Origin of the sequence: Shinella sp. (assembly GCF_052438155.1) — a bacterium.
Classification (GTDB): domain Bacteria; phylum Pseudomonadota; class Alphaproteobacteria; order Rhizobiales; family Rhizobiaceae; genus Shinella.
This window is the reverse complement of record NZ_JBQVPI010000006.1, coordinates 111,949-168,928: the sequence shown is the minus strand read 5'-3', so window position 1 is coordinate 168,928 and position 56,980 is coordinate 111,949. Positions and strand designations below refer to the sequence as shown.

50 protein-coding genes (2 of these 50 running past the window's edge) are annotated in these 56,980 nt (G+C 63.7%); 26 read left to right on the top strand and 24 right to left on the bottom strand.

Going from position 1 to position 56,980, the window contains the following annotated elements:
- Nucleotides 1–867: the 5' portion of an ornithine/lysine decarboxylase gene (gene odc2, locus ACT6VE_RS13665; RefSeq protein ID WP_069061626.1), read on the bottom strand. It extends 267 nt beyond the left edge of the window; 867 of the gene's 1,134 nt are visible here — the first part of the coding sequence; the start codon lies at nt 865–867; its stop codon lies off the left edge, out of view.
- 598 nt (nt 868–1,465) lie between these two features.
- Here odc2 and ACT6VE_RS13660 point away from each other — a divergent pair.
- From ACT6VE_RS13660 to ACT6VE_RS13650, 3 genes are all read left to right on the top strand, one after another.
- Entirely contained in the window at nt 1,466–2,371 is a 906-nt protein-coding gene (locus tag ACT6VE_RS13660) for a LysR family transcriptional regulator (protein WP_444799131.1), read from the top strand.
- A 96-nt stretch (nt 2,372–2,467) separates the two neighbouring features.
- Nucleotides 2,468–3,109 carry a DUF1007 family protein gene (locus tag ACT6VE_RS13655; protein WP_444799130.1) on the top strand — a complete coding sequence of 214 codons (642 nt, stop codon included), beginning with the start codon at nt 2,468–2,470 and terminating at the stop codon, nt 3,107–3,109.
- Nucleotides 3,103–4,104, top strand: a complete 1,002-nt coding sequence (locus ACT6VE_RS13650; protein ID WP_444799129.1) for a nickel/cobalt transporter — start codon at nt 3,103–3,105, stop codon at nt 4,102–4,104. Before ACT6VE_RS13655 ends, ACT6VE_RS13650 begins: the two co-directional genes overlap by 7 nt.
- On the opposite strand, the gene ACT6VE_RS13645 is transcribed toward ACT6VE_RS13650, so the two are convergent.
- The 4 genes from ACT6VE_RS13645 to ACT6VE_RS13630 all read right to left on the bottom strand — a co-directional run bounded on the left by ACT6VE_RS13645 (nt 4,101) and on the right by ACT6VE_RS13630 (nt 6,560).
- Nucleotides 4,101–4,313, bottom strand: coding sequence for a hypothetical protein (locus ACT6VE_RS13645; protein ID WP_069061090.1), 213 nt, complete (start codon nt 4,311–4,313; stop codon nt 4,101–4,103). The genes ACT6VE_RS13650 and ACT6VE_RS13645 overlap by 4 nt on opposite strands.
- Nucleotides 4,310–5,002, bottom strand: a complete 693-nt coding sequence (locus ACT6VE_RS13640) for a GNAT family N-acetyltransferase (protein WP_444799128.1) — start codon at nt 5,000–5,002, stop codon at nt 4,310–4,312. The genes ACT6VE_RS13645 and ACT6VE_RS13640 overlap by 4 nt, the downstream gene beginning before the upstream one ends.
- A 99-nt stretch (nt 5,003–5,101) precedes the next feature.
- Nucleotides 5,102–5,794 carry a tellurite resistance TerB family protein gene (locus ACT6VE_RS13635; RefSeq protein ID WP_444799127.1) on the bottom strand — a complete coding sequence of 231 codons (693 nt, stop codon included), beginning with the start codon at nt 5,792–5,794 and terminating at the stop codon, nt 5,102–5,104.
- A gap of 127 nt (nt 5,795–5,921) precedes the next feature.
- Entirely contained in the window at nt 5,922–6,560 is a 639-nt protein-coding gene (locus tag ACT6VE_RS13630; protein ID WP_444799126.1) for a 2-dehydro-3-deoxy-phosphogluconate aldolase, read from the bottom strand.
- 153 nt (nt 6,561–6,713) lie between these two features.
- On the opposite strand from ACT6VE_RS13630, the gene ACT6VE_RS13625 reads away from it, so the two are divergent.
- Entirely contained in the window at nt 6,714–7,199 is a 486-nt protein-coding gene (locus ACT6VE_RS13625; protein WP_444799125.1) for a CYTH domain-containing protein, read from the top strand.
- Nucleotides 7,200–7,254: 55 nt separating this feature from the next.
- Entirely contained in the window at nt 7,255–8,193 is a 939-nt protein-coding gene (gene trhO / locus ACT6VE_RS13620; protein WP_444799124.1) for an oxygen-dependent tRNA uridine(34) hydroxylase TrhO, read from the top strand.
- Here trhO and ACT6VE_RS13615 read toward each other — a convergent pair whose 3' ends face one another.
- Both ACT6VE_RS13615 and ACT6VE_RS13610 read right to left on the bottom strand, forming a co-directional pair.
- Complete coding sequence (locus ACT6VE_RS13615; RefSeq protein WP_444799123.1) at nt 8,194–10,389, bottom strand: putative bifunctional diguanylate cyclase/phosphodiesterase; 2,196 nt, start codon at nt 10,387–10,389, stop codon at nt 8,194–8,196.
- 79 nt (nt 10,390–10,468) lie between these two features.
- Entirely contained in the window at nt 10,469–11,842 is a 1,374-nt protein-coding gene (locus tag ACT6VE_RS13610; RefSeq protein ID WP_444799122.1) for a GH1 family beta-glucosidase, read from the bottom strand.
- A 321-nt stretch (nt 11,843–12,163) separates the two neighbouring features.
- On the opposite strand from ACT6VE_RS13610, the gene ACT6VE_RS13605 reads away from it, so the two are divergent.
- Entirely contained in the window at nt 12,164–13,015 is an 852-nt protein-coding gene (locus ACT6VE_RS13605) for an HD-GYP domain-containing protein (RefSeq protein WP_444799121.1), read from the top strand.
- 48 nt (nt 13,016–13,063) lie between these two features.
- Here the strand turns inward: ACT6VE_RS13605 and ACT6VE_RS13600 are convergent, their stop codons facing one another.
- The 5 genes from ACT6VE_RS13600 to ACT6VE_RS13580 form a co-directional block, all read right to left on the bottom strand.
- On the bottom strand, nt 13,064–14,248 hold the full coding sequence (locus tag ACT6VE_RS13600) for a Gfo/Idh/MocA family protein (RefSeq protein WP_444799120.1): 1,185 nt from the start codon (nt 14,246–14,248) through the stop codon (nt 13,064–13,066).
- Nucleotides 14,249–14,261: 13 nt separating this feature from the next.
- Nucleotides 14,262–15,314, bottom strand: coding sequence for a sugar phosphate isomerase/epimerase family protein (locus tag ACT6VE_RS13595; RefSeq protein ID WP_444799119.1), 1,053 nt, complete (start codon nt 15,312–15,314; stop codon nt 14,262–14,264).
- Nucleotides 15,315–15,495: 181 nt separating this feature from the next.
- Nucleotides 15,496–16,449, bottom strand: coding sequence for a substrate-binding domain-containing protein (locus ACT6VE_RS13590; protein WP_444799118.1), 954 nt, complete (start codon nt 16,447–16,449; stop codon nt 15,496–15,498).
- Nucleotides 16,450–16,552: 103 nt separating this feature from the next.
- Nucleotides 16,553–17,563, bottom strand: a complete 1,011-nt coding sequence (locus tag ACT6VE_RS13585; RefSeq protein ID WP_444799117.1) for an ABC transporter permease — start codon at nt 17,561–17,563, stop codon at nt 16,553–16,555.
- A 47-nt stretch (nt 17,564–17,610) separates the two neighbouring features.
- A complete protein-coding gene (locus ACT6VE_RS13580; RefSeq protein ID WP_444799116.1) occupies nt 17,611–19,137 on the bottom strand; it encodes a sugar ABC transporter ATP-binding protein in 1,527 nt (508 codons plus the stop codon).
- A 220-nt stretch (nt 19,138–19,357) separates the two neighbouring features.
- Here ACT6VE_RS13580 and ACT6VE_RS13575 point away from each other — a divergent pair, with 220 nt between their 5' ends.
- Nucleotides 19,358–20,389, top strand: coding sequence for a LacI family DNA-binding transcriptional regulator (locus ACT6VE_RS13575; protein ID WP_444799115.1), 1,032 nt, complete (start codon nt 19,358–19,360; stop codon nt 20,387–20,389).
- A 6-nt stretch (nt 20,390–20,395) separates the two neighbouring features.
- On the opposite strand, the gene ACT6VE_RS13570 is transcribed toward ACT6VE_RS13575, so the two are convergent.
- The 5 genes from ACT6VE_RS13570 to ACT6VE_RS13550 all read right to left on the bottom strand — a co-directional run bounded on the left by ACT6VE_RS13570 (nt 20,396) and on the right by ACT6VE_RS13550 (nt 27,293).
- The gene (locus ACT6VE_RS13570) at nt 20,396–21,904 is read right to left on the bottom strand and encodes a methyl-accepting chemotaxis protein (protein ID WP_444799114.1); all 1,509 of its coding nucleotides are present in this window, start codon (nt 21,902–21,904) and stop codon (nt 20,396–20,398) included.
- Between the two features lie 319 nt (nt 21,905–22,223).
- On the bottom strand, nt 22,224–23,534 hold the full coding sequence (gene xylA / locus ACT6VE_RS13565) for a xylose isomerase (protein WP_444799113.1): 1,311 nt from the start codon (nt 23,532–23,534) through the stop codon (nt 22,224–22,226).
- Between the two features lie 27 nt (nt 23,535–23,561).
- Nucleotides 23,562–25,016: a xylulokinase gene (gene xylB / locus ACT6VE_RS13560; protein WP_444799112.1), complete on the bottom strand. Its 1,455-nt coding sequence runs from the start codon at nt 25,014–25,016 to the stop codon at nt 23,562–23,564.
- A gap of 10 nt (nt 25,017–25,026) precedes the next feature.
- On the bottom strand, nt 25,027–26,091 hold the full coding sequence (locus ACT6VE_RS13555; RefSeq protein ID WP_444799111.1) for a LacI family DNA-binding transcriptional regulator: 1,065 nt from the start codon (nt 26,089–26,091) through the stop codon (nt 25,027–25,029).
- An 83-nt stretch (nt 26,092–26,174) separates the two neighbouring features.
- Nucleotides 26,175–27,293, bottom strand: a complete 1,119-nt coding sequence (locus tag ACT6VE_RS13550; protein ID WP_444799110.1) for a metallophosphoesterase — start codon at nt 27,291–27,293, stop codon at nt 26,175–26,177.
- A 125-nt stretch (nt 27,294–27,418) separates the two neighbouring features.
- Between ACT6VE_RS13550 and ACT6VE_RS13545 the strand changes: the two genes are divergently transcribed.
- On the top strand, nt 27,419–28,303 hold the full coding sequence (locus ACT6VE_RS13545; protein WP_444799109.1) for a PhzF family phenazine biosynthesis protein: 885 nt from the start codon (nt 27,419–27,421) through the stop codon (nt 28,301–28,303).
- Between the two features lie 6 nt (nt 28,304–28,309).
- Here ACT6VE_RS13545 and ACT6VE_RS13540 read toward each other — a convergent pair whose 3' ends face one another.
- Entirely contained in the window at nt 28,310–29,899 is a 1,590-nt protein-coding gene (locus tag ACT6VE_RS13540) for a DHA2 family efflux MFS transporter permease subunit (RefSeq protein WP_444799108.1), read from the bottom strand.
- 28 nt (nt 29,900–29,927) lie between these two features.
- The gene (locus tag ACT6VE_RS13535) at nt 29,928–31,130 is read right to left on the bottom strand and encodes an HlyD family secretion protein (RefSeq protein WP_444799107.1); all 1,203 of its coding nucleotides are present in this window, start codon (nt 31,128–31,130) and stop codon (nt 29,928–29,930) included.
- Between the two features lie 144 nt (nt 31,131–31,274).
- On the opposite strand from ACT6VE_RS13535, the gene ACT6VE_RS13530 reads away from it, so the two are divergent.
- From ACT6VE_RS13530 to lysS, 6 genes are all read left to right on the top strand, one after another.
- Complete coding sequence (locus tag ACT6VE_RS13530; protein WP_444799106.1) at nt 31,275–31,934, top strand: TetR/AcrR family transcriptional regulator; 660 nt, start codon at nt 31,275–31,277, stop codon at nt 31,932–31,934.
- Between the two features lie 73 nt (nt 31,935–32,007).
- Nucleotides 32,008–32,862 carry an AraC family transcriptional regulator gene (locus ACT6VE_RS13525; protein WP_444799286.1) on the top strand — a complete coding sequence of 285 codons (855 nt, stop codon included), beginning with the start codon at nt 32,008–32,010 and terminating at the stop codon, nt 32,860–32,862.
- A gap of 95 nt (nt 32,863–32,957) precedes the next feature.
- On the top strand, nt 32,958–33,710 hold the full coding sequence (locus ACT6VE_RS13520; protein ID WP_444799105.1) for a TerC family protein: 753 nt from the start codon (nt 32,958–32,960) through the stop codon (nt 33,708–33,710).
- Nucleotides 33,711–34,007: 297 nt separating this feature from the next.
- Nucleotides 34,008–35,780: an SLC13 family permease gene (locus ACT6VE_RS13515; protein ID WP_444799104.1), complete on the top strand. Its 1,773-nt coding sequence runs from the start codon at nt 34,008–34,010 to the stop codon at nt 35,778–35,780.
- A 163-nt stretch (nt 35,781–35,943) separates the two neighbouring features.
- Complete coding sequence (gltX, locus tag ACT6VE_RS13510; RefSeq protein WP_444799103.1) at nt 35,944–37,413, top strand: glutamate--tRNA ligase; 1,470 nt, start codon at nt 35,944–35,946, stop codon at nt 37,411–37,413.
- Nucleotides 37,414–37,425: 12 nt separating this feature from the next.
- Complete coding sequence (gene lysS, locus ACT6VE_RS13505) at nt 37,426–38,922, top strand: lysine--tRNA ligase (RefSeq protein WP_444799102.1); 1,497 nt, start codon at nt 37,426–37,428, stop codon at nt 38,920–38,922.
- 204 nt (nt 38,923–39,126) lie between these two features.
- Here the strand turns inward: lysS and ACT6VE_RS13500 are convergent, their stop codons facing one another.
- Complete coding sequence (locus ACT6VE_RS13500) at nt 39,127–39,831, bottom strand: hypothetical protein (protein WP_444799101.1); 705 nt, start codon at nt 39,829–39,831, stop codon at nt 39,127–39,129.
- 212 nt (nt 39,832–40,043) lie between these two features.
- Between ACT6VE_RS13500 and ACT6VE_RS13495 the strand changes: the two genes are divergently transcribed.
- From ACT6VE_RS13495 to ACT6VE_RS13470, 6 genes are read left to right on the top strand one after another with little or no spacing between them, the layout of a single operon-like run.
- Nucleotides 40,044–40,934: a metal ABC transporter substrate-binding protein gene (locus tag ACT6VE_RS13495; protein WP_444799100.1), complete on the top strand. Its 891-nt coding sequence runs from the start codon at nt 40,044–40,046 to the stop codon at nt 40,932–40,934.
- On the top strand, nt 40,931–41,800 hold the full coding sequence (locus tag ACT6VE_RS13490) for a manganese/iron ABC transporter ATP-binding protein (RefSeq protein WP_444799099.1): 870 nt from the start codon (nt 40,931–40,933) through the stop codon (nt 41,798–41,800). The genes ACT6VE_RS13495 and ACT6VE_RS13490 overlap by 4 nt, the downstream gene beginning before the upstream one ends.
- Complete coding sequence (locus ACT6VE_RS13485) at nt 41,797–42,669, top strand: metal ABC transporter permease (protein WP_444799098.1); 873 nt, start codon at nt 41,797–41,799, stop codon at nt 42,667–42,669. The genes ACT6VE_RS13490 and ACT6VE_RS13485 overlap by 4 nt, the downstream gene beginning before the upstream one ends.
- Nucleotides 42,666–43,508 carry a metal ABC transporter permease gene (locus ACT6VE_RS13480; protein WP_444799097.1) on the top strand — a complete coding sequence of 281 codons (843 nt, stop codon included), beginning with the start codon at nt 42,666–42,668 and terminating at the stop codon, nt 43,506–43,508. The genes ACT6VE_RS13485 and ACT6VE_RS13480 overlap by 4 nt, the downstream gene beginning before the upstream one ends.
- A gap of 30 nt (nt 43,509–43,538) precedes the next feature.
- A complete protein-coding gene (locus ACT6VE_RS13475) occupies nt 43,539–44,861 on the top strand; it encodes an NAD(P)/FAD-dependent oxidoreductase (RefSeq protein WP_444799096.1) in 1,323 nt (440 codons plus the stop codon).
- Between the two features lie 39 nt (nt 44,862–44,900).
- Complete coding sequence (locus ACT6VE_RS13470; RefSeq protein ID WP_444799095.1) at nt 44,901–45,851, top strand: nucleoside hydrolase; 951 nt, start codon at nt 44,901–44,903, stop codon at nt 45,849–45,851.
- 24 nt (nt 45,852–45,875) lie between these two features.
- Here ACT6VE_RS13470 and ACT6VE_RS13465 read toward each other — a convergent pair whose 3' ends face one another.
- From ACT6VE_RS13465 to ACT6VE_RS13455, 3 genes are all read right to left on the bottom strand, one after another.
- Nucleotides 45,876–46,850, bottom strand: coding sequence for a squalene cyclase (locus ACT6VE_RS13465; RefSeq protein WP_444799094.1), 975 nt, complete (start codon nt 46,848–46,850; stop codon nt 45,876–45,878).
- Nucleotides 46,851–46,883: 33 nt separating this feature from the next.
- On the bottom strand, nt 46,884–47,573 hold the full coding sequence (gene ung, locus ACT6VE_RS13460) for a uracil-DNA glycosylase (protein ID WP_444799093.1): 690 nt from the start codon (nt 47,571–47,573) through the stop codon (nt 46,884–46,886).
- 89 nt (nt 47,574–47,662) lie between these two features.
- Nucleotides 47,663–48,829, bottom strand: a complete 1,167-nt coding sequence (locus ACT6VE_RS13455) for a dihydrodipicolinate synthase family protein (protein WP_257951072.1) — start codon at nt 48,827–48,829, stop codon at nt 47,663–47,665.
- A gap of 360 nt (nt 48,830–49,189) precedes the next feature.
- On the opposite strand from ACT6VE_RS13455, the gene ACT6VE_RS13450 reads away from it, so the two are divergent.
- The 5 genes from ACT6VE_RS13450 to ACT6VE_RS13430 are packed head-to-tail and all read left to right on the top strand — an operon-like array spanning nt 49,190 to nt 55,131.
- Nucleotides 49,190–50,236: a LacI family DNA-binding transcriptional regulator gene (locus ACT6VE_RS13450; protein ID WP_444799092.1), complete on the top strand. Its 1,047-nt coding sequence runs from the start codon at nt 49,190–49,192 to the stop codon at nt 50,234–50,236.
- Nucleotides 50,233–51,234: a Gfo/Idh/MocA family protein gene (locus ACT6VE_RS13445; protein ID WP_444799091.1), complete on the top strand. Its 1,002-nt coding sequence runs from the start codon at nt 50,233–50,235 to the stop codon at nt 51,232–51,234. The genes ACT6VE_RS13450 and ACT6VE_RS13445 overlap by 4 nt, the downstream gene beginning before the upstream one ends.
- A 6-nt stretch (nt 51,235–51,240) precedes the next feature.
- Nucleotides 51,241–52,854 carry an acyl CoA:acetate/3-ketoacid CoA transferase gene (locus tag ACT6VE_RS13440; RefSeq protein WP_257951069.1) on the top strand — a complete coding sequence of 538 codons (1,614 nt, stop codon included), beginning with the start codon at nt 51,241–51,243 and terminating at the stop codon, nt 52,852–52,854.
- Nucleotides 52,847–53,626 carry an enoyl-CoA hydratase/isomerase family protein gene (locus tag ACT6VE_RS13435; protein ID WP_444799090.1) on the top strand — a complete coding sequence of 260 codons (780 nt, stop codon included), beginning with the start codon at nt 52,847–52,849 and terminating at the stop codon, nt 53,624–53,626. The genes ACT6VE_RS13440 and ACT6VE_RS13435 overlap by 8 nt, the downstream gene beginning before the upstream one ends.
- Nucleotides 53,626–55,131 (top strand): aldehyde dehydrogenase family protein, encoded by a 1,506-nt coding sequence (locus tag ACT6VE_RS13430; RefSeq protein ID WP_444799089.1) that lies wholly within the window; start codon nt 53,626–53,628, stop codon nt 55,129–55,131. The genes ACT6VE_RS13435 and ACT6VE_RS13430 overlap by 1 nt, the downstream gene beginning before the upstream one ends.
- Nucleotides 55,132–55,178: 47 nt before the next feature.
- Here ACT6VE_RS13430 and ACT6VE_RS13425 read toward each other — a convergent pair whose 3' ends face one another.
- The gene (locus ACT6VE_RS13425) at nt 55,179–56,222 is read right to left on the bottom strand and encodes a LacI family transcriptional regulator (protein WP_444799285.1); all 1,044 of its coding nucleotides are present in this window, start codon (nt 56,220–56,222) and stop codon (nt 55,179–55,181) included.
- A gap of 341 nt (nt 56,223–56,563) precedes the next feature.
- On the opposite strand from ACT6VE_RS13425, the gene ACT6VE_RS13420 reads away from it, so the two are divergent.
- Nucleotides 56,564–56,980 carry the 5' end (the start) of an ABC transporter substrate-binding protein gene (locus ACT6VE_RS13420; protein ID WP_444799088.1) on the top strand. 834 nt of this gene lie beyond the right edge of the window, so the window shows 417 of its 1,251 coding nt (coding positions 1–417); its start codon is at nt 56,564–56,566; its stop codon lies beyond the right edge, outside the window.

Sequence of the window (56,980 nt, the reverse complement as noted above, 5' to 3'; positions counted from 1 at the left end):
GCCGATGTCGAGGAAGACCCAGCGATGGTTGTCGTTATCCGACTTCTTCGAGACGAGAACGACTTCCGCCTTGATCACACCCGCATTGCCGACCATGCCGCGGCCCGGCTCGATGATGGTTTCCGGAATCTGGTTGCCGAAGTGCTTCTTCAGCGCACCGAAGATCGCCTTGCCATAGGCTTCAGCCGACGGAACGTCGCGCAGGTACTTCGTCGGGAAGCCGCCGCCCATGTTGACCATCTTGAGCTCGATGCCCTGCTTGGCAAGCTGCACGAAGACGCGCTTGGCATCGGCAAGGGCCGCATCCCAGGCGTCGAGCTTCGTCATCTGCGAGCCGACATGGAACGACACGCCGTAGGAGACGAGACCGTTCTGGTGGGCGTAGACGAGCACGTCGACGGCCATCTGCGGCACGCAACCAAACTTGCGCGACAGCGGCCATTCGGCACCTTCGCCGTCGGTCAGGACGCGGCAGAACACGCGGGCACCCGGAGCGGCACGGCCGATCTTCTCGACTTCCTCATGGCTGTCGACGGCGAAGAGCGAAACGCCGAGCGCATGCGCCTTGGCAACGTCGCGTTCCTTCTTGATCGTGTTGCCGAAGGAGATACGGCTCGGGGTCGCACCGGCATCGAGCGCCATTTCGATTTCGGCGACGGACGCGCAATCGAAGTTGGAGCCCATGGAGGCGAGCAGGCGCAGGACTTCCGGCGCCGGGTTTGCCTTGACGGCATAGTAGATCGAGCTGTCGGGCAGCGCGTGGCGGAACGCCTTGAAATTGTCACGCACGACATCGAGGTCGACCACGAGGCACGGGCCGTCGGGACGTCGGGTGTTCAGGAAGTCGATAATACGTGCAGTCGCCATTTCGGTATTCCCCATATCCAGGTTGCTCCGGGAAACCCGGAGGACAAAGGGCAGGATGCGAGCACGCTCTGGAACCAGCCGGTGGAGACCCCGGAACCAAGCATGCGCATCATGCGCGATCGGTGAACCGAAGCCCGCCTAGGCTTCAATTCGGCTTTGTCTGCCTTTGATTGGTGGGAAAACCCGACCGCACGTCCGGCAATGAAGGTGTGCCTCTTCAGTAACCCCGGCTGTTGGAAAGCCGGCAGACACCAGAAAGGCCCGCACCGTCGTTGCTTCAAGATGTCCTCGCTCTTCCGGTTGGCCGGAGAAACGACTGGAGGGGTTAGTTCCAGGTACCTTACCGAGTTCCTCACCAAATCGAGGGTCGGCGGACACCCACAGGCACGTGCGACTTTGGGCAAGGGGGAGATAAGAAGAATCGCTGTCGCAATCAAGAGGTTTTTTGCATTTCGCTATTGAAAATATCCTCCCAGCCACGACATTCGCGAAACGTAGTTTCAAAGCATGGTTATAACGCACCGGCCATCACGTTTCGGCCGGCCCTGCGCCGCCTTTGCATTTCCGGCGATGCGGCGCGACAGTCGAGTGGGGATACATGGACACATTGACCCGAATCCGGGCCTTCATCGACGTCGTTGACGCCGAGGGTTTTTCCGCGGCCTCGCGCAAGACCGGTCGGTCCAAGGCGCTGCTTTCCAAATATGTGCGCGAGCTGGAGGACGAACTCGGCACCCTGCTGCTCAACCGCACCACCCGCCAGTTCTCGATGACCGAGGCCGGCCATATCTATTATCGCACCGCCTCCGACATCCTGAAGGAGATCGACAACCTCGCCGATCTCGTGCGTGAGAAGAACACGGACCTGCGCGGCAAACTGAAGGTTTCTGCCCCGCGCACCTTCGTCGATGCCGATATCGGCCAGTCGCTCATCGATTTCGGCAAGGAGCATCCGGAACTCTCGCTGGAAATCGTCTCCGACGACCGGTTCGTCGATCTGGTGGAGGAAGGCTTCGACGTCGCGGTCCGCATCACCAAGCTTGAAGATTCGGCGCTTATCGCCCGCAAGCTTGGCGATTTCCACCTGAAAGTCTGCGTGAGCGCGGAGTTCCTAGAACGCGTTGGCCCGATCAATCATCCGAACGACCTCGCCCGCCTGCCCTGCATCATCGACACCAACGGCAAGTCGCACAGCAACTGGCGCTTTATCGACGAGAAAGGTGCCGGCTTCAGCGTTCCGGTCAGCGGCAATATCGAAGTCAACAGCCCGACCGCCGCAGTGCGCGCTGCCGCAAGCGGCCTCGGCGTCGCGCAGGTGCCGGCCTTCATCGCCCGTCCCTGCCTCGATGCCGGCCGCACCGTCTCGATTCTCGAAGACTATCTGCCAACCGACCGCGGCATCTACGCGATCTACCCACACCGCCGCTACCTGCCCGCGAAGGTGCGCACCTTCGTCGATTTCCTGCACGCCTGGTTCCGCCGCAATCCCGGCATCGAGGCGTAATGCAGCGCTGGTAAGGTCCCAATTCCGACCCATTTGCGGTACATTCAACCGGACGATTCTGAAGACCGCCCCGCCGCTTCGAGAGGACACAAACCGATGCGATTGCTCCCCCTTCTCGTTGCCGGAGCAGCCTTCATCGCCCCGGCTGTGGCGTTTGCCCATCCGCACATCTTTGCCGAGGCGCGACTGGAAGTGGTGGCCGGCGAAGACGGCACGGTCAGCGAGCTGCGTAATGTCTGGCGCTTCGACGACATGTTTTCCGCAAGCGTCGTGATGGACTTCGACAAGAACAGCAATTCCGTGCTCGATCCGGACGAGCTGGCCGAGGTCGGCAAGACCGTTCTCGAATCGCTCGAAGAGTTCAGCTACTACACGACGATCACTGAAGACGGCAAAACCGTGAAGGTCGGAAAACCCGACGCGATCAATGTCGACTTCAAGGAAGGCCAGCTCCTGATGTTCTTCTCCGTCAAGCCGGGCGAAGTGATGCCGCTCAAGGGCAAGCTCACCTTCGGCGTCTATGACCCGACCATGTATGCGGCGATGGATTTCGCGTCCGATGACGACCTCGTTGCCGTCGGCGACAAGTTTTCCGCCTGCACGCGCACGGTGGTGCGGCCCGATGCGGACGAAGTGCTTGCCCAGAACCAGGACACCTTGACGGAAGCCTTCTTCAACGACCCGGCCGGCACCGACATGTCGAAACTCTTCGCCACCCGTCTGGAGATGTCATGCTGACCCGCGGACGCGCCCTTGCCCTCGCCACCGTGACGCTCGCCATCGTGGCCACGGTCTCCCTCGCCCATGCCCAGTCACCGCTCGGCATCGGCTCGGCGGAACCGGGCTTCAATACGACCGGCACCTTCGGCAGCCTGTTCGGCTGGATCAACGCGCAGCAGCAGGGTTTTTACCGGCTGATGACCGGCGCACTGAAGGAGATGCGCACGAACCCCTGGGCAGCCTCGACGCTAGTGGCGCTGTCCTTCGGCTACGGCGTCTTCCACGCCGCCGGCCCCGGCCATGGCAAGGCCGTCATCTCGTCCTACATGCTGGCAAACGAGGTGGAGCTGAAGCGCGGCGTGTTGCTCTCCTTCCTCTCCTCGATCCTCCAGGGCATCGTCGCCATCCTGCTGGTCGGCGCGGCCTTTCTCTTCCTGCGCGGCACCACCGTTTCGATGACCGACGCCACCCGCGCGCTCGAAATCGGCAGCTATGCCCTCATCACCCTCTTCGGCGCCTGGCTGCTCTTCAGGAAACTGTGGCCGGCCAGCCGGCGCGCCTCCGCGCTCGGCGCCCAGGCGGTCGAGGTCCATGACCATCATCACGAGCACGATCACCACCATCATGCAGGCGAAGTCTGCTCGACCTGCGGCCATGCCCATGCGCCGGATCCGTCACTGCTGAAAGGCGAGCGTTTCGCGCTGCGCGAAGCCTGGTCGGCCATCGTCGCGGTGGGGCTGCGCCCCTGCTCCGGCGCACTGATCGTGCTGAGCTTCGCGCTCCTGAACGGCCTTTATCTGGGCGGCCTGCTCGCCGTCTTCGCCATGTCGATCGGCACGGCCATTACGGTGTCGACGCTAGCGACCCTCGCCGTCACCGCCAAGGGTGCGGCCGTGCGCTTCGCCGGCAACGGTTCGGCCGGCCAGCGCATCGGCACCGCCATCGAAATCGGCGGCGCAGCTCTTGTGATGGTTCTTGGAATGCTCCTGCTTGGAGCCTCGCTGCAGGCCTAGTTTCCGCGGTTGCGCTGGTAGCGCGCCCTGAGCCAGAACAGCAGGAAGAAAGCGAGCACCATCAGCGTGCCGAACACGCCCGCCAACCATGGCGATACGTCGCCAAGGGCGATCATGACGCGCGGCAGGAAGTAGAACACCACGCCTGTGCCGAGCAGGATGAAAAACGCCGCAAGCGCTGCCGATTTTCCCTTGTTTTCCTCGCTCATGCCGCGTCCGCCTTGGCGATCTCGGCGCGGATGTCTTCCAGTTTGCGCTTCTGCTGGCCATCGGCATCGAAATTGTCTGGCGAAAGCCAGGCATCGAACGCCTTGGCGACGGCCGGCCACTCGCCATCGATGATCGAGAACCAGGCGGTGTCGCGGTTCTCGCCCTTCGACAGCATGTGCTGGCGGAAGACGCCCTCGAAGGCGAAGCCGAGGCGGGCGGCGGTGCGTTTGCTCGCCGCATTGCCGTTGTGGCACTTCCACTCGTAGCGGCGGTAGCCGAGATCTTCGAAGACATGCTTGGCGAGAAGATACTGCGCCTCGGTGGAGAGGGCCGAGCGAGCCATGCTGGGGCCATGCGCAATGCCGCCGATCTCGACGACACCGTTTGCCGGGTCGGGCCGCATGTAGTGCGCCATGCCCACGACCGTGTCGCTTGCCTTGTCGACCATGACCTCGCGCACCCAGCCGGATTTGATCACCGCCTCGGTCCACGCATCGAAACCGTCAATGCCGGTGAAATCGGCCTGTGCGAAATAGCGCAGCAGCGGGTTGATCGCCATGCCGCCAAAGGTATCCCAGAGGGCTTGAAGGTGTTTGGCGCGGTCGTAGGGCTCGAGGCGCACCGTGCGGCCTTCAAGCGTAACGGGTGCCGGTGGCGGGCAACCCTTCCAGTCTGTGAGATCGCGCATGCAAATTCTCCTTCGGTCGTTGCCGAAGGGATAGAACAGGCGGCCTGCCGGCGCAACGTGGAAAGCGGGGAGCGGCGTTCGGCCGCTCCCCGGCAAGTCTTAGACGGTGGCGGCGGAAACCGTCGCCTCGATGTGGTCGACCAGCGCATCCGGCAGGTTGAGGCGGCCGGCAAGCAGGTCGAGATAGCCACGTTCGGCGCGCGACTTCGGCTCGATGGCGAGGCGTGAAGCGGTGTAGAGTTCGACACGCTGTTCTTCGGTCGTCGCCGCTGCGATGATCGCATCGAGATCGACCGGGTTGGCAAGTTCGTCTTCGAGGAACTGCGCAGCATCGGCGCCGAGGCCGGAGACCTTCAGCTTGTCCATGATGCGGGTACGCTCGGCCTCGTCGATATGGCCATCGGCGCGCGAGGCGGCAATCATGGCGCGAACGAGGATAAGCGCGAAATCGGTGCTGACGGCTTCGGGGTGGAAGCCTGAATCGGTCGGCGGCGGCAGGAGTTCCGGGGTCGTGCCCTGTGTGGTCTCGACAGGGTTCTGGCCGGCCTTGTAGTTCTTGTAGGCCTGGTAACCGAGGCCGGCGATGGCGGCGAGACTGCCGAGCTTCAGCGCGGAGCCCGCCACCTGGCGGCCGGTGCCTGTACCGAGCAGCACGCCGGCAATGGCGATCGAGGCAAGCGGATTGTCCTTGGCGAGCTGGGTGACCTGGCCGGCGCGGTCGCGCACCGATCCGCCGGCACCGGGCACCTGCGAACCGAGGAACTGGTCAAGCAACTTCTTGGCGTCAAACATAGGGCGTCTCCGTTTTTCTTGTCATCGCAGGGGCCGACTGCAAGGCAAGATAGGAATGCACGCCCCGAATTACAAACGCATAACGGGCGACCAAGGGCCGCCCGTCTGCAATTCCTTTGAACCTGTCTCAGCCCTTGAGCGCTGCGGCTTCCGCTGCGAGCTTGGTAATGCCGGCCCAGTCGCCCTTGGCGACAAGCTCCTTCGGCGCCACCCACGAGCCGCCGACGCAGACGACATTCGGCAGCGAAAGATAGTCGCGGGCATTCGACAGCGTGATGCCGCCGGTCGGGCAGAACAGCGTGCCGGCAAGCGGCGAGGACAACGACTTCAGGTAGGCCGCACCGCCCGCCTGTTCGGCCGGGAAGAATTTCAGCACCTGATAGCCCTCTTCGCGCAGGCCCATGACCTCGCTGGCGGTGGCGGCACCCGGCAGAAGCGGAATATCGGAATCGTTTGCCGCATCGATCAGCTCCTGTGTCGTGCCGGGGCTGACGATGAACTGCGAGCCGGCTTCCACGGCCGCCTCGAACTGCGCGGCATTGAGGATCGTACCGGCACCGGCGACGGCACCCTCGACCTCGTTGGCAACCGCACGGATCGCCTCGAGCGCGGCCGGCGTGCGGAGCGTGATCTCGATCGCCTTCAGGCCGCCGGCAACAAGCGCGCGCGCCAGCGGAACGGCCGTCTTGAGATCATCGATGATCAGCACCGGCACGACCGGCTGCAGCTTCAGGACGGAAAGGAGCTTGGCGTTTTTCTCGCTCATGGCACGACCTTTTAAAACGATTGAATTTTGATCCGAATACCGCGTCTGCGACGTTCTGTCGAGCCTAAAGCATGATTCATGGCCTTGTCATGACACACTTATCGTGTAGTCTTTCCCTCGCCTAAGCCTGTCTCCAACTGCGAAAGCGTGCCTGTGGCAAAAGAGATCGAGCGGAAGTTCCTGGTGTCTGGCCAGCGATGGCGTACCTTCGCAGACGAAGGCATCGCCATACGGCAAGCCTATATTGTTGCTCAGGATGACCGGTCTCTGCGGGTCCGCATCTACGGCGACGGCAAGGCGCGCATCACCCTGAAGGTCGGCCATGCCGCGCTTGTTCGCGACGAGTACGAATATGACGTCGACCGCGACGAGGCCGAGGACATGCTGCGCCACGCCATCGGCAATGTCATCGAAAAGGTGCGCTACAAGGTGCCGCACGAAGGTCATGTCTGGGAAGTCGACGTCTATGGCGGCGCTCAGCAGGGCCTTATCATCGCCGAAGTCGAACTGGCCTCGATCCATGACGAGCCGAACCTGCCGAACTGGGTCGGCCGCGAAGTGACGGGCGAGAGCCAGTATTCCAACCAGTCGATGGCGCTCGGCGCCAGCGATGGCGCAAGCCTGCATCAGCTTGCCTGACGGCGCTACAGAGCGCCGCATTGCCTGAAATGCGCCAAAGCTGTATGTGGCGGCCATGACAAACCAAACCTCCCTGCCCGCTGAAGACGGCACGTTCCTCGTGGCGGCACTTTACCATTTCGTCTCGGTGCCGCGTTTCGCGGACCTTCGCGACCCCTTGCAGGCGCTCTGCGAGGAAAACGGCGTACGCGGCACGCTGCTGCTGGCCCACGAAGGCATCAACGGCACGATCGCCGGCCCGCATGCCGGCATCCGCACGGTCCTTGCCTTCCTGCGCAGCCAGCCGGAATTTGCCGGGCTGGAGCACAAGGAGAGCTTTGCAAGCGACATGCCCTTCCTGCGCATGAAGGTGCGCCTCAAGAACGAGATCGTCACGATGGGCGTCGAGGACATCGACCCCACGCGCTCCGTCGGCACCTATGTGGCGCCGGAGGACTGGAATGCGCTGATTTCCGATCCGGACACGATCGTCATCGATACGCGCAACGACTACGAGACGGCGATCGGCATGTTCAAGGGCGCGGTCGATCCGAACACCAAGACGTTCCGCGAGTTTCCGGACTGGGTGCGCAACAATACCGGCCTGCACAACAAGCCGAAGATCGCCATGTACTGCACCGGCGGCATCCGCTGCGAGAAGGCGACCGCCTTCATGAAGGAAGAGGGTTTCGACGAGGTCTACCACCTCAAGGGCGGCATCCTGAAGTATCTCGAAGAGGTGCCGGCGGAGGAAAGCCTTTGGGAAGGCGCCTGCTTCGTCTTCGATGAGCGCGTTTCCGTGCTGCACGGACTGGAGGAAGGCAAGCACAAGCTCTGCCGCGCCTGCCGCCATCCGTTGACTGCCGAGGACGTCACCTCGCCGCTCTACGAGGCCGGCGTTTCCTGTCCGCAATGTTACACGACCCGGAGCGAGGACGACCGGCTGCGCTTTCGTCAGCGCCAGAAACAGATGGATCTCGCCCGCAAGCGCGGCGAACGCCATCTCGGCAAGTGATCAACTGGCCGCTGCCTGCACGGCGGCTGGCGGAATGAGCAGTTCGCTGATCGCCTTCTCGCTCATCGGCCTGCCGAAGAAATACCCCTGGAGCTGGTCGCAGCCGCAGAGATGCAGGAAGGCGGCCTGCTCGCCGGTCTCCACGCCCTCCGCCGTCACCGGCATGTCGAAGGACGCGGCGAGCGCCACGGTCGCCTGCAGCATCGCGCCGCCCTTCACCGATTGCCCGCCCGCTATGGTGAGCGACCGGTCGATCTTCATGCGGTCGAAACCGAAGCGGATGAGATAACCGACACTCGAAAAGCCAGCACCGAAATCGTCGAGCGCAATGCGCACGCCGCCAGCCTTCAGCCTATCCATGACGAGCTTCGCGCGGCCGGGATTCTGGATGAAATAGCCTTCGGTGATTTCCAGCGTGACACGCGACGGCTCGATGCCCGCAGCCTCGATAATCGCCAGGGCCTGATCCGGAAAATAGGGATTGCGGAATTGCGCCGGCGAGACGTTGATCGATATGCCGATATCCGGCCAGTTGCGCGCCGCCTCGCAGGCACGCTTTAGAACCAGCGGACCGAGCGCATCGATGATGCCAGTCGCCTCCGCCAGCGGAATGAAGACGTCCGGCGGCACCGACACGGTCCCGCCGCGATGCCAGCGGGCGAGCGCCTCCACGCCGCAGATCTCACGGCCGCGCGCCTTGACTATCGGCTGGAAGACGACGTCGATCTCGCCCTGCGCCACGGCCACCCGCAGCGCTTCCTCCATCTCCCGCCGCTCGTCGCGGTCGTCATCCATCAGCGTTTCATAGTGCATGGCGCGGCCACGGCCGGCATGTTTTGCCCGGTACATGGCGACATCCGCCCGTCGTAGAAGCTCCTCGCTGCCGACCGCCCCCTTGCGCGAAACGGCAAGGCCGATGCTGGCGCCGACAATGGCGACACGCTCGCCGATGGCAAAGGGTTCTGCAAAGAAATCGAGGATGGACCGCGTCAGCCGCTCGGTCTCCGGGCCATCCACCGTGCCGAGGAAGGCGATGGCGAACTCGTCGCCGCCGATGCGGGCGAGCAAGGTGCCCGGCGGAACAAGACGGGCAAGCCCGGCCGAGACCCCGCGGATCAACCGGTCGCCGACCCCATGGCCGTAGAAATCATTGACGTCCTTGAAGCCGTCGAGATCGAGATACAGCATCACGACATCGCGCTCTTCCAGCACAGCGCGCGCATTCAACTCGTCGAGGCCGAGATAGAGGCCGGTGCGGTTGCGAAGGCCGCTCAAGCGGTCGGTCAAGGCCTGTATGCGGGCCTTGTTCTCATCTGCCTTGAGGCGGATCACGAAGGCAGCGCCGGTCAGCACCAGCAGCACGAAGAAGACGATGACCCCGGCCAGCGCGAGGAGAACGAGCGGGCGCACCTGCGCATAGCTTTTGTCGCCCGGCGCATCCGGCGTCCAGGACAGGTAGCCGAGCACCGTTCCGCCGGGGTTTGTCAGGGGCACGGCCGAGCCTGTCGCTGGCTCCTCCTGCGTCAGTATAAGGCCGGAAATCAGAAAATTGTCGGCGATCCGTGCGATCCGCGCCGGTGACAGGTGCCGGATGATGAAGAGGGTGCGCAGGGCATCTGCCGGCGCCTTTACCGCATCGGAAACCGGGCGGATGGCCGACACGGCCGCAACGGCGGGGCCATGCGGCGTATGCAGGAAAGCCCCCAGTTCCTCGCCGGGCTCCAGCCCTGCCTTGATGACCTTGTCGTAAAGATCCTCAAACACCGTGCCACCATAGGAATGCGCATCCGCCTCCAGGGGTGCGCCATTTCGATAGGCGAGCATGGTACGGCCGTTTTCATCGACGAGGAAAACCGTATCGAAAAGCGGGCCGCCCTCCGTGGCGAGGCCGAAATTGGTGACCAGCCAGGGCATGTCGGCCTGACCATAAATGGCCTGCACGGCATCGTCCCAGACCGCGTAGTCGCGCACCGTCGTGACCATGGAACTGCGCTGCGACGAGAGGGAACCGAACACCGCCTGGCGCGTGCGTTCCTCATCCAGTTCATTGGCCCGGTTGGCGAGAAAGCCGAGCGCCATCATGACGAGAATGGTGGCAAGGCTGACGACGACGGCAAAGGACGCGAGCACGCCCAGCACGACCGCAAGTCGTCTGGCGCCGATCATGCTCGAAAGGTGGCGCGCAAGTCGCAGCATCGTCTTCTCCGGTCGAAGAGCGATGATGCGGCAGAACCGTTATGAATCCTTTACGTCGGTCATGACAATGCGAGCGGTATCAGGCTGCGCGGTGGTTGCCCTTCGGAAACTGGGCGGCAAGTTCACCGTACCATTGGCCGCTCTTCTTCACCGTGCGCACCTGTGTGTCATAGTCGACATGCACGATGCCGAAGCGCATGCGATAGCCTTCCGCCCATTCGAAATTGTCCATCAGGCTCCAGGCGAAGTAGCCGCGCATCGGATAACCCTCGCCGATCAGGTCGGCGGTAACACCGAGATGCTCGGCGATGTAGTCGAGGCGCGGCTGGTCGTCGACCGTGCCGTTTTCGACGCCCATATTGTAGCAGGCGCCGTTTTCCGTGATGTAGCAATCCGGCAGCGCATAGGCCGCATTGAGCTTGCGGATGAGATCGCCAAGCGCCGGCGCATAGACCTCCCAGCCGATATCCGTCTGGATGTCGGCAATGGGCGGCGCGGGCACCGTGGCGGGGAAGACGGCGCCTTCCGACGGGTCATCCAAAACCCGCATGGGCGTGTAGTAGTTGAGGCCCCACCAGTCGAGCGGTTGGCTGATCGTTTCCATGTCGCCCGGCTCGATCTGCGGCATGCGGTGGCCAAGCGCCGAAAGGAAGCTTGCCGGATACTCGCCCTTGAAGACCGGGCCGAAGAAGACGCCGTTGTGAAAATCGAAGGCGCGGGCGGCAGCGGCCTGGTCCGCCGCGCTGTCGCTGCCGGCATAGGTCTGGTGGGCATTCAGCACGAGGCCGACCGGCAGATCCGCCCGCTCGGAGCGGATGGCCGCAACACCAAGGCCGTGCGCCAGGTTCGTGACATGCAGGGCGTGCAGCGCCGCATCCATGTTGCGTTCGCCGGGCGCGTGGATGCCGTAGAGATGGCTGAGCCAGACGGAGCACCAGGGCTCGTTGAAGGTCGCCACCGCGTCCAGCCGGTCGCCGAGGCGGGCGATGGCGGTTTTTGCATAACGCTGGAAGGCATAGGCCGTCGATCGCGCCGTCCAGCCGCCATTGCCGGCCAGCATCAGCGGCAGGTCCCAATGGTAGAGCGTCGCAAAGGCCTTGATGCCGCGGGCCTTGAGGCCATCGACGAGGCGGTCGTAGAAATCCAGCCCCTTCTCGTTCACCGGCCCGGTGCCCTCCGGAATGATGCGCGGCCAGGCGATGGAGAAACGATAGGCCTCGACGCCGAGCGACTGGATGAGGTCCAGATCCTGCTCCAGGCGATTATAGTGGTCGCAGGCGACATCGCCATTGTGCCGGCCGAAGACCCGGCCGGGCATGTTGGAGAAGGCATCCCAAATCGACGGCTTGCGGCCATCCAAATTCGTCGCGCCCTCGATCTGGAAGGCGGCCGTCGCCACGCCGAACACGAAATCGCCGGGAAAACGCTCGGCAAGGGTCTTGGGATCGATCATCGTCATCTCTTGAAATGGTGGCCAGACGTACAGGCGCTAAAATCTGCAACGTTGCAGTAAAGCCATCATACGAAAAGTCAACCATCGCGTGATGGTCGCGTGATGGTCACCTGCACAGACATCCACGCGGCGGCTTTTCGCCCCTGGATGGCGAAGAACACGCAAGCATCTTGGTCACCAGGCAGGAGCATGGCAAAGCCGCAGACCTAAAACAGGCTTCACTTAAACAAAGCTTAGGAGTTCTTCCTTCAAAGTATCCATGCAGGGATGGAGATCTGGCGCGTGGTACGGCGAATACCCAAGCATCTCGTTCGGAAAGGCATGTTCATCGAATCCGTCGAGTGCCCGAACGCGGAATTCGACGGCCGGCGGTTCCTGGTGCAATCCGATGAGACCGTGCGCGCGATCCTTGCGACGTCGGCGGCCTATGCGCTGGTCAATCCGCAGAGAAGCACGATCGATATCGACGAAGCTGCCGATCTGAAGGCCGAGGAGCGCCGCCGCACGCAGGAAACCGTCACACAGGCGGCAAGCGCCCTGCGCAACAGTTTCGATGCCGTTCGCTCCGGCAATCTTCAGATCGATACGCTGGGTCCGGTCGCCGGGGAGATTTCCGAACGCATCGACGCGTCGCCGGAGGTTTTCCTCAAGGTCACCCGCCTCAAGACCAAGGACGAAGGAACCTATGTCCACTCGCTGGCGGTGAGCGCCCTGATGATGAAGCTCGCCGGCCTGCTCGACTATGACGAAGACATGGTGCGGGAACTGGGCGTAGCGGGCCTGCTGCACGATGTCGGCAAGCTGATGATACCGAATGCCATTCTCAACAAGACGGGCAGTCTGGAAGCAGAGGAACGGCGCGTGGTGCGCAACCATCCGGAGGTCGGCTACCGGCTGCTGAAGGAACAGGGCAATGTTTCGGAGCTGACCCTCGACATCTGCCGGTTCCATCACGAGATGCTCGACGGCAGCGGTTATCCGCTCGGCCTGAAGGCGGAACAGCTCAGCCCGGAAATCCGCCTTGCCACTGTCTGCGACGTCTTCGAAGCGTTGACGAGTGCGCGCCCCTACAAGCGGGCATGGGCAACACGCGACGCGCTGAACTGGATGTTCGATCGCGGGCAGATGTTCGACAAGAAACTGGTCATCCGCCTCGGCAGCATCTTTTCCTGACGCAGCCGCGACCGCCGCGATGACGCGGCGGCCGCTGGCGGAGACTGATCAGACCTTCACCCACGCCCCGTTCTTCTTCGACGACTGCACACAGGCATCGACGAAGAGCATGCCCTTCAGGCCGTCATCCACCGTCGGATAGACGATGGCGGGATCCGCCGCGGCGCCGCGGCGCTTGGCATAGATCGCGCGGGCGGCTTCGGAATAGATGTTGGCAAAACCTTCGAGATAGCCTTCCGGATGGCCGGAGGGCACGCGGCTCATGCGCGCGGCAGCAGGGCCCGAACCGGCACCGTTGCGGGTGATGAGGCGCTTCGGCTCGCCGAAGGGCGTGTACCAGAGGTAGTTCGGATCGGCCTGCACCCATTCGAGGGCGCCCTTGGTGCCGTAGACGCGCACCTTGAGGCCATTCTCGTGGCCGGGTGCCACCTGGCTGCACCACAGCATGCCCTTGGCGCGCGCGCCGTCCTTCTCCTTGAAGCGCAGCATGACATGGGCGTTGTCGTCGAGGCGACGGCCTGCCACGAAGCTGTCGAGATCGGCGGACAGTTCCTCCAGTTCGAGACCGGAGACGAAGCAGCCGAGATTATAGGCATGGGTGCCGATGTCGCCGGTGGAACCGCCGGCACCCGACTTGGTCGGGTCGGTGCGCCAGGCGGCCTGCTTCTGGCCGCTGCTCTCGATGTCTTCCGTCAGCCAGTCCTGCGGATATTCCATCTGCACCAGACGGATCGGGCCGAGTTCGCCGTTCGCCACCATTTCGCGCGCCTGGCGGACCATGGGATAGCCGGTGTAGTTGTGGGTGAGCACGAAGAGCGCATCGCTCTCCTCCGCCAGCTTCTTCAGCTTGCGCGCATCGCCAAGCGTCGAGGTGAGCGGCTTGTCGCAGATGACGTGGATGCCGCGCTTCAGGAATTCCTTCGCGGCCTCGTAATGCACGTGGTTCGGCGTGACGATCGCCACCGCCTCGATGCCGTTCTTCAGCTTGGCCTCGCGGATCGCCATTTCCTTGAAGCTGCCATAGCTGCGCGAGGGATCGAGCCCGAGCTCGCGCGCCGACTGCTCGGCCTTTTCCGGCGAGGACGAGAGCGCGCCGGCGACAAGCTCATAGTGATCGTCGAGCCGGGCGGCGATGCGGTGCACCGCGCCGATGAAGGCGCCGGAGCCGCCGCCGACCATGCCGAGCCGGATACGGCGTTCCCGCGTTTCGCTTGCGCTTTCTTCGATTGCCATCCTGTATTCCTCCTTAAAGCCCGAGCATGCGCCGGTTGGCGGCGTCATCCGTGCCGGCATCGGCAAAATCGTCAAACGCCTTTTCCGTGACGCGGATGATATGCGCCTTGACGAATTCCGCGCCTTCGCGGGCACCGTCCTCCGGATGTTTCAGCGCGCATTCCCATTCGACCACGGCCCAGCCCGAAAAGTCGTTGGCGGCCATCTTGGAGAAGACGGCGCCGAAATCGACCTGGCCGTCGCCGAGCGAACGGAAGCGGCCGGCGCGGTTGACCCAACCCTGATAACCGCCATAGACGCCCTGCCGGCCGGTCGGATTGAACTCGGCATCCTTCACATGGAACATGCGGATGCGGTCCTTGTAGATGTCGATATTGTCGAGATAGTCGAGGCACTGAAGGACATAGTGCGAGGGGTCGTAGAGCATGCAGGCACGGGCATGGTTGCCGGTGCGCTCCAGAAACATCTCGTAGGTGATGCCGTCGTGCAGGTCCTCACCGGGATGGATTTCGTAGCAGATATCGACGCCGTTCTCCTCGGCATGGTCGAGGATCGGCCTCCAGCGTTTTGCTAGTTCGTCGAAGGCGGTCTCGACGAGACCGGCGGGGCGCTGCGGCCAGGGATAGACGAAGGGCCAGGCGAGCGCACCGGAAAAGCTGGCCATGGCATCGAGGCCGAGGTGCCTGGAGGCGGTGAGCGCCATCTTGACCTGCTCGACGGCCCATTCCTGGCGCGCCTTCGGATTGCCGCGCACTTCGGGCGCGGCAAAACCATCGAAGGCCTCGTCATAGGCCGGGTGCACGGCGACAAGCTGGCCCTGCAGATGGGTGGAAAGCTCGGTGACCTCGACGCCGTTTTCACGCGCCTTGCCGGCGAACTCGTCGCAATAGGTCTTGGAGGCGGCGGCCTTCTTCAGGTCGATGAAGCGCGCATCCCAGCTCGGAACCTGCACGCCCTTGTAGCCGATGTCGGCGGCCCATTTGGTGATCGAGTCCCAGGAATTGAACGGCGCGGTATCGCCCGCGAACTGCGCAAGAAACAGGGCCGGGCCCTTGATCGTCTTCATCGGTGACTTCCTCCCATGGACGCGGCCGTCCGCGCGGCCAGTCTCGAATATTTTTGCGGTACGTACCGCAGCGCGTGAAAAGCTAACGGCCTTTGGCGGGGCGGGCAATGTGAAATTGTGGGCAAGGGGCAAGAAAAACCGCCCGGGGCATCATGCCCCGGGCGGTCTGGTTTTCGTCAGATCAGAACGGAGAATCCGGGAAGTAGAATTCCTTCGCATTGTCCTTGGTCACCAGCGTCGCATCGATCGTGTAGACGCCGCGCACAGGAACCTGGCCGTAGAAGTTGGCGACGGTCATCTCGAGCGCCGTGCCGACCATTGCCGGCGGATAGAGCACGTCGACCGGGATCATCTTGTCGCCGTCCATGACCTTCTTGATCATGTCCTTCGAACCGGCACCGGCGATGACATACTGGATGTCCTTGCGGCCGGCCTGCTCGATGGCCTGGAGCACGCCGACAGCCATGTCGTCGTCCTGGCACCATACGACGTCGATCTTCTGGTACTTGGTCAGGTAGTCCTGCATGACCTTAAAGGCGTCGTCTCGGTTCCAGTTGCCGTATTGACGGTCGAGGACCTTGACGCCGGAGCCTTCGATGCCCTTGTCGAAGCCGTCCTGGCGCTGTTGGTCGATCGGGATCGCCATGCCACGGATGACGACGACTTCGGCTTCCGGCGTCGTGGTCTTGATATATTCGCCGGCCGTCTGGCCAAGTGCGAAATTGTTGCCGGCGACGTAGAGGTCACGCACGGAACTGTCGTTGGTGCTCGGCGCACGGTCGACGAGCGTCACGAACGTGCCCTTGCCCTTCACTTCCTTGATGGCGTTGACCAGCGGATCCGGATCGGTCGGCAGGATGACGAGCGCGTCGATGCCCTGCGTTTCAAGGTCCTGCACGGCATTCGCCTGGCTTGCCGGATCCGGCGAAGTCTTCACGATGATGTTGAGGCCCGGATTGCGCTCCATGAGGAGCTTGGCGACGCGTTCGGCGTGGAAGACGACGCCCGAGGTCCAGCCATGGTCGGCGGCCGGGATCGAGACGCCGATCGTGACCTTCTTTTCTTCCTGTGCGTGCACGACGCCGGCGACGAGCGCCATTGCCGCGACCGTCAGGCCCAATAGTTTCTTGCGCATGAATTTCCTCCCAAAATCAGGTCTTTCCTTCGTGGCCGGGCGACCTGTGGACCCGGCTAGTTCCCCCGCAAAAGCGTTTGAGGCTCTTGCGGTATTGCTTGGCCTACGACTTGCGCACCAGCGAGCGCTGGACGAGCATCGCAATGATGATGATCGCGCCCTGGATGGCCCCGATCAGATATTCGCTGATGAAGTTGGAGAGCAGCATGATGTTGCCGACCAGTTCGAGAATGAAGGCGCCGCAGATCGTGCCCCAGACGCGGCCCGCCCCGCCCTTCAGCGCCGTACCGCCGACGACGACCGCGGTAATCGCCTGCAATTCCCAGAGAATGCCTGTCGTGGCCGAGGTGGAGCCGAGGCGCGGCACATAAAGCAGCACGGCGATGGCGACACAGAGGCCCTGGATGACGAAGGCGATGGTGCGCACGCGGTTGACCGGAATGCCGGAATAACGCGCGACATCGCTGTTCGAGCCGACAGCCACGACATGGCGACCGTAGCGCGTGCGATAGAGGATGAAGGCTGCAATGGCCGTCACCGTGAGGATGACGACGATCGGTACCGGCACGCCCAGGATGTAGCCGAAATAGGCCGGGCGGTAGAGCGCCTGCAATTCCGGTTCGCGCAGCGTGATCGCGCCGCCCTGGGAGAGCCAGGTGGTGAGGCCGCGATAGATGCCCATCGTGCCGAGCGTCGCGATGAAGGGCTCGATCTTGCCCACGGTGGTGATGAGGCCGTTGAGGAAGCCGCACGCCGCGCCGATGACCAGCGTCAGCACGATCGCGACCGTCAGCATGAGCGAGGGATCGGCGATCACGCCGGAGTTCATGAAGAGGATCATGAGGCTGGCGACGAAGGCGACCATGGCGCCGACCGAGAGATCGAGATCGCCCGACGAGATGACGAAGGTGGCGCCGACCGCGATGATCGCGATGAAGGCGCTGCGCGTCGCAACGTTCGCCAGGTTGTTGATGCCGATGAAGTTGGGGTTCACCAGCGCGCCGACGATAAGCAGCAGCGCGAGCGCGGCAAAGGGCGCGACCGCCCTCAGATCGACATCCCGCCAGCTGCGGCCCCTCGCCTTCGTTTCGACCGTGTCGTCACCTGCCGTCATGTTCGTCCCCGACCTGAAATGTTGTTGTCCCGCTGCCGGCCTTTGGCTCAGGCAGCGGCCTTCTTCTTCAACCCTGCCGAATAGCGCATGATCTCCTGTTCGGAGATTTCCTCGCCTTCGAGAATGCCGACGATCCGCCCTTCGCGCATGACGGCGACGCGGGTGCACAGGCCGATGATCTCCGGCATCTCGGAGGAGACGACGACGATCGACTTGCCATCGCGGGCGAGCGCGGAAATGAAGTGGTAGATCTGCTGTTTTGTGCCGACATCGATGCCGCGCGTCGGCTCGTCGATGATGATGATGTCCGGCTCGGTCTCCATGACCTTGGCGAGCAACAGCTTCTGCTGGTTGCCACCCGACATGCGGCCGGCGACGACGCGCCCGTCGCGCACGCGAATATCGAAACGCCGGCGCGCCCGCTCCAGCGCCTCGGCCTCGCTCTTCGGGCTGAGATAGCCGTACTGGCCGTGCTTCTCCAGCGATTGCAGCGTGAGATTGGCCGTCATGCGGGAGTTCAGAAGCAGGCCCTTGTGCTTGCGGTCCTTGGTCATGTAGGCGATGCCGACGCGGTTGGCGGCATGCACATCGCCGCCCGGCACACTTTCGCCGCGCACCGAGACCTCCCCCGAAAGGCGCGAGCGCAGGCCCGCGACGGCCTCCATCAGCTCCGTGCGACCGGAGCCGATGAGCCCGGAGAAACCGAGGATCTCGCCCTTGCGCACCTCGAAGCTGGCATCCTTGACGTAGTTCGTCGTCAGTCCCTCGACCGCCAGCGTCACCTCTTCGTCGACGCTCGGCTCCTGCTTGGCCGGGTAGAGGCTCGAAAGCTCGCGCCCGACCATGAGCTGGGCGATCGATTCGCCATCGAGAATGCTGGTCGGGGCCGTCTTGATCCATTGCCCGTCGCGCAGCACCGTGACCCGGTCGGTGAGTTCCATCACCTCGTCCAGCTTGTGCGAGACGAAGACGAAGGACGTGCCCTTTTCGCGCAGCTTGCGCACCTGCCGGAACAGGTAGTTGGTTTCCTCGCGCGACAATACGGCCGTCGGCTCGTCCATGAAGATGATGCGCGCATCGCGGCTGATCGCCTTGGCGATCTCCACCATCTGCTTGTCGGCGATGGAGAGCGAACTGATCAGGGCATTCTCGTCGACATGCGAGCCGAGCTGGTCGAGCACGCGTCGGGTTTCCGCACGCATGAACTTGCGGTCGAGCACGCCGAAACGCGTGATCTCGCGACCAAGGAACAGGCTCTCGGTGACGGTCAGGTGTTCGGCGAGGTTGAATTCCTGGTGGATGATGACGATGCCGAGGTGCTCGGCCTGACCGTTCGCCGGCAGCTTCACCGACTGGCCGTCGAGCAGGATCTCGCCCGAGGTCGGCTGCTCGAAACCGGAAAGGATCTTGACGAGCGTCGACTTGCCGGCGCCGTTCTCACCCATGAGCGCATGAATCTCGCCGGCACGCAGCTCGAAATTGACGCTGAAAAGCACCTGCACACCGCTGAAAGATTTACTGATGCGGCGTGCAGAAAGAACGACGGGAGCCCCGTCGGCAGCGTCCGGATTCATGATTTCCTCCCTGCGGCTCCTCGACCGCTTGGGCAATGATGTAAACCTTTACACTCTGTATGTAAAGGTTTACATCATGGGATATCAGGAATTTCCAGCAAGCGCCGTTTGACCCTCAGTCCAGTCTGTGTAGTGTCCCCCGCAAATCGTTTGTTTCCGCAGTTCCATCGCAAACCGCCCTACCCTTTGCCGGAATTGCCGCTGCTAAGTGAGAGCCAGTTTGTCGACCTCCAGCCCCGCCACGATCGAAGATGTTGCGCGGATTGCGCAGGTCTCCATCGCGACCGTGTCCCGGGCGATCCACATGCCGGAAAAGGTGGCGAATTCGACGCGACTGAAGGTCAACCAGGCGATCGCCATCACCGGCTACACGACCAACGCCATGGCGCGCAGCCTGCGGCTTGGCCGGTCGAACATGATCCTCGTCGTGGCGCCTGATATCGGCGACCCGAACTTCTCCAACATCCTGGTCGGCCTGGAAAACGAGGCGCGCTCGCACGGCTACGGCATCCTGATCGGCCATACCCACAACGACCCGCAGCGCGGGCTGGAATATCTGAAATTCCTGAATTCCAACCAGGCGGCCGGGCTGATCCTGTTCACCGGCATCCTGCCCTTCGGGCACCAGTCCATGACGGCGCGTCTGCCGCCCTGCGTCGGAGTGTTCGAGCCGGTCTACAATGGCGGCATTCCCTATGTCGGCGTGGACGACATCGAGGGCGCGCGCAAGGCTGTCGACCTGCTGATCGCGGAAGGCCATCGCAAGATCGCCTTCATCGGTGATTCGCGCACGCGGCTCGCCTACAGCCGCCGCCGGCAGGGTTATGACGATGGACTGGATGCGGCCGGCGTTCCGGTCGGCGAGCGCATCATTCTCGAAGGGGACGGCACGATCGAGAGCGGGCGCCTGGCGCTCGAACAGCTCTTCGTGCGCGACACGCTGCCGAGCGCCTTCATGTGCGTCAACGACCAGACGGCGATCGGCGTGATGATCGGGCTCAGCGCACGCGGCTATGACATTCCCGCCGATTTCTCGGTCACCGGCTTCGACGACGTGCCGCAGGCGACCTTCATGACGCCCTCGCTCACCACCATCCGCCAGCCGCGCACGGCCATCGGCAAGAGCGCCATGGCGCTTCTCCTGGAACTGCTGTCCGGCAGCGAACCGCCGGACACCGAAATCCTGCTTCGGCCGGACCTCATCGTGCGCAACTCCGTCTCCGCACCGGCGCGGCGTTTTCAGTCCCGCTAGCCCCGGTCAACCGTAGCGCCGCCGGGCCGGGCTGACCGCCCGCTCGCTGCGTTGCGCCGAAACCGTGAAGCGATCGACAAGTCCCTTCAGCGTCGTGCTGATCTGCATCAGGTTATGGGTGGCGGCATTGGTCTGCTCCACCATTGCGGCGTTCTGCTGCGTCATCTGGTCCATGCTGCCGACAGCCGTGTTGATCTCGGCGATACCGGCCGATTGTTCGCGGGCGGAATTGGCGATCGCATCGATATGGCCGTTGATGTGCACGACCTGCTCGCCGATATGATGCAGCGCCTCGCCCGTCTTGTTGACCAGCGACACGCCGAGCAGCACGTCGGCGAAGGACTTGTCGATCAGCGACTTGATCTCCTTGGCCGCTTCCGCCGATTTCTGCGCCAGCTCCCGCACCTCCTGGGCGACGACGGCAAAGCCCTTGCCCGCCTCCCCTGCCCGCGCCGCCTCGACGCCGGCGTTCAACGCCAGAAGGTTGGTCTGGAAGGAAATCTGGTCGATGACGCCGATGATCTGCGTGATCTTGCCGGAGGAATCCTGGATCGCGCCCATCGCCGAAACCGCCTGCTCGACCACCGCGCCGGAGCGCCTCGCCTCCTCCGTCGCACTGCCGACGACGCGGCGCGCCTCCTGCGCGCGTTGCGCGGCCTCACGGGAAATGGTGGTGATCTCTTCGACGGCAGCCGCGGTTTCCTCCAGCGAGGCCGCCTGCTGCTCGGTGCGCTTGGCCATGTCGTCCGTCGCGTTCACCAGCTCGCCGGAATTGCCTGCCGCATCCTCCGCGGCGGTAACGATTGCGCCGAGCGTATCGTCCAGTCGTGCGATCGCCGCGTTGAAATTGGAGCGCAGGCCCTCGAACTGCGGGGCGAGCGGCTGGGCGATGGCAGCCGTGAGGTCGCCGCCGGCGAGGCGGTTGAGCGAGGTATCAAGGGCGCTCAGCGCCTCTTCCTGTTCGGCATTGCGGACCTGCCGCTCGGCCTCCGCCTTTTCGCGCTCTTCCTGAAGCGCGTCGAGATAGACCGAGATCGCATAGTCCATGTCGACCAGCGCCGCCTTGACGATGGCGGTGATCTCCGCACCGAGCGCCGCCGCCTTCGTGCGATACAGGAAACCTTCGAGGTGTTTTGCGACGACGCTCTCGACGATCGCTTCGAGGATCAGCGCGTAGCCGCCGATGTACCAGCGCGGTTCCAGCCCCAGGCGGGCATGCGTCTTGCCGATCATCGTGACGGCATCGACATAGTGCGTGTCGAACGTGGCCGAGCCGATCAATTCCCAGTGCCTGACCTGGCGGCCCTTGGCGCTCTGGATATGCGCCTCGCTCGAGAAGAACCGCGCCGTCTCGGGTGTCGCGCGCGCCTTGCGGTAGAAGGTGTCGAGCGCGCCATCCAAGGAGGCGGAAATGGTCGGCAGCGCCCGCTTCAGCGCTGCGCGCTGGGCGGTGTCGAGATCGACGAACTGGAGGCGCTCGTTCAGTTGCTGGGTCTTGGCGTCCTGCGCTGACATGGGAAAATCCTCGTGGCCACCTGTCGGCGACCAGAAGTCGAGCCACGACAACTTCTGGTGTTGTCGATTCTTTACGGCGGATGGTAAATAAAATCTGTAGGCCTAAAATATAGATGCGTCGTGAAATTGCGATCCATCAAGAATACGGTCGTCAATAGCGAATTTTTCCGAAAGAATTCCGAGGCGGCACAACCGCCTACAGATTAAAGATACACGTTACGTAACGTTATCCAGTAATACTATCGTAGCGTGAGCTGACGAACACCAGAAACGCAAAAGGGCGCCCAAGGCGCCCTTCGCTTACTCTTTCATACGCCGCTCAAACGTAGCGGTTGACCACGTTTTCCAGAAGTTCCTGCTTGCCGGAGCGCGGCTGCGGGTTGACGCCGGCCTTCAGCACATAGGCTTCCAGTGCCTCCAGCGACGAACCGCCGGCCAGGATGTTTTTCGCGGGCGCGGCCTGCCAGCCGGCATAGCGCTCGGCGAGCGGGTCGGACAGCGCCTTGTCCTCGATCATCTTCGCCGCCGCCTTCAGGCCGCGGGCGCAGCAATCCATGCCGCCGATGTGACCGATCAGCAGGTCTGCCGGATCGATCGACTGGCGGCGCAGCTTGGCGTCGAAGTTCGTGCCGCCGGTGGTGAAGCCGCCGCCCGCGAGAACCTGATAGAAGGCGAGCGCCATTTCCGGCACGTTGTTGGGGAACTGGTCGGTGTCCCAGCCGGACTGGTAGTCGTTGCGGTTCATGTCGATGGAGCCGAAGATGCCAAGCGCATTGGCAAGCGCCAGCTCATGCTCGAAGGAGTGGCCGGCAAGGATGGCGTGGCCCTGCTCGATATTGACCTTCACCTCGTTTTCCAGGCCGTATTTCTTGAGGAAACCGAACACCGTCGCGACGTCGTAGTCGTACTGGTGCTTGGTCGGCTCCTGCGGCTTCGGCTCGATGAGGATGGCGCCCTTGAAGCCGATCTTGTGCTTGTATTCGACGACCATGTTGACGAAGCGGCCGAGCTGGTCGAGCTCCTGGCCGATATTGGTGTTGAGCAGGGTCTCGTAACCCTCGCGACCGCCCCACAGCACGTAATTGTCACCGCCCAGGCGATGCGTGGCGTCGATGCAGGTCTTGACCGTCGCGGCCCCGAACGCGAAGACGTCCGGATCCGGATTGGTCGCAGCACCGCCCATGTAGCGGCGGTTGGAGAAGAGGTTGGCGGTGCCCCAGAGCAGCTTGACGCCGGTCTCGGCCTGCTTCTTCTCGAAATAGTCGACGATCTCGTTGAGGTTCTTGGTGTTCTCGACGAAATCCTTGCCTTCCGGCCGCACGTCCGCGTCGTGGAAGCAGTAGAACGGCACGCCGAGCAGCTGGAAGAATTCGAAAGCCACGTCGGCCTTCAGCTTCGCAGCCTTCATCGAATCCTCGAACCACGGGCGCTCGAAGGTCTGGCCGCCGAAGGGGTCGCCGCCCGGCCAGACGAAGGTATGCCAGTAGGCGACGGCGAAGCGCAGGTGATCTTCCATGCGCTTGCCCGCGACGATTTCGTCGGGATTGTAGTGGCGGAAGGCGAGCGGATTGGTGCTGTCAGGACCTTCATACTTGATCTTGGCAATGTCGCCGAAAAAGCCGGTGGCCATGGGTGTCTCCTCTTGAGTGTTCGTGGATCAGTAGGCGGCGCGGATTGCCGGATAGAGGCGGCGGTAGCGCTGATAGGCGTCCTCATAGGCGGCGGTCAGCGCCGTCTCGGGTTCGATCGTCTCGGCCGTGGCCGGCGCGGTCAGGATATCGGTCGGGTTTGCGCCGGTCGCGGCGATGAGGCCGAGGCGGGCGGCACCGAAGGCGGCACCGAAATCGCCGTCGGCCGGCAGGTCGACGGGCAGGTCCAGCGCGGTGGCGATCGACTTCAGCCAGTAGCGCGAGCGCGAGCCGCCGCCGATGGCGGTGACGCGCGACAGACGCGTGCCGGCGGATTTCAGTGCCTCGAGGCTGTCGCGGATGGCAAAGGACACGCCTTCCAGCACGGCCTGCGTCAGCACCGCGCGGCCGCTCTCATGGCCAAGGCCGAGGAAGGCGCCGCGGATGGCGGCGTCGTTGTGCGGCGTGCGCTCGCCGGAAAGGTAGGGCAGGAAGGTGACGCTCGAGGGTTCCTTCAGCGTTTCGCCGAGTTCCTTCGTCAGGTCGGCCGCGGACGCGCCGGTGACGCGCGAATGCCAGTTCAGCGCATCGGTGGCCGAAAGAATGACGCCCATCTGGTGCCAGGTGTCGGGCAGCGCGTGGCAGAAGGCATGCACCGCGCTTTGCGGGTTCGGCAGGTAGCTGGCATTGGCGGCGAAGAGCACGCCGGAAGTGCCGAGCGAGACGAAGGCCGTGCCTTCGCGCACCGTGCCCATGCCGCAGGCCGAGGCCGCATTGTCACCGGCGCCGCCGGCGACGACGATGCCGTCGCCCAGCCCCCACCGGGCGGAGAGGTCCGGCCGCAGCGTGCCGGCCGCCTCCGTGCCTTCGACGAGGCCCGGCATCTGGCGTTCTTCCAGGCCGGTTGCCGCAAGCAGCTCCGTGGACCATCTGCGTGCACCGGTATCCAGCCAGGACGTGCCGGCCGAATCGGACATTTCCGACAGATGTTCGCCGGTGAGCCAGAGGCGCAGGTAATCCTTCGGCAGCAGGACCCAGCGGACCTTTGCAAAAACGTCCGGCTCGTTGGCCTTCACCCAGGCGAGTTTTGGCGCGGTGAAACCGGGGAAAACGATGTTGCCGGTGATTGCGCGGAAGCGCGGATCGGCATCGAGGCTGGCGGCCTCGCGATGACTGCGCGTGTCGTTCCACATGATGCAGGGACGCAGGACCTTGTCGTCGGCATCGATGAGGGTGGCGCCATGCATATGGCCGGACAGGCCGATGCCGCGCACGGCGGCAAGGGCTGCGGGATGGGCGGCGCGCAGGCCGGCAATGGCTTCCTCCGTCGCGCGGATCCACTCCGCGGGGTCCTGCTCGGACCAGCCGGGATGCGGACGCGTGGTCGCGACCTCCTTGCTGGAGGCCGAGCCGATGACCGTCTGGTCCGCGTCGATCAGCATGGCCTTGACGCCCGAGGTGCCGAGGTCGATCCCGAGATACATGCGTCTCTCCCTAGTTGCCGGCCGCGCCGGGCTGTTCGTCCTCGTCCGGCCCGGCCGGGAGGTTGTCCTTGATGAAAATGTCGAGGCGGATGCGCTCCTGCGCGGCAATGACCGGCAGGCCATCGGCCTTGGCGCGCAGGACGCGGATGGCGCTGCGCACCTCATGGCCGGCATCCTGGTTGAGCACGGCATCGACGAGGCCGGTTTCGAGCGCCGCGCGGGTCTCGACAGTCAGTTCGTGCGCGATCACGCAGAGATCGGCCCTGCCCTTGGCGGAAAGGGCCTGGATGAGGCCGCGGTTACCGGCGCCTAGATTGTAGATGCCGGCAAGGGTCGGATTGGCGGCAAGGCAATCGGAAATGAGGGAGAACGACAGGTCCGGATCGTCCTGTCCCTCCAGCACGGGCAGCACGGTCCGGGCAACGGGCATGGCTGCGATCGCCGCGCGAAAACCGTCGAGACGTTCACGATGGTCGCGCACCCGCATCGAGCCGGCCAGCACAGCCACGGTGCCGGGGCGTTCGCCCAGGAAGCGACCCATCAGGCTGCCGGCGGTGCGGCCGGCGGCGATGTTGTCGACACCGACGAAGTGGTCGCGGCCGGAATTGGCGAGGTCCGAGACGAGCGTGACGAAGGGAATGCCGGCGGCATGCGCCCGGACGATCGCTGCGGAAACCTCCGGCGCATCGACCACGACGGCGGCGATGCCAGAGACGTTTTCCATGATGGCGACGTCGATGGCCTTGACAAGCGCGCCGGCATCGAAGGCGGGAACCGTCGCCACCGAAAGGCGCGTGCGTTCGGCTGCCGAATGTAGGCCGGCGCGGCGGACCTCCGCTTCCAGCCCGCGCATGAAGGGGTTGTCACCCTCCGGCAGGATGAACACCAGCGGGTAGACGCGGCTCTTGGCAAGGTTGGCCGCTGCGACATCGCGCACATAGCCGAGCGAGATAATTGCCGCCTCGACCTTGGCCTTCGTGACGCCGCGCACGCCCGGCCGGTCGTTCAGAACGCGGTCGACCGTGGCCAGGCTGACGCCCGCCGTGTCAGCGATATCGTGAACTGTGGGTCTCATGTCTCCTCCGTGGCGAGACCCTTAGAGGAATTTTTGATGTACGTAAATCAGAAATTTTCGCGGGCACCATGGAACGGGGTTTTTCAACCCGGGAGAGGCTTGCTGAAGGCGTGCGTGAAGACGATGTCGGCCGGGTTTTCGCCGGCCTTCGCGAGGGTCACGTCGAGAAATGAATCGGTAACGCGGACCAGCGCGAAGCCGCCCAGGAAGGCGGCGATCGGCTTGAAGATGTCGTAGCCCTTGCGGTTGTAAATCATCGGCGTCGGGTGTTCGTGGCCGTGAAAGATGCCGATGACATTGTAGCCCTTGAGGGCGGCGGCGAGGCTGGCGCGCTCCGCATCGGTCCACCAATGCGCCGGGCCGGCGCCATGCGGATCAAAGGTCTTTGCCGTCGGGTCCCAATGCTCGGTCGAGAACGCATCCCAGCCATAGTGCTGGAACAGGACGACGGGACGGCCGTCGGCGGCGTAGGTGGCAAGATCCTGTTGCAGCCACGCGAGACCGCTGACGGCGCCCTTCGTGTCGTCGCCGCCGAAGCGCTGCAGCTGGATGAGATGCAGGCCGCCCCAATCCCAGGAATAATTGTCCGACTCGACGTCATAGTTCGTCACCGGCACGGGCGCCTTGTAGAACACGGTGGACCGGTGGTTCAGCTCGACATAGTCGCGCAGTTCACGGCGATACCAGTCGACATGCGGCGGCGCGCCATCCTGGTCGAGGTCGTGATTACCGAGGCCGTTATAGACCGGATAGTGCACCCGGTCCGGCCCGATGCCCTGCTGGTAGCGACTGGAAAATTGCTGGAGCTGGCGCCCCTCGCCCGGCACCTTCACCTGCCCGCCGCCGTCATCCGTCATATCGCCGCCGAGCACGAGGCCGAGTGGAGTGGCAATCGTCGTGCCGGCGCCTTGCAGGCCGGAAGGCTTGCCGTCGATCGTGGCAGGCCAGGCAAAGCCGCCGACGGCATTCACCGCCGCGACATGCCGGAGCAGCGCCGCATCCGTCTTGCCCTCGTCCGCACAGCCCGGGCTGAGGCCATCGGCAGAGACCAGGCAGGCGTGCACGTCGCAGGAAAAGAGGAAGGTCGCATCCGTCGCCGGCCTCTGCGTTTGCGCGAAGAGCGGCAAACGCGGCAGCGTGAGGGAAAGACCGAGGCCGGCGGCTCCGGTCAGAAGATGGCGGCGGGTGGGACGAACGGGCATGCGGCTCTCCGATGCGAAAGGCGAGCCGCATTCTGGAACAGGATCGCGCAGACGTATAGCGGTCCCGACGCCACCTTGAGCCGCCGCCGCGAACTTGCTACCACCAAATGCTTTGGAGCCGCGCCATGAAGCTGCCTTTTCACACGCTCGACGTCTTCACCCGCCTGCGCTTCGGCGGCAATCCGCTTGCTGTCGTGCTGGATGCCGATGACCTGACGGGTGAGGAGATGCAGATGATCGCCCGCGAGTTCAACTATTCCGAAACGACCTTCGTGCTTCGCCCGAAGGACGCGCGGCATACGGCGCATGTGCGCATCTTCACGCCGACGGTGGAAGTGCCGTTCGCCGGCCACCCCAATGTCGGAACCGCCTATGCGCTGGCGACGGCGGAGGGCAACGAAACGGTCGAGGAATTCCTCTTCGAGGAAGCCGCAGGCCTTGTGCGAGCTAAGATCCTGCGGATCGCAGGAGAGGTCGACCAGATCCAGCTGACGGCACCGCAGGCCCTGTCCGTCGGGAAAAGCTTTGCGCCGGTAAATGTCGCCGCGTGTCTTTCGCTGAGCGAGGCGGATATCGCCGTCGATGTCCACCAGCCTTGCATCGCCTCGGTCGGCCTGCCGTTCATCGTCGTCGAAATCGCCACGCGAGAGGCCCTGCAGCGCGCCAAGGCCGACATGGCGGCGTTTTCCACGATCCTGCCGGCGGACGGTGCCGATGCGATCTATCTCTACTGCCGGGAGGTGGCGGAACGAGACGGTGCGGTGGATTTTTCCGCTCGCATGTTCGCGCCGTTCGACGGCCTGCCGGAAGACCCGGCAACGGGAAGCGCCACGGCGGCGGCCTGCGCCCTGCTTGCCGGGCTGGAAAACAGCACGCCGCGGCGTTTCCAGGTGGCGCAGGGCATCGACATGGAGCGGCCGAGCCTGCTGTCGGTCGAAGTCGATGACGACGGGACCGTGCGGATCGGTGGCGCCTGCGTGCCCGTCATGAGCGGCATGCTGAGCGTCTGATACCCGTTAGTGCCCGCCCCCGCCCCCGACACCGGATTGGGGTTTCTTGATGACGAAGGCGCACAGCACGAGCGCTCCAAACAGCCACGTCAGGATCACGAAGACGTCTGCGAAAGACAGGATCGTCGCCTGTTGCTGGACGAGGCCGGACATCTTCTGGATCGAGATGGCGGCACCATCGAGGCCGTGCTGCGAATAGTTCGCCGCCATGTTGCGCAGCTGGTCCATCGCTTCCGGGTTGCCCCACTGCACGTGCTCGGAGAGTCGGGCATAATGCTCGTGCTGGCGCTGGGTGAGGATGGTGTTGATGACGGCGAGCCCTACGGCACCGCCGAGATTGCGCGTCAGGTTGAAGACGCCGGAGGCACCGCGGATCTTATCCGGCGAGAGCGTGCCGAGTGCCACGTTGTTGATCGGCACCATGCAGATCATCAGGCCGAAACCGCGCAGGATCTGCGGCAGGAGCAGCTCGTAGAAATCCCAGTCTATCGTCAGGCTGCTCATGATCCACGTGCCGTACGAGAAGCTCGCGAAACCGATCATCATCATGAAACGCGGATCCATGCGGCTCGACAGGATGCCGGCAATGGGCGCCGTGAGGAACATGGTGAGGCCGCTGACGAACATGGTTTCGCCGATCATCAGCGAATCGTAGCCGCGAATGCGCCCGAGATAGAGCGGATAGAGATAGGTCAGGCCATAGAGGCCGATGCCCATCACGAAGGAGAAGAGCGAGCCGAAAGCAAAATTCCGGTTGCTGAAGGCGCGCAGATCCACCACCGGAAACTCGACCGAGAAGACGCGGTAAAAGAAGACCAGTCCGCCCAAGGCTGAAGCGACCGCGCCCATGACGATATACTCGTCATTGAACCAGTCGTTGGCGTTGCCCTCCTCCAGAACATATTCCAGCGCGCCGAGGAAAACCGCCAGGGCGGCAAGGCCGAGCCAGTCGAACTTCTTCATGAGCGAGAGCTGCGGCTTGTCGAAATCGATGAAATTCCAGGTCACGATCGTCACGATGATGCCGGGCACGATGTTGACGAGGAACAGCCAGTGCCAGGAGAAGGCATGGCTGAGATAGCCGCCGATCGTCGGGCCGATCGTCGGCGCAAGCGTGGCGACGAGGCCGATCATCGGCGAGACGATTGAGCGCTTCGACGGCGGGAAGATGGTGAAGGCGGCCGCGAAGACCGAGGGGATCATGCCGCCGCCGATAAAGCCCTGGATGGCGCGGTAGACGATCATCTGGTCGATGTTCGTCGCTGTTGCCGCGAGCGCGCTCGCGGCCGTAAAGCCGGCCGCCGAGACGGAAAACAGCACGCGGGTCGAGACGATGCGGGCAAGCGTGCCCGACAGCGGGATCATGATGACCTCCGCGATCAGGTAGGAGGTCTGCACCCAGCCGATCTCGTCCGTACCGGCACTCAGGCCCGCCTGGATTTCGGCAAGCGAGGCCGAGACGATCTGGATGTCGAGGATCGACATGAACATGCCGAAGACCATCGCGAAGAACGCGATGACGCGGCGGACGGGGATCTTGTCGGATTGCGCGGGCGCCGCCACGGCGCCGGCTGTCGGTTGAGCGGTCGCGGCCATCGCCCGCGCTCCTTTGACTGGAGGAACCTTACTCGGTTTTCGCGGCGACTGCCGTGTCTGCCGGCGCCGTGCGGCTGTCGACATCGACGACCACGCTTAGACCCGCCTTCAGCTTGCCGGTATCCAGCGCCTCCCGGGGGATGGCGATGCGGACCGGCACGCGCTGTGTGATCTTGGTGAAATTGCCGGTGGCGTTTTCTGCCGGCAGCAGCGAGAAGACCGAGCCAGAGGCCGGCGCGATCGACTGAACGGTGCCGACGATATCGTCGTCCTCGAAGGCGTCGATATGCAGATGCACCTTCGAGCCGGGCACCAGATGGGCGATCTGCGTTTCCTTGAAATTCGCCTCGATATAGAGGTCCTTGACCGGAACGAGCGCGGCTAGACGCTGGCCGGCCGAAACGAGATCGCCGACCTGCATGGAAATGTTGCCGACGACGCCGTCATAGGGGGCCTTCAGTACGGTAAAGCCGAGGTCGCGCTCCGCCTTGTCGCGGGCAAGTTCCAGCGTGCGCACACCGCTTTCGGATTCGGCGCGCTGCGCCTGCAGAACCGCGATATTCGCCCTTGCGACAACGATATTGGCATCCGCGCCGACAAGGTTGGCCTTGGCCTGGCCGAGGGCAACGGTTGCGCTGTCGAGCGAGGCGGTGGTGCCGACCGCCTTGGAGTTCAGCTCCTTGGCGCGCTTTTCCGCCACTTCGGCGCCGCTGAGGGACGCCTGGTAGGCGACCTTTTGGGCCTCTGTCTGGGCGAGGCTCGCCTTGGCACCCTCGATCTGCGCATCAATGCGGCCGAGCGCCAGCTTCTGCGTGACGATCTGGGCTTCGGCCTGCTCCTTGGCGAGCAGGTAATCGCCGTTGTCCAGGGTGACGAGCGGATCGCCGGCCTTGACCACCTGGTTGGCGACGACGTTCACGGCCGCGATGTAACCGGAGACCTTCGGAGAGATGGAGGCGATGTCGCCTTCGATATAGGCGTCGTCCGTCGAGATCATGAAGCGGCCGTTCGTCCACCACTGGTGGCCGTACCAGCCCGCGGCGGCAAGCAACGCAAGACCAAGCACCGGCATCACGAACCGGCGACTGCCCTTCTTCTTTTCGGGCTGCGCAACGGCGGCAACGGGCGCCGCCTCCGCCGTCGTTACCGGCCGGGCCTCAGCAGTTTCGGCTTCAAAATCATCGTTGACCGGACGAACCTTCGCCGCACCGGTGCCATGGGTAGTCGACATGGGCTTGCCACCATCTCTGGGATAAAATTTCGAACTGAACCGTTCGGTTCGATTTGACATAGGCCACTTTATACCGCATATCAAGTTAAATCGAACTGATCGGTTCGAAATAGTTGACGCCAGGTTTCGAACACGGGAACTGAGATGCAGACGACCGAAGAAAAGCTGGCCGCCCCGCTGACGGGTCGCCGCGTTGCCGGCGAGGACCCCGCCAAGCGCGAGCAGATTCTCGATGGGGCGAAGCGCGTCTTCATGGAACAGGGCTTCGAAGCCGCCAGCATGAACGACATCACCCGTGCGGCGGGCGTCTCGAAGGGCACGATCTATGTCTATTTCGAGAACAAGGAAGACCTGTTCGGCGACATGATCGAACGCGAGCGCCGCAAGCTCACCGAAACGGTGCGCCACGCGCTCGACAGCGACCAGACGCTCGACAAGGCGCTCAACGATTTCGGCATGCTCTTCGCCACCCATATGACGGCGGATCACACGATCCGCGCCATGCGCATGGTGATCGCCGCCAACCATCGCCTGCCGACGCTCTGTAGTCGCTTCTTCTCCGCCTCGGCGATCAACCCGGTCTCGGTTCTGCAGGATTATCTCAACCGGCAGGTCGCCGCCGGCACCGTCACCTGTGACGACACCGCACAAGCCGCAAAACAGTTCATCGAACTCACCACGGTCGGGCTTTTCAAGCCGCGCATCTTCGGGTCGATGGAAGAGGTGCCACCGCGCGCCGTGATCGAGAAGAATGTCGCCTCGGCAATCCGCGTCTTCCTCGCCGCCTACGGTTCAAAGGCCTAAACGCGCAACCACGATCAAGTGACGGGCCGCGAAGGACGCCATAGAATGGCTGTCCATGAGGAGCGACCAAGCCATGCATCCCGTCGCCAAGGCCATCTGGTACATCGAAAGCCATTTCGGCAGGGCCATCGCGCTTTCCGAGATCGCCGCGATGGCCGGCATGTCGCGCCATCACCTGTCGCGGCGCTTCAGCGAGATGACCGGCCAGAACCTCAAGCGGTATCTGCGCGCCCGTCGTCTTTCCGAAGCGGCCCGACAGCTTGCCGGCGGTGCGCAAAACATTCTGACGGTCGCGCTCGACGCCGGCTACGGCTCCCATGAGGCATTCACCCGCGCCTTCCGCGAGGAATTCGGCACCACGCCGGAAGCCTTGCGTGCACGGCGCGATCTTTCCGGCCTCACGCTTCAGGAGCCCATCCGCATGTCTACCATCGAAAAAACCGACCTGCCCGCCCCGCGCATCGAAACCCTCGATGCCTTCATCATTGCCGGCCTCGGCGCCGATTTCGAGCCCGGCAAGGCGGCCGGCATTCCCGCGCTCTGGCAGAAGTTCAACGACTATTTCGGCCATATCCCCGGCCAGGCCGACAAGACCGCCTTCGGCGTCTGCACGATGCTGCCCGGCAAGCCCGGCTTCCGCTATGTCGCCGGCGCCCGCGTCGCCAAAAACCACGACGAGTTGCCGGCAGAATTCGAAACTATTGCCGTGCCGGCGCAGACATGGGCGATCTTCCAGCACCACGGCCATGTCAACGGCATTCCGGCGACGGTGGATGCCGCTTTCCGCACCTGGCTGCCGACGTCCGGCCGCAAGGTCGGGGCATTCCCGGACGTGCTGGAATTCTACGGCGAGGATTTTGACCCGGAAACCGGGCTCGGACGTGTGGAAATCTGGCTTCCGCTCGCCGATCGGATGACGAATCCGTGAAATCAGCCTCTTAGGCGGCCGGCCCGCTTGCCAGCCGGTGAATTCTGCATAAATACGGGAAACCATTTCATCGTATTCATTGAGAGGAAGACCGGATGGATAATATCCTTGCGCTCATGCAAGACCCGGCCGCCTGGGTTGCGCTCGTCACGCTCATCGTGATGGAAGTCGTTCTCGGCATCGACAACCTTATCTTCATCTCTATCCTGACGAACAAGCTGCCGCCGGAACACCGGGTGCAGGCCCGCCGCATCGGCATCGGGCTGGCGCTGGTCATGCGCCTCGGGCTCCTCGGGACCATCGCCTGGATCGTCCAGCTTACCACCCCGGTCTTCGAGGCCTTCGGCCACGGCTTCTCGTGGAAGGACATGATCCTGATCGCCGGCGGCCTCTTCCTCGTCTGGAAGGCGACCAAGGAAATCCACCACAATGTCGACCCCATCGACCACAAGGAAGACATGGTGGGCGGCGCGGTCGCATCGACCTTTGCTGCCGCGATCGGCCAGATCCTGCTGCTCGACCTCGTCTTCTCCGTCGACAGCATCATCACCGCCGTCGGCATGACGCCGCACCTGCCGATCATGGTGGTTGCCGTCGTCGTCGCCGTCATGGTCATGCTGCTGGCCGCCAACCCGCTTGCCAACTTCATCGAGAAGAACCCGACGATCGTCATGCTGGCGCTCGCCTTCCTGATGATGATCGGCACGACGCTGATCGCCGAAGGCATGGGCTTCCACGTACCCAAGGGCTACGTCTACGCCGCCATGGCCTTCTCGGCCCTCGTCGAGGTGCTGAACATGGTCTCCCGGCGGGCACGGGAGAAGAAGAAGGGTGCGGCGCACCACTGACAAAAAAACCGGCGGGACCTTGATCCCGCCGGTTTCAATTTGGCGACGTGCTGAAGACGAACCGGACCGGTGGGGAGCTCGCCTGCCGTTTCGTTGGCCGCGGAAAGAAACCGGAAAAATTCCCGCGTTCTCCATCTCCGTCGCGTCCGGTTGACACGGTTCGCCTTCTCTTGGCAAACCGCCTGACGCGTGGATTGTTCCGCGAAAATTCATGAACGGCTTCGTGGCTTCCAGCGGAACCGAAAAGGCCCTGACGGAATTCATGCCAAGCATCTTCCTGCCGCACGGGCCATACGCATGACACTTGAGCAGACCTTCGCCTTCATCGTCATCGGCCTGATGATGGCGGCGTTCATATGGGGACGGTTCCGCTATGACCTCGTCGCCTGCGGTTCCCTGCTTCTGGCGCTCGCGCTCGGTATCGTGCCCTTCGACAAGGCTTTTTCGGGTTTCAGCGACGACATCGTGATCATCGTCGGCAGTGCGCTGATGGTGAGTGCCGCCGTCGCCCGCTCCGGCATCGTCAACCTGGCGGTCAAGCGGTTCTTTCCGAACCTCACCTCGAAGCAGAGCCAGCTCGCGCTGCTGCTCGTCTCCGTCGCGGTTCTCTCGGCCTTCATCAAGAATATCGGCGCGCTCGCCATCATGATGCCGCTCGCCTTCCAGTTCGCCAAGAAATCCGGCACGCCGCCCTCGAAATTCCTGATGCCGATGGCCTTCGCGGCCTTGCTCGGTGGCCTGATGACCCAGATCGGCACCTCGCCGAACATCGTCGTCTCACGGCTGCGCGAAGAGATCACGGGCGAGAGCTTCACCATGTTCGACTTCACGCCGGTCGGCGCGGCTCTGACGGTGTGCGGCATCCTCTTCATGCTGTTCTTCAACCGCATTGTGCCGGAGCGTACCAACAGCAATGCCAGCATCGAGGAATCGCTGGAGGCCTCGGCCTATTCCTCCGACGCGACGGTAGGGGAAGGCTCGCCGTCGGTAGGAAAATCGCTCAACGAAATCCTGAAGAATGGCGATGGCGATGTGATCGCCACCGCTATCATCCGCGGCCATGTCCACATCACGCCCTTGCCCGATGTGCGGTTGATGCTGAACGACACGATCCTGATGGAAGGCACGGCGGGCGCGCTCGACAAGGTCGTCTCCGCAGCCGGTCTTACCCTCTCCGGCAAGCCGATCCGCGCCGGACGTGGTGAGGCCGGAGAAATCAGCGCCATCGAAGCCGTCGTCGGCAACGATTCCCGTCTCATCGATATCTCGGCACGCAGCATCGCGCTGTTCCATTCCTACGGCATCAACCTGCTCGCCGTCAGCCGGCAGGGCCAGCGCCTGCGCGAAAAGCTTTCCGAAGTCCGCCTTCGCCCGGGCGACATGATCGTGCTTCAGGGCAACACCCGCACGTTGCCGACGCTGCTGCCGGAACTCGGCCTGCTGCCGCTCGCCCAGCGCGAAATCCTCCTCGGTGCACCGCGGCGCGCCATCATCCCCGTGCTGATCCTGATCGCCGCCATGGCCTCCACCGCACTCGGCTTCGTGCCGGTCGCAACCGGCTTCTTCGCCGCCGCCGTCGCCATGGTGCTGTTCAAGGCCGTGCCGCTGCGCGAGGCCTATACGGCGCTTGATGGCCCGATCCTCGTCATGCTCGCCGCCCTCATTCCCGTCTCCGATAGCCTGCGCACGACCGGCGCCAGTGAATTGATCGCCGGCTGGCTCGGTGATGTCGCCGTGCACCTGCCGCCCTTCGGTGCGCTTGCCCTCATCCTGCTGACCGCGATGGCGGTCACGCCGTTCCTGAACAATGCCGCGACCGTGCTCGTCATGGCGCCGATCGCAGCGAGTTTCGCAAGCGCGCTCGGCTACAAGCCGGAGGCCTTCCTGATGGCGGTGGCGATCGGTGCGGGCTGCGACTTCCTTAGCCCCGTCGGCCACCAATGCAACACGCTGGTCATGGGACCGGGCGGCTATAAATTCGCCGATTATCCGCGCGTCGGCCTGCCGCTCTCCTTCCTGATCGTTCTCGTCAGCGTGCCGGCACTGCTCACCGTCTGGCCGGTGCAGTAGCACAGACGGAGTTTTTCTTGACGTGCCGGGCTGAATATGGTCTCAACCAGCCCAACGGAGAGCCTTTTCCCCGCGAAAAACCGGGCTCTTCCTCGCAAAGTGACGCCTTCGACGCCGGGTCCTCCGGCCGGGGGCGCAAAACCATGTCAAGACGGGCCAAATCATGAGCACTTCCGGAACCGCGTCCGGCGTTCGCGTACGCATCGCACCCTCCCCGACCGGCGAGCCGCATGTCGGCACAGCCTATATCGCGCTGTTCAACTACCTCTTCGCGAAGAAGCACAACGGCACCTTCATCCTGCGCATCGAGGATACGGACGCCACGCGCTCGACGCCGGAGTTCGAGCAGAAGGTGCTGGACGCGCTGAAATGGTGTGGCCTGGAATGGTCGGAAGGCCCTGATATCGGCGGCCCTTACGGTCCCTACCGCCAGTCCGACCGCAAGGACATGTACCGTCCCTATGTCGACAAGATCGTTGCCAACGGCCACGGCTTCAAGTGTTTCTGCACGCCGGAACGGCTGACCGAAATGCGCGAGGCGCAGCGCGCCGCCGGCAAGCCGCCGAAGTATGACGGTCTCTGCCTGCACCTGTCCGCAGAAGAAGTGACGAAGCGCGTCGATGCCGGCGAGCCGCATGTCGTGCGCATGAAGATCCCGACCGAGGGCTCGTGCAAGTTCGTCGACGGCGTCTACGGCCCGGTCGAAATCCCGTGGGATGCCGTCGACATGCAGGTCCTGCTCAAGGCCGACGGCATGCCGACCTACCACATGGCGAACGTGGTCGACGACCACCTGATGAAGATCACGCATGTGGCGCGCGGCGAGGAATGGCTCGCCTCCGTGCCGAAGCACATTCTCATCTATCAATATCTCGGCCTCGAACCGCCGGTCTTCATGCACCTGTCGCTGATGCGCAATCACGACAAGTCGAAGCTGTCCAAACGCAAGAACCCGACGTCGATCTCCTACTATTCGGCACTCGGCTACCTGCCGGAAGCACTGATGAACTTTCTGGGCCTGTTCTTCATCCAGATTGCCGAGGGCGAGGAACTGCTCACCATGGAGCAGCTTGCCGAAAAGTTCGACCCGGATAACCTCTCCAAGGCCGGCGCGATCTTCGACATCCAGAAGCTCGACTGGCTGAACGGCCGCTGGCTGCGCGAGCAGCTGACGGAAGAGGAATTCACGGCCCGCGTTCTGAACTGGGCGATGGAGAACGACCGCATCCGCCAGGGCCTCAAGCTCTCGCAGTCGCGCATCTCCAAGCTCGGCGAACTGCCGGATCTCACCGGCTTTCTGCTGAAGTCGGATCTCGGACTGACGCCGGAGGCCTTTGCCAAGGTGAAGTCCACGCCGGAGGAAATTCTCGAAGTCTTGAACCAGGTCCAGCCGGACCTCGAAAAGATGCCGGAATGGACCGTCGAGAGCATCGAAGCGGAACTGCGCGCCAGCGCCGACCGGCTCGGCAAGAAGCTCAAGGTCGTCGTGGCCCCGCTCTTCGTCGCCGTCTCCGGCTCGTCGCGCTCGCTGCCGCTGTTCGACAGCATGGCCATCCTCGGCCGCTCCGTCGTGCGCCAGCGCCTGAAAGTGGCGGCACAGGTGGTGGCCTCGATGGTTGGAAGCGGAAAGTAAGGAACAAGAAAAATGACCGACACGAAGACAGAAACCGGCCTTTCCTCCGATCCGACGGAAGTTCGCCGCCAGAAGCTCGACCAGCTGCGCAAGACGATTGGCGACGTCTATCCGGCGCATTTCCATCGCACGATGACCAATGCGGAGCTCGCTGAGAAATACGAGGCGCTGGAACTCGACACCGAGAGCGGCGACGTCGTGACGGTTGCCGGCCGCGTCTATTCCTCGCGCAATTCCGGCATGTTCATGGACATCCATGACGCCTCGGGAAAAATCCAGATCTTTTCGCACAAGGACACGACGCCGGAAGAGGCGCGCGCGCTGCTGCCGATGATCGACCTCGGCGACATCATCGGCGTCACCGGCGTCGTGCGCCGCACGAAGCGTGGCGAGCTGACGATCAACGCACAGAAAATCGTCATGCTGACGAAGACCCTCCTGCCGATGCCGGAAAAGTGGCATGGCGTCGCCGACGTCGAAATCCGCTATCGCAAGCGCCATCTCGACATCATGACCAACGAGGAATCGAAGCTGCGCTTCCAGCAGCGCTCGAAGATCGTCTCGGGCATCCGTCGCTTCATGGAAAACGACGGCTTCATGGAAGTCGAGACGCCGATGCTGCACTCCGTCTACGGCGGTGCGACGGCCGAGCCCTTCAAGACGCACCACAACACGCTGAAGCTCGACATGTTTCTGCGCATCGCGCCGGAGCTCTATCTGAAGCGCACGCTGGTCTCCGGCCTCACCGACAAGGTGTTCGAGATCAACCGCAACTTCCGCAATGAGGGCGTGTCGACGCGGCACAATCCCGAATTCACCATGATGGAGTGCTACTGGGCCTATGCCGACTACGAGGACATCATGGACCTCGTGGAGCGCCTGTTCGCCGAGCTGGCGGTCAAGATCCACGGCTCGACGGAATTCGCCTATGGCGACAAGGAAATCTCCTTCAAGGGTCCGTTCAAGCGCGTGCCGATGCCCGATGCTGTCAAGGAAGTGACCGGCATCGACTTCCTCGCCCTGAAGACGGACGAGGAAGCCCGTGCTGCCGCCAAGGCCGCCGGCTTCGAAGTCGAGAAGGACTGGACCTGGGGCGAATGCCTTGCCTTCCTCTTCGAGGAAAAGGTCGAGCCGACGCTGATCCAGCCGAGCCACGTCACGCATTTCCCGAAGGACATCTCGCCCTTCGCCAAGGAAGTGCCGGGCGAACCGCGCCTCGTCGAGCGTTTCGAGACCTATTGCAACACCTGGGAACTCGGCAACGCGTTTTCCGAGCTCAACGATCCGGAAGAGCAGCGCGCCCGCATGGTCGAGCAGCTCGAACAGGCCCATGCCCGCGGCGAGAAGTCCAAGCAGCTCGACGACGAGTTCCTGGACGCCATCGACCAGGGCATGCCGCCCGCCGGTGGCCTCGGCATCGGCGTCGACCGCCTGATCATGCTGCTCACCAACGCCCCGTCGATTCGCGACGTCATCCTCTTCCCGGCCCGCCGGGCGAAGGCGGACTGAGGATCCTTACCCTCCCCTTGAGGGGGGAGGGGCGGACCGAAGGTCCGGGATGGAGTGGCCGCAGCAATGTCGGCGTCCGCAAGTCGCCCCTACCCGCCGCTTCGCGGCCACCTCCCCTCACAAGGGGAGGTCCGACTGCGCCTTGCGCGGCGCGTTCAAATCACCACAACGTAAAAAATGAAGCTGGCAGCTCTTGAGGAGAGGTCAGTGCCCGCTCGCCGCGACCTCGTGCGAGGCCTCGCCCTTGGCTGCGGCATGGTCTCCGCCGGCCTCACCTTCGGCCGGCGCTTCGTGGCCGGCTTCGGCCTTCGCCTCGCCGTGGCCGCCGCCTTCGTCCGCCACTGCATTCGGATCGACGCAATCCGCCCGCTCTTCCATGCCCGTGACGATGGTCTTGATCTCCTCGAGCGACAACTCCTTGCGCTCGCCGTAGAACTCGCCGTTTTCGGCCGGCTTGCCATCGGTATAGCGTGCGACGAAGGGCGCGTTCATGCCGGGGATGGCGGAAGGATCGCGGGCGAAAAGCACTTCGGCGCCGATGGCGCGGCCGCGCATGTCGGCGCGGTTTATCGGGCCTGCCGCATCGAGCAGGATGACCTGGTAGAGATCGGCCGCCTCATGGTTGGAGACGGCACCGGCGACGCGCAGCGCCGTCTTGATGCGCACTTCGCCGTCCTTGGCGTCCGAGCGCACATATTTGCGCAGCCAGTGCTGGCCGTTGCGGTCAAGGCGAACGGTGGTGACCGTGGTGCAGGCGACGCCCGACACCTGCTCTGAGGGAGGCCCAAGCAGCGCTTCGCGCCCGACGAAAATCGCAGCGGCACCGGATGCACCGGTGAGCACGACGACACCGGCGACGATGATGAGAAGCTTCCGGGACAAGCGGAACGAGGTCGGAAGGAACTTCACGGGCGACAGACTTCTCTTGGAACGCAGGAACAAGGACCGCGCCGAGACCACGCGAACTTTGCGCACATTACATGCCGGGCGTTTCGGAAGTTTTAAACGCGGGCGTTCGATTTCGGAGCGTTTTTGCGAATGATTTGCAATTGCGTTGACAGGCGGCGAAAGCGCCCTATAGTTTAATGCAACTCATTCGCAAAAGCAGCTCAGGAGAGCCGATGCTCCGCCGTTCGTTCAATGCCCTTCTTGTAAGCCTGACGCTGGTTTCCGCCGCCCCCGCAATCGCACAGGAAAAGCCGAAGGTCGTCACGACCTTCACCATCATCGCCGACATCGCGTCGAACGTCGCGGGCGACGCGGCGGTCGTGGAATCGATCACCAAGCCGGGTGCCGAGATTCACAATTACCAGCCGACGCCGCGCGACATCCTGAAGGCACAGGATGGCGATCTGGTGCTGTGGAACGGCCTCAATCTCGAACTCTGGTTCCAGAAATTCCTCGTCAATCTCGGCGACGTGCCGAACGTCACGGTCAGCGACGGCATCGAGCCGATGAGCATCGTGGAAGGCCCCTACCAGGGCAAGCCGAACCCGCATGCCTGGATGTCGCCGAACAATGCGCTGATCTATGTCGAGAATATCCGCAAGGCCTTGGTGGCGCTCGATCCCGCCAATGCCGCGACCTATGACGCCAACGCCAAGGCTTACAGCGCAAAGATCACGGCGCTCGGCGAGGAGATGAAGGCGAAGATCGGCGCGCTGCCGGCGGAAAAGCGCTGGCTCGTCACCAGCGAAGGCGCCTTCAGCTACCTCACCCGCGATTTCGGCCTCAAGGAACTGTTCCTCTGGCCGATCAATGCCGACCAGCAGGGCACGCCCAAGCAGGTGAAGGCGGTGATCGACGCCATGCGCGAGCACAATATCCACGTCGTTTTCAGCGAAAGCACTGTCTCCGCCGACCCGGCCAAGCAGGTCGCAGCAGAGACCGGCGCCACCTATGGCGGCATCCTCTATGTCGACTCGCTGAGCGAGGCGGACGGCCCGGTGCCGACCTATCTCGACCTGTTGCGCGTGACCTCCGAGACTATCGTGAAAGGTCTGTCGCAATGATGATGGGCGGCAAGCCGAAGCCGGTGGACGGCATCGTCGCGGAAGACGTGACCGTCACCTATCGCAACGGCATGACGGCGCTCCGCCATGCCAGCTTCTCCGTGCCGAAAGGCACGATCACGGCGCTCGTCGGCGTCAATGGTGCGGGTAAATCGACGCTTTTCAAGGCGATCATGGGTTTCGTGCCGGTCGCCGCCGGCAAGGTGACGATCCTCGGCCTCTCCGTGAAGGAGGCGCTGAAAAAGAATCTCGTCGCCTATGTGCCGCAGGCCGAAGAGGTCGACTGGACGTTTCCCGTGCTCGTCGAGGACGTGGTGATGATGGGCCGCTACGGCCACATGAACTGGCTGCGCATCGCCACCAAGCACGACCATGAGATGGTCGCCGAGGCGCTGTCGCGGGTCAATATGGCGGCCTTCCGCAAGCGCCAGATCGGCGAGCTTTCGGGCGGACAGCGCAAACGTGTCTTCCTTGCGCGGGCGCTGGCGCAGGAGGGTCAGGTGATCCTGCTCGACGAACCCTTCACCGGCGTCGACGTCAACACGGAAGAACAGATCGTCGAACTGCTCGGCAAACTGCGCGACGAGGGCCGCGTCATGCTGGTCTCGACCCACAATCTCGGCAGCGTGCCGGATTTCTGCGACCGCACGGTCTTCGTCAAGGGCACGGTCATCGCCTCCGGCCCGACGAAGGAGACCTTCACCGAGGCCAACCTGGAGCGCGCCTTCGGCGGCGTGCTGCGTCACTTCATTCTCGGCGGCCACGACCTGCACGACGACGAGGACAAGCGCTCGATCACCGTCATCACCGACGACGAGCGCCCCTTCGTCATCTACGGCGAGCCCGAGAAGGAGAAGACGCCGTGATCGACATGCTCCTCGAGCCCTTCGGTTACAGCTACATGGTCAACGCCATGTGGGTCAGCGCGCTGGTCGGCTGCATCTGCGGTTTCCTCTCCGCCTATCTCATGCTGAAAGGCTGGTCGCTGATCGGCGATGCGCTCTCGCATTCGATCGTGCCGGGCGTTGCCGGCGCCTATATGCTCGGCCTGCCCTTTGCGGCCGGTGCCTTCCTCTCCGGCGGGCTTGCTGCCGCCGCCATGCTCTTCCTCAACCGCAAGACGAAACTGAAGGAAGACGCCATCATCGGCATGATCTTCTCCTCCTTCTTCGGCCTCGGCCTCTTCATGGTGTCGCTGTCGCCGACGCCGGTGAACATCCAGACCATCGTGCTCGGCAACATCCTCGCCGTCAGCCCGGAGGATACGATCCAGCTCGCCATTATCGGCGCCGTCACGCTCATCATCCTGCTGTTCAAGTGGAAGGACCTTATGGTCACCTTCTTCGATGAAAGTCACGCCCGCTCCATCGGTCTCAACCCGACGGGCCTGAAAATCCTGTTCTTCACGCTGCTCAGCGCCTCGACGGTCGCAGCGATGCAGACGGTCGGCGCTTTCCTCGTCATCGCCATGGTGGTGACGCCGGGTGCCACCGCCTATCTGCTCACCGACCGCTTCCAGCGGCTGATCGTCATCGCCGCATCGCTTGGCGCCGGCACGAGCTTCGTCGGTGCCTATATTTCCTACTTCCTCGACGGTGCGACCGGCGGCATCATCGTCGTGCTGCAAACGGCGATCTTCCTGCTGGCCTTCCTCTTTGCCCCCAAACACGGCCTGCTTGCCGCACGCCGCAAGGGCCGGCTGGCGCTCGAACCGGTGGAAGGTGCCCAGCCATGAACGAGACGCTTGAACTCGTCATCATGCCCTTCCAACTCGCCTTCATGCAGAATGCCTTTCTGGTGACGCTGATGATTGCCGTGCCGATGGCGCTGCTGTCCTGTTATCTGGTGCTGAAAGGCTGGTCGCTGATGGGCGATGCGGTCTCGCATGCCGTGTTGCCGGGTGTGGTCATCGCCTATGTGGTCGGCCTGCCCTTTGCGGTCGGCGCCTTCGTCGCAGGCCTATTCTGCGCGCTCGCCGCCGGCTACCTCAAGGACAACAGCCGGGTGAAGGAAGACACCATCCTCGGCATCGTCTTCTCCGGCATGTTCGCGATCGGGCTGGTGCTCTACGTCAAGATCCAGCCGGACATCCATCTCGACCACATCCTGTTCGGCGACATGCTCGGCATCGCCGTCTCGGATCTCGTCGAAACGGCTGTCATCGCGCTTGCCTCGACCGGCTTCATCCTGCTTTTCCGCAAGGACCTGCTGGTGCATGCCTTCGACCGGCAGCACGCATCCGCCATCGGCCTGCCGGTCAAGCTGCTGCATTACGGCCTGCTTGCCGTGCTGTCGCTGGTCGTGGTCGGCGCGCTGAAGGCGGTCGGCATCATCATCGCGATCGCCATGCTGGTGGCGCCCGGCGCCATTGCCGCGCTCGTCACCCGGCGCTTTCCGAGCATGCTGATGGTTGCCGTCGCGGTTGCGGTCGGAGCGACGTTCTTCGGCATCTGGCTGAGCTTCCTGATCGACAGTGCGCCGGCGCCGACCATCGTGCTTTTGATGACCATCCTCTTCGTCCTGGCCTTCTTCCGCAACGTGCTGCAAAGCCGCAGGCCGGTACAGGAGGCTTGATCCGGCACGGCTGCGGCTCTGTCGACAGAGGTGCGGTTTCCGTCTATCGTCCGCCGCGACCGGTCGGCCGTGCTTCGCGGCAGGCCCAATGAAGACGAGAACAAGCAGCGGGACGGCATGGCGCATATCGGTATCGTCGGCGGTGGCCTCATGGGTTGCGCTACAGCGCTCAATCTGTTGGAGCAGGGCCACAGCGTCACCATCCTCGAGCGGGATGCCGGTGGCCTGCCGGCATCCGTCGGCAATGCGGGCATCCTGGCCGTACCGGAAATCGACCCGCTCGCCCGGCCGGACATGCTGCTCTCCGTGCCAAGATGGCTGCTTGATCCACTTGGGCCGCTGACCGTTCGCTGGCAGGACCTGCCGGCGCTCACACCCTGGCTTTTCAAGTTCCTGCTCTCCGCGCGCTCGGCAAACGTCACAGCGAGCCGCGCAGCCATGCTCTACCTCATGAAGACGGCCGAGGCCGATCATGTGCGCCTCGGAAATTTCGCCGGCATATCCGGCCATATGCGCGATACGGGCGCCATGACCGTTTTCGACACTGCTGCGGCCCGCGACAAGGCTTTCGCGCACGAGACAGAGAATGCCAGACTGATCGGCTGCAATGTCGAAAAACTGGACGCCGAGGAAACCCGCCGCCGTGTGCCGGCTCTGCAAGGCGCCTTTGCCGGCGCCACCTTCAGCGACGGCTACAAGACCTTCGAATATCCGCTGACCTTCCTGCGCCGGCTGCAGGCGGTGCTGCGCGAGCGCGCGACGCTGCTCGATGCCACCGTCTCATCGGTGGCGCGCGCCGAGAACGGCATCGTCGTCAGGACGGAAGGCGGCGGCGAATTCACCTTCGATCGGCTGGCGATCACCTCGGGCGTGTGGTCGCGCCGTTTCGTCGCCGATCTCGGCCTGACCGTGCTGCTTGAAACCGAGCGCGGCTACAACACGACCTTCATGAACCCATCGACCACGCTGGAAATGCCGGTGTTCTTCTCCGAACACGGCTTTGTCGCGACACCCTTCGAGAATGCGCTGCGCGTTGGTGGCGCCGTGGAACTCGCCTCGCCGGAAGCGCCCGCCAATTACAAGCGTGCCGCCGCGATGCGCAGGAAGATGCGGCGCTACGTGCCCGACCTTCCGGAAGAGGGCGGCACGGAGTGGATGGGGCGGCGCCCCTCGACGCCGGATACGCTGCCCGTCATCAGCCTGCATCCCGGCGATCCGCGCATCGCCTTCGCCTTCGGCCATGGCCATCTCGGCCTCACGCTTTCGGCAACGACCGGGCGCCATGTCGCCCGGTTGCTGGCTGGCGAAGGGGAAACAGCGCTCGCCCCCTTCTCCATCGCCCGCTTCCAGTAAACGCGCGATCTCCAGGACAACAAAAAGAAAGAAACGACCATGCACAAGGTTATTTTCGATACGGATCCCGGCGTCGACGACGCGATGGCGCTGCTGTTCCTGCACAATCACCCCGAGATCGATCTGATCGGTATCACCACCGTCTTCGGCAATGCCTCGATCGAGACGACGACGCGCAACGCGCTGTTTTTGAAGCGCGAATGGGGCATCGGGGCGCCGGTGGCGAAGGGTGACGGCAAGACCTACAATCCGATGCGCAACCCGATCGACTGGCCGGTGATGATTCACGGCCATGACGGGCTCGGCAATATCGATGTGCCGGACTCGATCGACCTGCCGCTCGATCCGCGCCCGGCGCACCGCTTCATCATCGAGACGGTCCGCGCCAATCCCGGCGAGGTGACGCTGATCGCCGTCGGCCGCATGTCGAACCTTGCCTATGCGCTGAAGGAAGACCCTGAGATCGCCGGCCTCGTCAAGCAGGTCATCATCATGGGTGGCGCCTTCGACGTGCCCGGCAACATCACGCCGGCCGCCGAAGCCAATATCCACGGCGACCCGGAAGCGGCGGATGTCGTGATGGGGGCGCCATGGAAGGTGGTCGTCGTCGGTCTCGACGTGACGATGAAGACCGTGATGCTGCGCAAGCGGCTGGCCGACCTCACGGCGCAGAACGGCAAGCACCTGAAATTGCTCTCCGACATCTCGCAGTTCTACATCGATTTCTACGGCCAGCATGTGAAGGACGAGGGCATGGTGGTGCATGACAGCTGCGCCTGCGTCTATCTCGTCGCCCCCGAACTCTTCACAACGCGCAGCGGCGCGATCCGCGTCGTCGCCGGCGGCATTGCCGATGGCCAGACGATCCAGAAGCCGGACACCCGCAGCTTCCCGCCCGGCAACTGGGACGACCTGCCGAGCCAGCATGCCTGCATCGGCATCGATGCGGAAAAGGTGATGGCGCTGCTCGACGAGACGCTGGTACGCTAACCGGAAACCGCCGGCCGGTGTCCGTCATCGGCCGGCGTTTTCATCCCACCAGCGCAGCACGCGCAAAGCCCGAAGCGTGATCCAGCGCGAGGGCTGTCCCGGCACTTCCATCTCGAACCAGACCGGCCCCTTCAAGGTCCAGTCGAGCGGCCAGGTGCCGTCGTCCGACTGCCGGGAGCGCAGATGGCCGATCGCCTCGCGCAGACGAGGATCGGGCACAGCCCCCGTCGCCAGAGACGCCGTGCGAAAATACTCCAGCCCGCGCAGAACATCGTAACGCCAGCGGTTTGGGTTGAGAAATTTCAGATAGCGTTCATCCGCTGGCGCACCGGTGCCGAGGCGGCGGAAGAGACCGCGTTCCAGCAGATAGGCTTCACCGGCTGACCGCGCTGCGCGCGTTTTCGCCGTGGCGCCCTTGGCGCTTTCGTATTCGAGAAGCCCTTCCAGCACATTGATCGTCGTGTGGAAGGACGAGCGATGCGAGCCGTTGCACCGCTCGCAGTTCCAGCCGCCATCCGGCTGTCGTTCGCCCAGCAAGCGCTCGACGATCGGCGAGACCTCGACACCGAAATAGACGCCCACCATCACCGTGCGGGCATTGATGCATTCCTCGACCTCGCCATCCCAGAAAGGTTGGCCGTCATGGTCCCAGCGCGAATTTTTCGCAATGAGATCAACCGTACGCCGCGCCCGTGCCGATGAAGGATCGAGGCCGAAGTCGTAAAGCTGCTGCAGGGAAAAACAGGTGGCGGTCCAGGCCTGGCCGAGCTCGCGCCAGTTCTCTTCCGTGTAGCCGGCCGGCATGAAGGCGCCACCGGCCCATTGGCCATCCTGATCCTGATGGGAGAGGAGCCGCGCGCCCCAGCCTTCGGTTTCCACCCTGGCGCGCTCGGCCTGCCATTCCGCTTCCGGCGCATCGAGGAGGTCGCGCATCACCTGCCAGCGGATCGCGGGATCCGAAGCGAGCAGCCAGTCGATGACGGAACCGGTGGGAGCCATGCGGTAAAATCTATCACCGCATCCCGCCGATTTCTATTCCGGCGTGCCCGGCAACTGCCAGTCGATCGGCTTGCGGCCGTGTTTTTCGAGAAAGGCATTCGCCTTGGAAAACGGCTTCGTGCCGAAAAACCCGTTGTGCGCGGAGAGTGGGGATGGATGCGGCGAGCGCAACACGAGGTGGCGCTTGCTATCGACGAAGGCGGCCTTCTTCTGCGCGTACGAGCCCCAGAGGATGAAGACGACGGGTTTTTCCTGCTCGTTGACGGCGCGGATCACCGCATCCGTGAACCGTTCCCAGCCCTTGCCCTGATGCGAGGCGGCGCGGCCCATTTCCACCGTCAGGACGCTGTTGAGCAGCAGCACGCCTTGCTTGGCCCAATGTTCGAGGAAGCCATGGCTAGCCCGCGCAATGCCGAGGTCGTCCTGCAATTCCTTGTAGATATTGACGAGCGACGGCGGAATGCGCACGCCGGGTTGCACGGAAAAGCACAGTCCGTGCGCCTGTCCTTCGCCGTGGTAAGGGTCCTGACCGAGAATGACGACCCGCACCTCATCGAGCGGCGTCAGGTCCAGCGCGCGAAAATATTCGGGGCCCTTGGGGAAGATGCGCCGCCCGTCCTGCTTCTGCTCCAGCAGAAAGGTCTTCAGGTCGGCCATGTAGGGACTGGAGAATTCCGCCGCGAGCGGCGCCTTCCAGCTTTCGCCGATCTTCACATCCGTCATCGTCCGCTCCCGTCACGCTTTCGAGGAGGCGGAGTTTAGCGCCGGATGGACGAAGCGACCGGCCAAAGGGCCGGTCATCCACAGCTATCTCAACGCACCCCGAGCACGGTCATCAGGCTTTTCATGCGCTCTGCGGCCAGATCCGGCTTGTCGAGCACATTTGCCTGGTCGGCGAGGCGGAAGACATCGGCATAGTGCAACACGCCGCGCGCGGACTGCATGCCGGCCGGCATGGTGAAGTGATCTTGATGGCCGTTCAGCCAGGCAAGGAAGACAACGCCTGCCTTGTAGTACTGCGTCGGCGCCTCGAAGATCTTGCGCGACAGCGGTACGGTCGGTTCGATGACCGAGCGGAACGTCGCAACGTCGCCGGCGGCCAGCGAAGCCAGCGCCGTCGAGGCCTGCGGCGCCACCGCATCGAAGATGCCGAGCAGCGCATGGCTGTATTTGCGCCCATCGCCCTCGATCAGTTCGGCATAGTTGAAATCGTCGCCCGTGAAGCAAAGCACGCCCTCCGGCAGGCGATCGCGCAGCGCCACTTCCTTGGCGTTTTCCAGAAGCGAGATCTTGATGCCTTCGACCTTGTCACGATTTTCGTCGATGATCGACAGCACCGCATCGAGCGCCGGCTCGAAACTGTCCGAGCCCCAATAGCCCTTCAACTGCGGATCGAACATGTCGCCGAGCCAGTGCAGCACGACCTTGTCCTTCGCCTGGCCGAGGATGCGGCCATAGACCTTGCGGTAATCGTCCGGCGATTTGGCGAGACGGGCAAGCGCGCGGCTGGCCATCATGATCGCGCGGCCGCCATGCTTTTCGACAAAGCCGACCTGTTCCTCATAGGCCGCGATCACATCGTCCAGCGAGCGGGCATCGGCCGGGTTCAGGTGATCCGTGCCTGCGCCGCAGGCGAGATCGGCGCCCGGCACCGTCCTCGCGTCCGCGAGCGACCGGCGGATCAGTTCCTGCGCGCCGGCCCAATCGAGTCCCATGCCGCGCTGCGCCGTATCCATCGCCTCGGCGATGCGGAAGCCGAGCGACCAGAGGTGATGGCGGAAGGCCATCGTGGCATCCCAATCGACGGCCGGCGCCTCCCAGGGGCGCGTATCGCGACGCGGGTCCGATACCACATGGGCCGCGGCATAGGCGATACGGCTGAAGACGGGCACGCCGGCGGGACGCGCCGTGGGCGTTCCCACGAGAGCGTAGGCTTCGACGCCACCATCGGCACGCGGCAGGGAAAGGTTGATCGGCATGAAATCCTCCCAAGGGTTTCTCAGGGCAATAATTTAGATCGTTCCAAATTTCAAGTGCGATTTTTTGGAGCACTCCAATTGGCGGCAGGCCGCCCCTGATGAAATGACAGGACAGGAAACTGCCGTGGCCCCTCGTCCGCCCTGCCTATCCCCGCGCATCAACCTCAAATCAGGCTACGCCTGGGTTGGGATTGACCAAAGCACGCCCGCCAAAACGAGTGGAGAGGATGTTGCTTCACTAGAAGACCAGGTCGACATATGCCTTCAATCTTCATCAAACGCACTTGACAAATTTGGAACGATCCAATTAACTGCATCCCACAAGCGAGCACATTGCAGCTCGCACAGGGAGGACTGATCGTGAACAAAGGCCGGGTGACCGTCATCGATATTGCGCGCGCTGCCGGCGTGTCGAAGTCGACGGTATCGCTCGTCCTGCAGGCGAGCCCGCTCGTGAACGAGGTGACCCGCGCCAAGGTGAACGCCACCATTCGCGAGCTCGGCTATGTCTACAATCGCGGTGCTGCGAACCTGCGCCAGTCCGCCTCCTCGCGCATCATCGGCATCATCGTCAACGACCTCACCAACTCCTTCTTCGCGGAACTCGCCGTCGGCATGGACATGGTCATGCAGTCTGCCGGCTATGTCCAGTTCCTGTCGAACTCCGCCGAAAGTGTCGACCGCCAGCGCGAGGTCATCGCCTCCATGCGTGAACACGGCATTGCCGGTCTCATCTTCTCGCCCGCCCGCGGCACGGAAGCCGCAGACCTGAAGCCGCTGGTGGCAAGCGGCATTCCCGTCGTCGCCGTGGTGCGCAATGTGGTCGGCGCCAAGGTCTCGACGCTGTTTTCCGACAATTATGCAGGCGCGAAGGATGCCGTGCGCCACCTTATCGCGCTCGGCCATCGCCGCATCGCCTTTCTCGGCGGCATCTCGAACACCACGGTCTTTACCGAGCGTGTCCAGGGCTGGCGCGAGGCACTGGCGGAGGGTGGGCTTGAGGCTCCGAATTCCCTCGTCATCGCCACAACGGCATCGCGCGCCGGCGGTGTCGCGGCCATCGAGCGCGCCTTGCTGCTGCCCGAACCGCCGACCGCTGCACTGTGCTTCAACGACGCGGCCGCCTTTGGCGTCTGCGATGGCCTGCGGGCCGCCGGCAAGGAGCCCGGTCGCGATTTCGGCGTGGTCGGCTTCGACGACGTGATCGAGGCCGAGACCGCAGTACCCGCGCTGACGACGGTTTCCGTCGACCCGCAGGGCATGGGCCGGCGTGCGGCGCAACTGCTTTTGAAAAAGATCAATGCGGGCCGGGTAGAGCCCGAGGCGATCGTCAGTTCCGTGCGCCTCGTCGTGCGACAGAGCTGCGGCGCCGGATCGAGCGACAAGACGAGGAGGATTTCGGCATGACACGGTGGGGTTTGATCGGGGCGAGCACAATCGCCAAGGAATGGGTGATCGGCGCGATCCGCGCGACGGGCGGCGAAATCGTCTCCGTGATGAGCACGAATGCCGAGCGCGGCAGGGCCTATGCGGATGCGCAGGGCATTGCGAAATCGGTCACCACGCTCGCCGACCTGGTGAACGACCCCGAAATCGACGCCGTCTATATTTCGACGACCAACGAGTTGCACCGCGACCAGGCGCTGGCGGCGGCCAAAGCGGGAAAGCATATTCTCTGCGAAAAGCCGCTCGCGATGTCGCTTGAGGATGCCCACGGCATGGTCAAGGCCGCAAGGGACGCCGGCGTCGTCATGGCGACGAACCATCACCTGCGCAATGCGGCGACACACGGCGCCATGCGCGCGGCGATCAAGGCCGGCCGCATCGGCCAGCCGCTGTCGGCCCGCGTCTTCCATGCCGTCTACCTGCCGCCGCACCTGCAGGGCTGGCGCCTCGACAAGCCGGAAGCCGGCGGCGGCGTGATCCTCGACATCACCGTGCACGACGCCGACACGCTGCGCTTCGTGCTGGACGCCAATCCGGTGGAAGCGATCGCCTTTTCGCAGGCCGGCGGCATGGGCAAGGCCGGGCTGGAAGATGCGGTGATGGGTGTGCTGCGCTTCGAGAACGGCGTGATTGCGCAGTTCCACGATGGTTTCACCACCAAATACGCCGAAACCGGCCTGGAAGTGCACGGCACGGACGGTTCGCTGATCGGCCGCAACGTCATGAGCCAGCGCGCCGCCGGCACCGTGACGCTGCACGATGCGAATGGCGAACAGGACATGCCGCTCGATCACCGCAACCTCTACGAAACGGCACTTGCCGCCTTTCATGCGGCCATCGCCGGCAAGGGACAGCCCTCCGCCACGGGCGAAGACGGCGTCTGGTCGCTGGCCACCGGGCTGGCGGTCGTCGAGGCGGCCCGCACGGGCCGTACGGTCAGCATCGAACCTGGACTCTAAAAGACCATGAGCAAGCATATCACGCCACGCCAGGCCGCAGACCTGATCCCGGACGGCGCCGTCGTTTCGGTCTCCTCCTCCTCCGGCCTCGGCTGCCCGGACCTGACGCTGAAGGCGATCGGCGAGCGCTTCGACGAGACCGGCCATCCGCAGAACCTCACCACGCTGCATCCGATCGCCGCCGGCGACATGAGCGGCATCAAGGGCGTGGACTACATCGCGAAAAAGGGCCTGCTGAAGACGATCATCGGTGGCTCCTATCCCTCCGGCCCCTCCTCGTCCGAACCGCCGCTGATCTGGCAGATGATCGGCAGCGACGAGGTCGCCGCCTACAACGTCCCGTCCGGCATTCTCTTCGACATGCACCGCGAGGCCGCCGCCAAGCGCCCGGGCGTGATCACCAAGGTCGGCCTCGAAACCTTCGTCGATCCGAGCCGCGAAGGCTGCGCGATGAACGCTTCGGCGGCAAAGACCCCGGTCGTCGAAAAAATCACCTTTGCCGGTGAGGAGTGGCTGTATTTCAAGGCGATCGCGCCGCAGGTGGCGATCATTCGCGCCACGACGGCCGACGAGCGCGGCAACCTGACCTATGAACACGAAGGCGCCTATCTTGGTGGCCTCGACCAGGCGCTCGCCGCCCGCAACAATGGCGGCATCGTCATTGCGCAGGTCAAGCGCATCGTGAAGGAAGGCTCGCTGAAGCCGCACGACGTGCGCGTGCCCGGCATGCTGGTCGACTACGTCGTGGTCGATCCCGACCAGAAGCAGACGACGCAGACACTCTACGATCCGGCGATCTCCGGCGAAATCTTCCGGCCGCTCGACACATTCCGCGTGCCGGAATTCAATATCCAGAAGGTCATCGCCCGCCGCGTGGCGCAGGAACTGCAGGCCGGCAGCGCCGTCAATCTCGGCTTCGGCATTTCCGCCAACGTGCCGCGTATCCTCCTCGAAGAGGGCTTGCACGGCGCCGTCACCTGGGTGATCGAACAGGGTGCGGTCGGCGGCGTGCCGCTGCTCGATTTCGCCTTCGGCTGCGCGTCGAATGCCGATGCCTTCATGCCCTCGCCCTATCAGTTCACCTATTTCCAGGGCGCGGGCTTCGATGCCTCGCTGCTCTCCTTCCTGGAAATCGGCAAGGACGGCTCGGTCAACGTGTCGAAACTCTCCTTCCGGCCGCATGTGACGGCGGGCGCCGGCGGCTTCGTCGACATCACGGCACGGGCGAAGAAGATCGTCTTCTCCGGCATGTTCAATGCCGGCGCCAAGCTCGCCGTCGAGGGCGGCAAGCTGGTGATCGAGAAGGAAGGCAAGCTCAAGAAGCTGGTCAACGCCGTCGAGCACGTCACCTTCTCCGGCCCGCGCGGCGTGGCGCAGGGGCAGGACATCACCTATGTCACCGAGCGCTGCGTGCTGAAGCTGACGCCGGAGGGCATCGTGCTCACCGAGATCGCACCGGGCGTCGATCTTCAGGCGCACATCCTCGACCAGTCGGAATTCGACCTCATCGTCTCGCCGGACCTGAAGGTCATGGATGCCGCGCTGTTCACGGATGCGCCGATCGGCCTGACGCTGCCGCAGAAGGCTCCGCGCCAGCTGGCAGGAGCACACCATGGCTGAGCCGCGCATCCGCATCTCCATTGAAGGCGACGTCGCGACGATCACCGTCGCGCGGCCGGAAAAGGCGAACGCCTTCGACATCGACATGCTGAAGGAGCTTTCCGCTGCCTGCGACGCGGTCGAGGCGAATGCCGCCGTGCGCGTCGCGGTCCTGACCGGCGAAGGCAAGGCCTTTTCGGCGGGCGGCGATATCCGCGCCTGGGCCGGCATGGAAGCCAATGAATTCGGCCATGCCTGGGTGCGCTTCGGCCACCGGGTGTTCGAACGGCTGGCGACGTTGCGCATGCCGCTGATCGCCGCCGTCAACGGCCACGCGCTCGGTGGCGGGCTGGAACTGGCGGCTGCCGCCGACATTCGCATCGCCGAAACGCAGGTGAAGATCGGCCTGCCGGAAGCCGGCCTCGGCATGGTTCCGGGCTGGTCCGGTACCCAGCGGCTGGTGAAGCGCTTTGGCGCGCAGACCGTGCGGCGCATGCTGCTCGGCGGCGAGGTGCTGACCGCCGTGGAGGCGCAGACGCTCGGCATCGTCGACCAGGTTGTGGAAACGGGTACGGCCGTCGAGGCTGCAAAGGCCTATGCCGCGCGCATCGCGGCCCGCGGACCTGCGGCGACGGAAGTCTCGAAATTGATGATCGCCGTGGCAAACGGCGAAGACAATGGTGCGGCGGTGGAGGCCCTGGGCTCGATCCTCGTCGCCAAGACCGGGGACCTGAAGGAAGGCGTCGCCGCCTTCACGGGTAAGCGCCCCGCAGAGTTCAAGGGAGAATGGTAATGACCGCGCATGTGAAGCCGAAGGCGCTGGAAAACTTCAAAGCACGCGATTTCCGCATGCTGATCGACGGCGTCTGGACGGAAGGCGCAGGCCCCGCGCTCGAACGCGTGGCACCCGGCCACGGCATCGTGGTCAGCCGCTATCCAGCCGGCACCAAGGCCGATGCCGAACGCGCCATCGCAGCCGCCCGCAAGGCCTTCGACCACGGTCCATGGCCGACCATGACGGGCGCCGAGCGATCCAACATCCTGCTGAAGGCTGCGGATCTTATCGCCGCGCGTGCCGATGAACTGGCCTTCCTCGACTGCATCGAAAGCGGCAAGCCGATCAGCCAGGCCAAGGGCGAACTCGGCGGTGCTGCCGATATCTGGCGCTATGCCGCGGCCCTTGCCCGCGACCTGCACGGCGAAAGCTACAACACGCTCGGTGAAGGCACGCTCGGCGTCGTGCTGCGCGAGGCGATCGGCGTCGTTTCGATCATCACGCCATGGAACTTTCCCTTCCTGATCGTCAGCCAGAAGCTGCCCTTCGCGCTCGCCGCCGGCTGCACGACGGTCGTCAAGCCTTCGGAGCTCACCTCCGGCTCGACGCTGGTGCTCGGCGAAATCCTCATCGAAGCGGGCGTGCCCGCCGGTGTCGTCAACATCCTGACCGGCACCGGCCCCGAGGTCGGCGCACCGATGACCACCCATCCCGACGTGGACATGATCTCGTTTACCGGATCCACCGGCGTCGGCCGCCTGACGATGGCCAATGCCGCGCAGACGCTGAAGAAGGTCTCGCTGGAACTCGGCGGCAAGAACCCGCAGATCGTGTTCCCCGACGCGAACCTCGACGAATTCATCGACGCCGCCGTCTTCGGCGCCTATTTCAACGCTGGCGAATGCTGCAATGCCGGCTCGCGGTTGATCCTGCACAAGTCGATCGCAGCCGAGGTGACGGCGCGCATTGCGGACTTGGCGAGCAAGGTGAAGGTCGGTGATCCGCTGGACCCGACGACCCAGCTCGGCGCAATCATCACGCCGCAGCATCTCGAAAAGATCGGCACCTTCGTAATCGACGCGGCGAAGGCCGGCGCATCGGTGGCGCTCGGCGGCGAAGCACTCGATCTCGGCCTTGGCCAGTTCATGGCACCGACCATCCTCTCCGGCGTTTTGCCCGACATGGCGGTCGCCCGTGAGGAGGTCTTCGGTCCTGTCCTTTCGGTTCTGACCTTCGAGACGACGGAAGAGGCGATCCGCATCGCCAATGCCATCGACTACGGCCTGTCGGCCAGTGTGTGGAGCCGCGACTTCGACACGTGTCTTACGATCGGCCGCAAGGTGCGCGCCGGCACGGTCTGGATGAACACCTTCATGGATGGCGCATCCGAACTGCCCTTCGGCGGCTATCGCCAGTCCGGCCTCGGCCGCGAACTCGGCCGCCATGCCGTGGAGGATTATACCGAGACTAAGACGCTCAACATGCACATGGGCGCGCGCACCGGCTGGTGGATGCCGCGATGACAAAACCCTTCCCGACAATCATGGATGGGATCGGCTTTGCCGCCCGCTCAGGGCGTCGGGAAGCCGAATTGCGGGCTTTGCAGGATCGTGAGGTCCTCGACGGGCTCGCCGGCGATGCGCTGCAAGAGCAACTGCCCCATGGCCTCGCCGGCCGCCTTGAGGTCCTCATAGATCGTCTCGACCTTGGGCTGGATCTGGCTCAAAAGCAGCGAGGTCTGCTTGGCGACGATGTCGTATTCCGTGCCGAGGGTAAGGCCCTGGTCGCTCATACCAGTGATGGTGGCGAGCGCCGAAACTTCGCCGGGACAGGCGAAACCGTCCGGCGGATCGGGCTCACCGCTGCGGCGGCGCACATAGTCACGGATCGTGTCGGCCGGACTGTCGAGATCGAGCGTGTCGGGAATTTCGTAGGCGATACCGGCCTCGCGCACCGCGGTCATGAAGCCGTGCAGCATGTGCTGGTGGAACGTCAGCCGCTTCGGCGGCAGGATGATCGTGACCTTGCGCCGGCCCTTGACGATCAGGCGCCTGGTGGCCTCGTAGGCGAAAGCGTAATTGTCGTAGTCGACGAAGGCGTGCGGGGTGGAAAATTCCGTGCGGCCGTGCGTGACGAAGGGAAAGCCGTTTTCGAGCAGCAGCCGCACGCGCGGATCGAAGGGTTCTGTGCGCGAAAAGATCAGGCCGTCGGCCATGCCGTTGCGGATGATGTAGTTGACGGCATCGACATTGCTGCCGTCGAGAAAATTCGGCGTGACGATGAGATGGTAGGGCGTCGTCTGGAGCGCGCGCGCCAGGCCATGCATGATGGACGTGCCGAAGCCCAGAATTTCCTCGTGCGGATCGAGCAGCACGGAAATGACATTGGTGCGGCCGGTCTTGAGGCGCTGCGCGGCGCGGTCGGGCAGGTAACCGATCTCGGCGGCGACCTCGTGCACGCGGCGGCGGGTGTTTTCGGAAATCTGCGGCGCATTGCCGAGCGCGCGGGAGACCGTGGTGATCGCCAGACCCGTCAGTTCGGCAATCGTCTTCAGCGTCGGCTTGCCGGCTCGGGACGGGCTGCGGGCGGGTTCACTGTCGGCGGGCTTTTCGATGCGGGACACGGGTGCATTTCTTTGGATGGCGGACGTCAATCGGCGGCACCATACCGACGCGCTACGCCTCTAGCAATCTTGCACCGCACAGAATTTAAAACGTTTTCCGTGCAGCGCAACAAGCGCCAGAATTTTCGCCAATCGCCTGAACTGCCCGAATTTACTGCATTTGCGAAAGCAGCTGCAGCCGACGCCTCGGGTGGCTTGACTCCGCAAATTTACAACGTTTTAAATTGGCACGGCACTTTGAGCCGCAAACGGAATTCCGATGCCTTCAAGGGCCTCGGGGAAATCGGCGGGAGGAGGCTCTCGCCCTCGAACTTGCAAACGGGAGGAATACGATGCGCAAGTTTCTAACAACCACCGCAATCGCCGCGGTGATGATGACGATGGGCGGCATGTCCGCCAAGGCAGCCGAAGGCGTCGAGGTTCTGCACTGGTGGACCTCGGGTGGCGAAGCCGCCGCTCTCGATGTTCTGAAGAAGGATCTGGAAGCCAAGGGCATTTCCTGGACCGACATGCCGGTTGCCGGCGGTGGCGGCACGGAAGCCATGACGGTGCTGCGCGCCCGCGTCACGGCCGGCAATGCGCCGACCGCGGTGCAGATGCTCGGCTTCGATATTCTCGACTGGGCCAAGGAAGGCGCACTCGGCAATCTCGACGACATCGCCGCCAAGGAAGGCTGGGACAAGGTCATCCCGACCGCGCTTCAGCAGTTCTCCAAGTATGACGGCCACTGGATCGCAGCCCCGGTCAAC

Coding starts and splice junctions, on each gene's coding strand:
- ACT6VE_RS13605 (WP_444799121.1), top strand. CDS start 12,164: ATGTTCATCGAATCCGTCGAGTGCCCGAACGCGGAATTCGACGGCCGG.
- ACT6VE_RS13435 (WP_444799090.1), top strand. CDS start 52,847: ATGGCTGAGCCGCGCATCCGCATCTCCATTGAAGGCGACGTCGCGACG.
- ACT6VE_RS13640 (WP_444799128.1), bottom strand. CDS start 5,002: ATGCGCGATCTCACAGACTGGAAGGGTTGCCCGCCACCGGCACCCGTT.
- ACT6VE_RS13645 (WP_069061090.1), bottom strand. CDS start 4,313: ATGAGCGAGGAAAACAAGGGAAAATCGGCAGCGCTTGCGGCGTTTTTC.
- ACT6VE_RS13545 (WP_444799109.1), top strand. CDS start 27,419: ATGAAGCTGCCTTTTCACACGCTCGACGTCTTCACCCGCCTGCGCTTC.
- ACT6VE_RS13455 (WP_257951072.1), bottom strand. CDS start 48,829: ATGCCGATCAACCTTTCCCTGCCGCGTGCCGATGGTGGCGTCGAAGCC.
- ACT6VE_RS13550 (WP_444799110.1), bottom strand. CDS start 27,293: ATGCCCGTTCGTCCCACCCGCCGCCATCTTCTGACCGGAGCCGCCGGC.
- ung (WP_444799093.1), bottom strand. CDS start 47,573: ATGACGGATGTGAAGATCGGCGAAAGCTGGAAGGCGCCGCTCGCGGCG.
- ACT6VE_RS13480 (WP_444799097.1), top strand. CDS start 42,666: ATGAACGAGACGCTTGAACTCGTCATCATGCCCTTCCAACTCGCCTTC.
- ACT6VE_RS13465 (WP_444799094.1), bottom strand. CDS start 46,850: ATGGCTCCCACCGGTTCCGTCATCGACTGGCTGCTCGCTTCGGATCCC.
- ACT6VE_RS13520 (WP_444799105.1), top strand. CDS start 32,958: ATGGATAATATCCTTGCGCTCATGCAAGACCCGGCCGCCTGGGTTGCG.
- trhO (WP_444799124.1), top strand. CDS start 7,255: ATGACAAACCAAACCTCCCTGCCCGCTGAAGACGGCACGTTCCTCGTG.
- ACT6VE_RS13540 (WP_444799108.1), bottom strand. CDS start 29,899: ATGGCCGCGACCGCTCAACCGACAGCCGGCGCCGTGGCGGCGCCCGCG.
- ACT6VE_RS13585 (WP_444799117.1), bottom strand. CDS start 17,563: ATGACGGCAGGTGACGACACGGTCGAAACGAAGGCGAGGGGCCGCAGC.
- ACT6VE_RS13610 (WP_444799122.1), bottom strand. CDS start 11,842: ATGATCGATCCCAAGACCCTTGCCGAGCGTTTTCCCGGCGATTTCGTG.
- ACT6VE_RS13430 (WP_444799089.1), top strand. CDS start 53,626: ATGACCGCGCATGTGAAGCCGAAGGCGCTGGAAAACTTCAAAGCACGC.
- ACT6VE_RS13525 (WP_444799286.1), top strand. CDS start 32,008: ATGCATCCCGTCGCCAAGGCCATCTGGTACATCGAAAGCCATTTCGGC.
- ACT6VE_RS13615 (WP_444799123.1), bottom strand. CDS start 10,389: ATGCTGCGACTTGCGCGCCACCTTTCGAGCATGATCGGCGCCAGACGA.
- ACT6VE_RS13590 (WP_444799118.1), bottom strand. CDS start 16,449: ATGCGCAAGAAACTATTGGGCCTGACGGTCGCGGCAATGGCGCTCGTC.
- ACT6VE_RS13515 (WP_444799104.1), top strand. CDS start 34,008: ATGACACTTGAGCAGACCTTCGCCTTCATCGTCATCGGCCTGATGATG.
- lysS (WP_444799102.1), top strand. CDS start 37,426: ATGACCGACACGAAGACAGAAACCGGCCTTTCCTCCGATCCGACGGAA.
- ACT6VE_RS13570 (WP_444799114.1), bottom strand. CDS start 21,904: ATGTCAGCGCAGGACGCCAAGACCCAGCAACTGAACGAGCGCCTCCAG.
- ACT6VE_RS13660 (WP_444799131.1), top strand. CDS start 1,466: ATGGACACATTGACCCGAATCCGGGCCTTCATCGACGTCGTTGACGCC.
- ACT6VE_RS13495 (WP_444799100.1), top strand. CDS start 40,044: ATGCTCCGCCGTTCGTTCAATGCCCTTCTTGTAAGCCTGACGCTGGTT.
- ACT6VE_RS13445 (WP_444799091.1), top strand. CDS start 50,233: ATGACACGGTGGGGTTTGATCGGGGCGAGCACAATCGCCAAGGAATGG.
- ACT6VE_RS13470 (WP_444799095.1), top strand. CDS start 44,901: ATGCACAAGGTTATTTTCGATACGGATCCCGGCGTCGACGACGCGATG.
- ACT6VE_RS13650 (WP_444799129.1), top strand. CDS start 3,103: ATGCTGACCCGCGGACGCGCCCTTGCCCTCGCCACCGTGACGCTCGCC.
- ACT6VE_RS13490 (WP_444799099.1), top strand. CDS start 40,931: ATGATGATGGGCGGCAAGCCGAAGCCGGTGGACGGCATCGTCGCGGAA.
- ACT6VE_RS13580 (WP_444799116.1), bottom strand. CDS start 19,137: ATGAATCCGGACGCTGCCGACGGGGCTCCCGTCGTTCTTTCTGCACGC.
- xylB (WP_444799112.1), bottom strand. CDS start 25,016: ATGTATCTCGGGATCGACCTCGGCACCTCGGGCGTCAAGGCCATGCTG.
- ACT6VE_RS13555 (WP_444799111.1), bottom strand. CDS start 26,091: ATGAGACCCACAGTTCACGATATCGCTGACACGGCGGGCGTCAGCCTG.
- ACT6VE_RS13595 (WP_444799119.1), bottom strand. CDS start 15,314: ATGAAGACGATCAAGGGCCCGGCCCTGTTTCTTGCGCAGTTCGCGGGC.
- ACT6VE_RS13535 (WP_444799107.1), bottom strand. CDS start 31,130: ATGTCGACTACCCATGGCACCGGTGCGGCGAAGGTTCGTCCGGTCAAC.
- ACT6VE_RS13530 (WP_444799106.1), top strand. CDS start 31,275: ATGCAGACGACCGAAGAAAAGCTGGCCGCCCCGCTGACGGGTCGCCGC.
- ACT6VE_RS13600 (WP_444799120.1), bottom strand. CDS start 14,248: ATGGCAATCGAAGAAAGCGCAAGCGAAACGCGGGAACGCCGTATCCGG.
- xylA (WP_444799113.1), bottom strand. CDS start 23,534: ATGGCCACCGGCTTTTTCGGCGACATTGCCAAGATCAAGTATGAAGGT.
- ACT6VE_RS13635 (WP_444799127.1), bottom strand. CDS start 5,794: ATGTTTGACGCCAAGAAGTTGCTTGACCAGTTCCTCGGTTCGCAGGTG.
- ACT6VE_RS13630 (WP_444799126.1), bottom strand. CDS start 6,560: ATGAGCGAGAAAAACGCCAAGCTCCTTTCCGTCCTGAAGCTGCAGCCG.
- ACT6VE_RS13655 (WP_444799130.1), top strand. CDS start 2,468: ATGCGATTGCTCCCCCTTCTCGTTGCCGGAGCAGCCTTCATCGCCCCG.
- gltX (WP_444799103.1), top strand. CDS start 35,944: ATGAGCACTTCCGGAACCGCGTCCGGCGTTCGCGTACGCATCGCACCC.
- ACT6VE_RS13440 (WP_257951069.1), top strand. CDS start 51,241: ATGAGCAAGCATATCACGCCACGCCAGGCCGCAGACCTGATCCCGGAC.